The sequence below is a fragment of the Methanomassiliicoccales archaeon genome (assembly GCA_035527755.1).
Taxonomy (GTDB): Archaea; Thermoplasmatota; Thermoplasmata; order Methanomassiliicoccales; family UBA472; genus UBA472.
The window spans coordinates 1-57,211 of sequence record DATKZX010000002.1; the positions used below are offsets into that span (position 1 = coordinate 1).

Sequence of the window (57,211 nt, forward strand, 5' to 3'; positions counted from 1 at the left end):
TCTATCGTATGAGCGACCCAGCCCGCTATTCTGCTCGAGGTGAAAAATGGCGTGAAGAACTCCTTGGGCACCCCCATGGCGTCCATGGCCACTGCAGCGTAGAAATCCAAGTTGGGGTAGATGTTCTTCCTCTCGTGAACGATCCCCTCGATCTTGATGCATTTGTTATACAGGTCCAACGTTCTCTTATGATGACATAGGTTTTCGACTATGCCCCTGAGATGCTTCGTTCTCGGGTCCTCCGCCATATAGACCCGATGACCAAAGCCCATGATCTTCATTTTTTCATCCAGCAGTCCCTGGATGTATTCATCCACATATTTTTCCAGACCTATGTCGTTGAGCATGTCCATAACTTTTTCGCTGGCGCCACCGTGCAGAGGACCCCGGAGGGTTCCGATCGCAGTGGTTACGGCTGAATACATGTCTGCATTGGTGCTTGCGGTCACACGCGCTGCGAAAGTGGAAGCGTTGAACCCGTGATCGGCATGAAGGATGAGAAGACGATGGAGAACATCCGCTTCGTCCTCCTTCGGAGGGTGCCCCTTGAACATATAAAGGAAATTCTCAGCGAAGCCAAAGTCCTTCCTGGGGACTGGAACTGGCTGACCTATGCGGCTTCTGTGAAGGGTGGCTACTATCGTGGGCACCTGGGCGATCAGCCTGGTGGCCCTCCTCAGGTTCGCCGCTTCAGAGAGATCGTTTTTCTCGACATCGTACTCCCCCAGACGGGATACTTCGGTTCGTAATACGTCCATTGGATGAACATGTCCCGGTGTGTCCCAGATGCATCGGACCATAGCGTTAGGCAGTTTCATCTCAGAAACAAGATCGGTGCAGAACTCGTCCAGCTCCTGCCGATTTGGCAACCTCTTGTGTATCAGTAGGTAGGCCACCTCAGTATAGGTGACCCGCCCCACCAGATCATCGATGTTATATCCCAGATAATAGAGGTAACCCTTCGGGTCCACGTAGCTAATTCGGGTCTCAGCGGCGGCGACGTCCTTTAACCCGCGAACGACCTTCCTATCCGATTCTTCGTTCATTTTTCTCCTTAGCCACACATTCCATACCTAAACGCACGGTTTGAACAAGAACAGCCATTTACAAGTGCGACCGGCATTATGCGACCGCATTCCTTGCTCGCCTAAAGTATTTGTGGCTGATGGTGACTCGGCGACCATCAGCAATTTCCAGAATTAGAATAGATACACCCCTTAAACCTTTTTTGTAGGCAAGAGCATGGAAGTTGCACTGGAACCCTACAACCGCATCCAGGGGTGAACGGAAGATGATACCGAAAGGGCCAGTCACTTGATGGGCCAGATAAGTTTGGTCATTAACCTATCCATAGGAGTGTCATCGGGACTGTTGAGGTATTCCTCCCACATATGGTCGGCCGGCTGAAGGCCTTTGACCTTCATCCATTCCATCATCTTGTTGTAGGTGTCGACCAATTTTTCATAGGGCCCTGTGTGCATTGCCATTACGGCCTTCCCGGCCGGAAGCTTGAACGGCTTGACCCTTCCTTTGGAAATTCCCTTACCGCTGACCGGGAAACCGACCTCCATGTCCATCTCATCACCGGACCAGGAATGGTAAAAGGCGAAGGGTGGACCGCAGCACTGTACTTCCCCGTTCAATAGTGGAACGAGCTCCCCGAACATGCGCCCCATGACCTGAGGGATATCCTTCACTCTCACCCTTTCCCGGATGGCGATGGCTTCCTGGACCTTAGTATCGATTATCTCGAACTCCGTCATGGTCATCGAAAAAAATTATCACCATAAGGTCTAATAAAATTTTATGAGAGATGGTTGAAAATGAGCAAATTGAGGGATCATGAACCTACTGTATTTTCACCGGATCGTTCCATATTCTTCATGTAAAGATAACGGTCGAATTCGATCACCTTGAGTCCGTTCATTTCATCCTTAAAAAACCGGTCTCGAAGGACCGCGGCTTCCGTAAAATCATTTTAGAAAAAATGGGTCACCGTCGTTTTCGACGGTGAGGACGAAGTTACCCGTTCGTTTCGTATGGCAGATCATTACCTTGTTCGATCTCCCGCTCCTTCTTATCGCATGCTATGATCGCATCCTCGCTCATGAGGCGCTTCATTATGCATACGGTACGCTGAACGGCGATTATATCCTCCAATTGCGTCCGGGTAATCCATACCGCTGATAGCAGGTCTTCGAAGTTCTTTCGATGAGCGGTGCTTTCGATCTCATGCAGAACGGCCGGGTTATAGAGGTTCGCTCGGGGCACCCTGGACAGTCCTGCGAGGTCGTCGATCTGTCTCTCATACTCGTTCAACATGTCCGAGTACATCTCCTGCAGGGCATCTAGGGCCGCGATCTTGTCAACAGCCTTGATAACGACGGGGGACTTTTCCTTTGGAATTTCCATGGTATCACCATATCATACGCCCATTTCATTGAGCATGATGGATGGCCAACATCCTTCTTCGTCATTATCTTTTTCTGTACTACAGGCTTGATAATTGCTTTTGGTCCTGCCAATAAAGGATGAGCCCGTCGGGATACCATTTTAATCATCTGAGACCTTAGGTTCCTGGTCAGACCATGAGCCGAGATTACAGTGATCGATCCGACCTCATCGTGCAGTCAGAGATCCGGAATATGACCTTGGAGTGCAACCGGGTAGGCGGCATCAACCTAGCCCAGGGTGTCTGTGATACCGATACCCCCAGAGAGGTCATCGATGGAGCGCACGAAGCGGCGATGGACGGTATAAACGCCTATACCAGATATGACGGGCTTCCGATCCTTAGACAGGCCATCGCAAAGAAGTTCAAGGAGTTCAACCGGATGGATGTGGACCCGGAGGGCGAGATCGTCTGTTCCGCTGGTGCGACCGGGGCCTTTTACTCCGCGTGCATGGCCCTGTTGAACCCGGGTGATGAGGTCATCGTGCTGGAACCATATTACGGATATCATGTCAATACCCTACTGGCCATGGGAGCGGTACCGGTCTTCGTGCGTCTGGAACCTCCGGAATGGGAGCTTGACCTACAGAAAATATCAGACGCCATTGGACCGAAGACCAAGGCAATTATCATCAACAATCCCTCCAACCCTTCTGGCAAGGTCTTCTCTCGTTCTGAACTGAAAGCCTTGACCGACCTGGCCATAGACCATGACTTCTTCATCTTCAGCGATGAGATCTATGAATACTTTGTTTACGACGATGGGCAGCACATCTCTCCGGCGTCCTTTGAGGAGGCCCGGGACCGCGTCATAGTCATATCGGGTTATTCCAAAACGTTCAGCATCACCGGTTGGCGCATCGGTTATGCCGTCTGTGACCGCAAATGGGCACGGATGATCGGTTACATGAACGATCTGGTCTACGTCTGCGCCCCTGCACCTTTGCAGGTGGGCGTGGCCCGGGGCATCGAGCAGCTCACTGGAGAATATTATAGACGATTGTGCCAACAGTATCAGCGCAAACGCGAGGTGCTTCTGGACGGTCTGCGCGAAGGGGGCCTGTACCCCTACGTTCCCCAGGGATCATATTACATACTGGCCGATGTCAGTTCGATCCCGGGAAAGGGTTCGAAGGAAAAGGCCTTGAACATTTTGCGTGAGTGCGGTGTGGCGAGCGTTCCCGGAACGGCGTTCTATCACCAGGACGGAGAAGACCTGGTCAGGTTCTGTTTCGCCAAGACGGACGACGTGTTGAGATCGGCCTGCGATAGGCTCTCCCGACTTTCCTGGTGATCAGGCCACTATCTCCTTCTCCGTCTCCAGGTGGATGATGACGATGATCCCGGGGATCTCATGGCGGAGGACCTCCTCGATCCTGTCCGTCAGTTCGTGTCCCTGGGCGATGGTGCGGTCCGCTTCTAAACAGATGTGCATTTCCGCATAGATCTTGTCGCCGACCCTTCTGGTCTTGAGGTCGTGGTATTGCAGGAAACCTTCCTGTCCTTTCAAGATCCGTTCGATCAGAGCCTCTGACTCGGGACAGCTATGGTCCATGAGGTCCCAGCATGACCTGCCGAGTACGCCGTAGGCCATCTTGATGAGCAATGCGGCGACCATCAAGGCCAATATGGGGTCCAGTATGTACCACCCAGTGACACTTGCCAGGAACAGACCTACGACAATTCCTAGGGAGGACAGCACATCGGAGAAAAGATGTTTTGCGTCACCCTCCAGGGCGATGGACATGCTCAGGCGCGATCCCTTCATCAAAATGTAGGAGAGCCCCCCGTTCATACCTGTGGCGATCAATGATATCACGATAGCTAGATCGATATCGTTGAAGGATACTGGATCGAATAACCTATCTATGCTGGCAAGGACTATCAGCAAGGCGGCCATGACAATGAGCAGCCCCTCGACCAGACAGGATATGTTCTCCGCCCGCTGGTGCCCATACTTATGGTCTTCGTCGGCCGGCTTCATGGAGATGTAAATGGAAGCGAGCATCATGATGGAGGCCACGATGTTGACTATGGATTCAAGTGCGTCTGAGAGCAGAGCCACGGAACCTGAGATCAGATAGGCCATTAATTTGATGGAAAAAACGATGAGACCACCGATCACAGCCAGTTTGGCCAAGCTCTTCTTTTGCACAACATCGGTGAGCGCACAGGCCCGATAAACCTTTTTTGTTGTGAAGGACGTTCACATGGAGCGGTGACTAGCTTACTTTATTCGTCCTGGCTTGATCCAGCGTATAAGGACTTCTCAAAGATGGCGTCGACCTCCTGCTCGGTCAGCTTGGGATCGTGACGCACAAAGAACGTCAGATAGCTCTTATCCTCGGTGTAAATGACCTTTGAAGGACGAACGTTCACGCTCATCAGGACCTCGCCACTGTCCAGCACCAGATCCACCTGAGTTGTGGTCCTGCCACTCTTGTTCTTGGTCCTGGACAGCTTCATGATGCTCTTCTTGTTGCTCTGATAAAGCGACCTTAGCCGCTGTTCCAATTCCCCTCGGTTCACGGAAGAACATCGCCTGGAAATATGAAAAACTTACCTCAGTGGTCTAGATTTTACTATTTCGGCGCTTTGGTTTGAGTTTATAAATAAACGAACGATTTAGATAATTATTTATGCGCCTCAACACCGTTATAACATTGATAACATGGTTGGAATGAATACGCTGCTAAACAAGAAGGTCATGACCTCTGATGCCTTTGAGGTCGGAGCTGTGAACGCGTTCGATCTAGATCTGGCCTCTTGGAAGGTCACCCATGTCGCTGTAACATTGAACACGCAGTCCAATAAGGAACTGGGAGTGAGGAAACCGTTGCTGGGAGGTTTGATCATCTGCATTCCGGTCGCCAACGTTGATAAGATCGGCGATGTGGTTAGCTTGAACATCAGTTTCAGCGCCCTGAAGTCCATCCCAGAGTGCAAGCTTCAATAAACACTTTAACCACCTTTCCTTTTTTTAGGCCAACCCTTAATTCCCACCTCGCCTTATTCCCCAGGGAACTCCATGTCCCAAGGACCAATGAACGCCAGGTTGATCTACAAGTTCTTCGAGGCGGCCAACATGCAGCGGTGGAACGACCATATCCGCCCGGTCGAGCTGACGGAGCTGGACAAGCAATCTCATAAAATGGTCATCGCCTATGTGCTGGCGAAGTTCGAGGAAACCGAAAAGAGCAGGAAAATCGATTGGACAAAGATCATTGAAGGCGGCATCTTCGAATTCCTGCATAGGATATTCTTGACCGACCTTAAACCGCCGGTCTTCCACCGCTTGCAGAAGGAGAAGGGACGGGAACTGAACGAGTACGTCTTCCGCGAACTCGTGTCCGAAGTGCCCGATATCGACCCGGAGTTCCTGGAACGATTCAAAGCATATCATTCGGAACAGGACGAGAGCATCGAGAGGCGCGTCCTCAAGGCGGCGCATTACCTGGCGACGAACTGGGAGTTCCGGTTGATCTATGCTGCCAACCCGACGATGATGGGGATCGAGGATACGAAACGCAACATCGAAATGCAGATCGAGGACCATTACGACCTCATCGGTGTGCAGCGTGTAATGCTGGGTAAAAAATCATATGGTTTCATAGAATTCTGCGGGCAGCTGCGATACCAGCAGCGTTGGGCCCGGGCGCCGCGCATCCCCAGGACGTCCGTCCTGGGACATATGTTGATGGTCGCCATCATGTCCCACCTCTGCTCGCTGCGCATAAATGCCGGTCCGCAGCGCGCGATGAACAATTTCTACACCGCCCTGTTCCACGACCTGCCAGAGGTTCTGACGAAAGACATTATTACTCCGGTCAAGAAGTCTGTAGGCGGTTTGGAGGAGCTCATTGCTGAGTACGAGGAACAGGAAGTGAAGGACAAGCTTCTGCCTCTGCTCCCGGCCACTTGGCGCAAGGATTTCGAATACCTGCTGCTTGATCCCTTCCGCAATCGGGTGAGGGACAGAACAGGGGTGACCAAGGAAATGCCCTATGAGGAGATCAACTCCTCGTACAACGATAATGATTCTTGGGCGGTGGACGGAAGAATGTTGAAGGGATGCGACAATCTGGCGGCGTTCATCGAAGCCGCCTCGTCCATTAAATATGGCATCAGCTCGAGGGTGCTGCGCATGGGAAAGCAACGACTATTGGAGTCATACAAGGAGATGGGCAGCATCTCTGACATCGATTTCTATCGCCTGATGCAGGAAATGGACGAGATGGAGATATGATCACCAGGACATTCTGCCCTCGAAGGTGCGGAAGAGAAGGTCGCGGTAGTACCTATCGTAAGGCATGGTGAACCTCAGCCCCTTTTCACCATTTTTCAGATCCACCACGTAAAGTCCGTTCTCATCACTATCGTATGACAATCTGACCGCCTCGATCTCATCGATGCCTAATGTGAAATTGTCCGGTCTTTCCTTCAGAAGCTGGTCGGGGACCATTTCGTAAAACCGGGATATGTTGGAAGAACTGCTCGACCCAGCAAGAAATATTCCTTTCTGCCTCAGCTCACCTTTGGCCTTATCCACCGTCCCCTCTTCTATCCGAGCGAACAGCAGTTGCTTCGTGGTCATTGCCACGGCGAATATGCCATCCCGTCCTACGATGTGCGTCGGCGATATTACAGCGATGACCACCTCCCCCCGGACCGGCTCGAACTGTTCGATGTCGTCCGATTGAACCAAATGACCGCAATATGGACAGAAGCGCATGTCCTCGAACAGATCCTTACCGCAGCTTGCACAGGTCGGCATATCAACATTACTGATATGACCTGGGTTATTTATGCCTTAATCGCATTCGGAGCCTGATCTACTGGCAATATTTTATTTTCTTACTGGCATAGCTCAGTATGACAAAATATGACAAATGACACATATTTTATATAGTTAATATGACAATCTAATTCTCAGTCCGAGCCAAGGAGTTTACCGATTATGGAGGGAGAGCGAATATCACTGCGCCTCGAGAACGAGGACCTGGAACTTATCGATGGATTCATCGAAGGGCATCCGGAGATCTCGAACCGATCGCAGTTAGCAAGGATCGCCCTCCGCGCGTTCATTGATAGGGATGGTGGAACGCGGATCGAAATCTCAGGCAAGGGTCAACTTACAATAAATGTCCCGCCGGCTATCCGTAACATAATGGAAGGGATGGTGGAGGATGGCTACTACAACACGGTGGAGGACATCATCGGGGAATGCCTGAGGAAGGAGTTCGTCTCCAGAGAGAACCTGGACAATGTCAAGGACGATCTCTTCCACAAGGGCAGGCAAGCCCTGGCAAATTTGTGAAGGACCAGCGGACAACTCTGAGCGCAGAGGGATGGGATGCACTAACTTACCTTAGCGGAGGCGCTGTCACGCGTTCCGCGTTGAAAACGGGGGCCTAAAAAATGGAAGTCGGGGTAATACAACAGACGATCAGGACCGAGCAAATGGTATCGATGCTCAGCCGGGGCCTGACAGAGCCAAAGATATCGGTGGTGGGATGCGGGGGTGCTGGTAACAACATTGTTAGCAACATTTTCGGTAGCTGCAAGAAGAACGTGCAGACCGTAGCCATCAACACCGATGAGAGATCACTGCAAAAGGTCAACGCGCACAAGAAGCTGCTCATCGGCAAGGATGTGACCGAAGGGCGCGGCGCTGAGGGTTTCCCGGAGGTCGGGGAGTACTGCGCTGAGTGTGCCAAGGACGCCATAAAGGACGCCATAAAGGACCGTGATATCGTGTTCGTCATCGCCGGGATGGGCGGCGGCACCGGGACAGGTACAGCTCCAGTGGTGGCCCAGGTGGCCAAGGACCTTAATTCGATCACATTCGTCATTGCGATCACGCCATTCTCCTTTGAGAAGGATAGAATGGAGAAGGCTCAGTATGGCATATCTAAGATCAAGAAGATAGCCAAGACGACCGTGGTAGTGGAGAACGATCGGCTGATGAACATAGCGGAGGAGCTCCCTCTGAACAAGGCCTTCTCGGTCATAGACCGCAGCGTGGTGAAGATCATCGACTCCTTTTGCTCCCAGGTGAGCATGTCGTTCATGAACGCCCTGACCGAGGAGGTCATGCAGTTCATGCAGGGCAATACGGAGGAGTCCCACGTGATGAGCGCTCAGTACCTAATGCCTGAGATGGTCATGGCCAGCAATGGTCCAGCGGACATGGAAATGCGGCCGAGCGGCGAGCTGCCCCCATTAATGCGCTGAACGTTCTTCCGGCTTCCAAACTCTACAGGTGTTGGCGGGATTCAGCCGCCGCACCATTCCCCTAATTCGATTCTCAAAGGTCTTATCGTGGCTACCACCATTACCGACCTATGCTCATAGGATTCGTCATCAACCCCGTGGCCGGCATGGGCGGTGTGGTCGCCCTCAAAGGCACCGATGGCGAGGTTCTCGATGAAGCGGTCCGACGGGGTGCCTCCCCCATATCCAATGACCGGGCCAGACGCGCTTTGTCCAAGATCGAAGGGAAGAGCGTTTTCCTTACCGCTTCCGGGGATATGGGCGAGAAGGTCCTTACCGAACTGAGCCTTCCATCGGAGGTGGTCCATTCAGTTTCTGGAAAAAGCGCGGCAATGGACACCAAGGATGCTTGCATCAGATTCGTCGAGAGAGGAACGGACCTGATCATCTTCTGCGGCGGTGACGGCACCGCGCGGGATGTGCTCGATGTTGTGGGGGAGAGCATCACGGTCATTGGGATACCTTCCGGGGTCAAGATGCATTCCGGAGTGTTCGCTAACACACCTGAGGAGGCCGGAGAGGTTATTTGCGCGTTCATAAAGGGTGAGATGACCACTCGGCTCTCCGAGGTCATGGATGTGGACGAGGAAGCGTTTAGAACAGGGGAGCTTCGCACCCGTCTCTACGGCTATTTGAGAGTGCCGTCCTTAGAAGGGATGATTCAGCCACCGAAGGGAACGATCTTTGGGACCTCGGACGACGAACAGAAAGAGGCGATCGCCGTGTTCGTTGTGGAGAACATGGAGCCGGGGACACATTACGTGTTGGGACCGGGTACCACCACCAGGGCGGTGGCTCAGAGATTGGGCCAACCGAAGACCCTTCTGGGGGTGGATGTCTATCTGGACGGAAGAATTACGGTACAGGACGCCTCCGAGTATGATCTGATCAAGGTACTTCCGGGAAAGAAGGTAAAAGTGCTTGTTACGCCGATCGGCCGGCAGGGATTCGTTCTAGGACGGGGGAACCAGCAGATCTCACCCCGGGTCATCGGTATGGTAGGAGTGGAGAACGTTCAGGTCCTGGCCACCCCGGGTAAGCTCGGAGAGACCCCGACGCTCCATTCAGATTCCGGTGATCCAGAATTGGATCGCCGTATGAACGGTTACCAGAGGGTTCTGGTCGGATACGCGCGGTTCCGAATGGTCAAGATCGTTTGAACGGGAGCAAATGATATTTCAATAGCTGCCGCAATAGCCTGCTAATGAGCGTGATACACCTAAACCTCCGAACCTTCTGCCATGCCACCGAAGATACGGAAAAGGTGCAAAAAGCGATGACGTTCGCCAGTGGTATAGATGATACCACCGTCACCCACTCCGAAGGTTACCATGGCAACAAGATCCTGATCATGGAGTGCACGCTCTCTCGAAAGGTGGACATACGCTCTTTCTTCCAACGATTGTCCGTAGAGGACCTCAAAGAGCTGCTGACCACCATCGACCAAAGGATGGACGAGGACGGACTGTTCTTCTTCAGGTTGGACAAGCAGAAGTCGTTCATGGAGGAGCTAGTTATCTTTTCGGGCGACGATTGCATTCATGCTCGGGCCAGGGTGGAGAGCTATCCTAAGAGGAGAGAGAAGGCCCTGGAGAACGCCAAGGTCATGCTCCAAGAGCATATAGACCGACAGGATAAATAGGGAAAAATCATTCGGAACCGGGAAGCAGGGGTAGCCAAGCTTGGCCAACGGCGTAGGACTTAGGATCCTATCCTTAGTGGTTCGTGCGTTCAAATCGCACCCCCTGCACCATCTCTCCTTTTCTATCATGAACTTCACCTCCCGGATCTGAGTTTTCAATTTCGGCCAATGCCCCGCCCCTATCCCTTTTTAGAACGTTTAAAAGATGGTTATTTAATATTCAGGAGGCGAATAATAGAGTGCGCCCGGTTGGTAAGGTACATGTTGACGATCGTGATCAAATTAAGGTCCATATGGAATCAACTGAAATCGAGCTTTTGGTTCCTCCCCACACTGACCATAATAATATCCATAGGGGGAGCGGCCTTTACGATCTATTTGGATACCATATTGGATTTTAAGCCCACCGGGGTGTTCCAATATATTCTTCCAAGTAGTGTGAATTCTGCCCGCAGCGTTCTTTCCACCATATCTGGCGCGATGATCGGGGTTGCCGGAACGGTCTTTTCAATTACCCTTGTCGCTTTAACATTAGCTTCCTCCCAGTTTGGGTCCAGGCTTTTAAGGAATTTTATGCATGACCGAACGAATCAGATCGTGCTAGGCGCCTACGTCTCCACGTTCGTCTATTGCCTGTTCGTTCTAAATGCGGTAGATGATAACAATGGGATCGAATTCATTCCCGCCATCTCGATATTAACTGCCATTTCTGCCGCTGTCATCAATATTTTTCTGCTCATCATTTTTATCCATCACATATCCATGAGCATTCAAGCCGATAATGTGATCTCGGATGTCTCATCATCCCTCTCAAAAAATCTAGAATCATTATTTCCGGAGATGATCGGCGAAGATGCTGGTCAGAAAAATGAGGCGGACCCGGATCTATTTAAAATTGCTTTCGGTCAAAAAAATTTTGCCACATCATCTAAAAATGGTTATCTGGAATATGTCGATTATGATAATATCTTTCGTATCGCGAAAGAACACGACTCGCTGATCAAATTAATGTTCAGACCGGGGGATCATTTGGTAAGTGGCTCAATAACCATGGAGATCATTTCGGAGGATGATGTTCCAAATGAGGTAATTAAAAAACTACAGGAATTATTAATAATCGGGAGAGTGAGGACGCCATATCAGGATGCTGAATTTTCCATCAACCAAATGGTAGAGATCGCTGCGAGGGCGTTATCCCCTGGCGTCAATGATCCATTCACTGCCATCACCTGTATTGACAATCTGACCTCGACCATGTGTCAATTGACCCAGGTGAAGTTTCCTCCCTCATATCGTTATGACGAAGATGGCGTACTTAGAGTAATAGCTGATGTTTTGACCTTTGAGGGAATGCTAGGCACCGCTTTCAATCAGATCCGACAATTTTCTGGAGGGAGCCCAGCGGTGGTCATAAGGCTCATGGAATCTTTGCTCACCATCAACCATTTCGTTCGAACGGATGGTCAAAGGGAATGTGTCAAGAAACATGTAGGAATGGTATTGAGACTTGCTGAAAGTTCGTTCAAAGAGAAAAATGACATTTCAGATCTGAATGAAAGAAGCAAATTGATATTGGCATCATAGAAAATATCCGCGAGATCATTGATCGTTCATCAGTCTTGTTTTTTCAACGACCTCATCTGTGGTCATCGATCAGTGAGCCCGACCCTTTACACTTGGTCGGCGAGGGCGATGGTATGGTGCATAACATCCTCCAACATGATCTTCATCATCCTATCGGGCTCTTCGAACATCGGACTGTGCGCTGAATCTTCGAAGGTATAAAATCCTTTGATTGGTGCCATTATTTTATTAAAATAAGACCTGGCTTCACTGATGGAGACGGTATAATCAAATCGACCAGAAATGAAATATGTCGGTAGAGAGAGCTTGGTAACCATCATCGTAAGGTCGGTGGCCACCATTTCATCCCATAGCATTCGGCTGGAAAAGGCCTTGCCCCGCCAAATGTTCACCTTTTCACCCAAGGTATATTCACGGTCGAACCAGATAGGAAAGAAGATGCCGCGGACCACGGACCTCATATCACGTGTTGTGCCGATGCCGAGACCGTGCATGGCTTCATCGCGCAACGCCATGTATGCGGCGGGAAGTGGGACCGTTCCGGTCACCGGAACTTTTTCGAGCCTCCGGACCATTCTTCCATCCCCATTCTCCCTGTACTTTTTTAACATAAACTCATAAGCCAGTATTTCCGATCTCAGCTGATTTGCCATCTGGCTCAGAGCGATATAGGCATGAAAAAGATCGGGCCTCCGGGCTGCCGCCTGGATTCCGAAAAAGGTTCCCCCGGAATGCGCCATGAGGTAGACCTTGTCCTTTCCAAAGCGGTCACGGAGATAGTTTGCCACTTCCACCGTATCGGAGATCGTCTGCTCCACGGTCATGGTTTCCGGTGGTATGTCGTGGGTGTAAGATAGCCCGGAACCCCGTCGTTCCCACCAGCAGACGGAAAAATGTTCCTCCAGACCTGTTGGATATCTATCATTTAGAAAGTGCTCGGGCATGCCCGGCCCTCCGTGGAGGAACAGTAGCACCGGATTGGCGGGATTCTTGCTTCTGATGAACATCCCTTGCTCCACTCCGTTGATGGAGACGTGCGTTTTCTCTGAGATGCTTCCCGCCACGAGATCTCCGTTCTTGTCCAGGAGGGGTTTGGTCTTGCCGGGGCTCATTATGAGCAGAGCCCCGATCAGGATGATTAATAAAGTCAGGATGACGACGATGATTGTCAACATGGCCCCCCACCATTCATCGGAGGTTTAAATGAAATTACTGTTATTTTAGTCATTGGACTACTGAAAAATATTGACCAACAAGGGATTATTACGGGGGCGTTCTTTTCTATTTGTGCCATCTCTCAGACATTGCTAATATGGGTTCTTCAAAGATATGAAAAGGACACGTAAGATCTGAATAAAAAGATCGACTGACCAATGGAGATGGAATTCGTCAGTTGATCAGCTTATGGTCAATGGTGTAGGACTTAGTATCCCATCCTTAGTGGTTCGTGCGCTCAGATCGCACCCCCCCTGCATCATCCATATATCATTGCTTTGATCGGATCTCAACAAGACATTTCTGATCACACGTGTAAGTTCGACAGCGCTAAAATGTTACGACCTGGCGTGAGAAGATAAGCAGTACAGAAAAAAGATCAGATGGAGGGTATTTTCCATCGTGAAGGGAATGGTGCGCTGAAAGGTATCCTTCCTTCAAGCGTTTCAACTCATCATTCGCTCATCAAAGCTCAACGTCGTGAGATCGAACCTCGGCCATCAATTCCCCGCGCCTTAATGCAGAAGATCGGCCGAGCGTAGCTCTTCCGAGATCTTTTCAATGGCGGCCTTGATATTATCTGGTTTGCGCGCCCCGGTGCATACCAGCTTTCCGGAACCGAAGAGAAGGATGACCACCTTCGGATCGCTCAATCGGTAGACCAGTCCGGGGAACACCTCTGGTTCGTACTCCACGTTCTCCAAACCCAAGGTGATGACCACCGCGGTGAGGTTGATGGGCTGTCCGAGATCGGCTGAAGCGACAATGTTCTGAACCTCGAACGTGGGTGAGCCAGCGATCTTAACACCGGTCTTCCTTACGTTCATAACCACCGTTTCGATGGCGCGTTTGACCTGTTCCAGGGTCTTGGCTCCGGTGCAGACCATCTTTCCACTTCTGAAGAGAAGGGTCGCGGTCTTTGGGTCCTTCAATCGAAAGACCAAACCCGGGAAGACCTGGGGGTCATATTCCGCCCCTGATAGATTGACGGCAAGTGTGCTGAGGTCGAGCTCTGTGCCCAAATTTGCGGATGCTACGATATTTTGAATGAGATAGTCGGAAATAGAAACGCCCTAACAGGGATAAACCGAATTCGGTATTTACCAATGAGGGCGGTATCGAATAGTTAATCGTAGGAAAAATAGCAGTTTACGGTTTTAGACGACCGGCAGTTCCATTGGAACGACCGTTAATTGTATGGTCCGTAGATGATGATCTATCGTTCGCATCGTTCTATCTCGAAAATTTGTTTTGGATTATTTGGCGTATACGCTCTGACTCCAGCACCTGGATCTCTTCAGTGGTCATCTTCCCTCCGCTCTTCTTGACCTTGACCACCTCGGCCGAGGGATTGGTGAATACGAAGAGCTTAACGTTCTTAGAGGTCCCGTCCTTGAACCTGAACTTGTAGGTCAGCGGGAACTTGGACGACTGCATGAACTCACTGATGCTCAGCTCCTGGTCGATGTTCTGCCCGTCGAACACGCTCAAGCACATCTCCAAAGCGTACTTCCCGAAGGCGATGACGTTCAGTTCGTCCTTGCCGAGCAGATGCAGTTCGGCAATGAAATGCTCTTGACATTTTGTCGCCGCCTTGCGCCACTCCTTGTTGACGTCCCGGTCACTGGTTACCGGTACGCACTTGAGAGCGTGGGTCCAGTAAGTTCTGTCCCCGGTCGGATCGAACCTCCCGAACAACTGCACCACCTTGCTGAGAGGGTTGGCCTTCTTTACCTCGTCGGAAGGTTCGCCGTTCCGGCACAGTTCCACCAGTTTAGACTCCACGGCCTCGTTCGAGGCCAGCGATCGCAGCCAATGGCCCGGTTCCTGCGACACGATGAGAAAATCCACTTTGGAAGGGTCTGCCCGCCTGGGTAACGATATTGGCAATTTGGATCGATCTCGCGGGCAACCGGGGCACGGGCCGTTCACCTTTGACCTGAATTCTCCCCAGCTATCCTCCGGACCGTTGGCCATGGAGGGCATATCCGCGACGGTCCATTAAACCGTTTCACCTGATCGTCCGCTCCACGGATCATCGAACATCCGAACATATGCTCATGATCGACGATAGTTCAATATCGAGCTAATACCGTTAAGTGACTGGAATTCCATGGAACATCACATCGCCCGCGTGAGCGTTAAGGACAGTATGACAAAGGATGTGGTCACTGTCACCCCTGACACTGACCTGAAGAAGCTCAAAGAGATGTTCGAGCAGTACGATTTCAACAGCTTCCCGGTCCTGGACGGACAGAAGATGGTAGGTGTTGTCAGCAAATTGGATCTGTTGAGAGCGTTCAGCGCTGGCCTCCATGTCACCACTGGCCGTTTCATGAAGTTGTATAGCAATAACGCGGCCGATATCATGCACACGGCCACCGTCTACGTCTCACCGGAGGATCCCATATCAAAGGCCGCCGATTATATGGTGGAGTTCAAGCTGCGCAGCGTGCCCGTGCTGGAGCGGGGCGTACTTAAAGGCATGATTTCACGGCAGGACATCATTCGTTGTTTGATGATCGAATGACCTTGGCCTTTTTCCTCCTCGAGTAGAGGAAGTACCCTACCAACACCACGGCCAAACCTCCCAGGATCACATAATCCAGACCGTCGGTCCCTTCCCAGAACTGTATCCAGTTCTCTCCCAGGTAATAACCGGCCGATACCAGCACGGTGTTCCACACCAGCGCCCCGAAGAATGTGAAGATCACGAACTTGACCCGATCCATTTTCGCCAGACCTGCGGGGAATGAGATGATGGATCGTATACCAGGCATGGAGTGTCCAATGAAGATCCCCCACACACCCCACTTCTTGAACCAATTTTCTGCTGATTCCATCTTTTTCTCGTCCAATCCGAAGAATCGACCATAACGGTCCAATATCGGCCGGCCCAGGTGGTATGCCAAGAGGTAGGCTATGAAGGACCCCACGACCGCGCCGAGGGAACCTATCAGGATGACCAGGAAAAAGTTCAATTCCCCTGTATAGGCTACATACCCGGCGAAAGGCATTATCAACTCGCTCGGAATGGGAGTGAACACTCCCTCGACCAGCATGGCCAGGAACACACCTACGTATCCGGTGTTGTTAATGAGGTCGATGATGACCGTGTTGATGGAATCGATTATCATTAAGGTCCCTTTGCCCGTTCAAGGCAAGGAAGGTTATCGCTCATTCGTATTAATAAAAATCTGGCCCCTTTTTACCTAAATCATGTTAGATTTGTGGACAATTACCAACGTATATAAACCGGGAGATGTAAGGTGTAACACGGTGTAAAATATTGAAACCGTTTTTAGGACATGATTCTCTAGTGAGGATATTGGAAAAGACCATTGGTGTTACGAGCCCGATCGCGGATGAGGTTGCCCTACGCGTTCTGAACTTTTTTGGTTATCACGACGAGATCATAGATAATGCCTTGGACCATGACGACCGCCGACTTTTCTATTTCCTCCAGGACATGAAGATATTGGGCACCAGATGGGAAGAGACCCAGCTGGTATCTGGGCGCAATTGGCGCATTTTCTATTGGTCTTTGAACTGGGATACCATTCAAAGAATGCTAGACGATCGCCCCCAGATCAAGGAGCCAGAGGACCTTTACATGACCCTTCCTGATTCAGTTTGGGATCGTGAGCATGAACAGACTGGAATGACCTGAGAGCGACATCTTTTAAGTGACGAACGTCATCCAATGACGTGAAGTTCTGCTACTGCGGCCAGTGCAAGGACCTTCGACCGAGATCGTGGTACCATCATGGTGATTGCCTGCTCTGTGGCAATGAATGTGCGATCATCGTGGTCCCCATGTCCATCTTCGGCTACCTGATGTACATTTTTAGCGCGATAGGTGCCATCTTCGTCGTATTGGAACTGATTAACGAGGACGTGGGACTGGGAGAGGGACGTTTATACATCATGTTCGGCTCCCTTGTCCTGGCCATGGTTTTTACCTTTCTAGAGCAGGAACGCTCAACCAAATTGGCCAGGGAAAAGGTGGGTAAGGTACTCTAACCGGCAATGGTCAAGGAACAGGATACGACCGTTCCCTCGGTGCTTAACGAACGTAGGTCGGTGAAGAGGGAGAGCGACCCGTCGTCAAAGGGCGTACCGAAGATCAGGTCTTCACCCCCCACCGTCAATACCCACCAGGCTTTCATTCCCATGTTCTTGATCTCAAGCAGAGTGTCGTTGACCGCGCTTTCAATTATTTCCAAGGTGAATGAAGATGGGAAGGAAGCATCATGTGAGATCATGATCAGATACATTTCCAAGGATGTCTGTGACAATGCACTGCCATCGTTATAGGGTATTTCTCCGGCCAGCATGACAGAATGGAACGTTCTCGCCGTTTCGTTCGTTCGTTCCGATGAAACATCATTTCCAGGCATGAGAAGGAACGCGCTCAATACCGACAACACCACCAGGAACAACATCGCGTCCATCAGCACCGCCATCCCCCTCTGGTCCCTGGATATCACCATGACTGCACCTCCACCACACCCGACAAGGAATGACCGGCGACCATCAATAATGCTGGGGAGCGTTGGGCCACAACATCCCGGTCGGAGGGGGGCTGGTGACCTAAGATCAATAAGGTATCATTAGCGCCCATGAGCCTATAGGTCAATAGAACGCCATGAACCCCATCGGGAAGGAGCATCTCATCGGCGGACTTGGCTTGTATATACCCCATATCAAGCCCCCGACCATCTTTCGGCCAAAGTTCTTGCATCTGTAGCGAATCGAGAAGTTCCGATCTATCGATCTGATCGTCAAGGAAATTCACTGACCCGGCCGAGAGCATCACCAGGAACACGGATGATGCCGTGATGACCACCATGACCCCCAGTATCGACTCTAGGAAACCGCCTACACCCTCGGTCCCCATGCACCTCCCCTTTCTTGCTCGCACGAATCTTGTCAGAGCGGGTGAGGGTCTATAATCGTGTGATAACTGTAACTTACCTAGAAGACCCCTTTGCGATAATGGCCTAGGCTACTGCGTCCGCATTTGCGCCGCATCTCTTCCATCACCTCAATGTCAATCTCCCTGAAGCTCTTGGCGACGAACGCCGCCAGATCGGGATGTCTGCGACGCACGTCGATGCCCAATGAATCGACCCCCATGGCATTGAGCTCTGGCACCTTGTCCAGCAGCAGAAGGTCGGTGCTGTGCAGGATATGCACGAAACCTTCCTGGTCCCGATGAACGGGATAACGTACGCCCCTTTCGTCCGTCAAAGTCCCCTCGTCCAAGGTCGGGTCGCGGCTCAGCATCAGTTCCACTCGCCCGAACACCATCACCTCCGCCCTCTGATCTGAGCGGGCCAATAGCTGGAATATCTCCTCCTGGTTGAGTTCCGGAGACAGTGTCCATTGATGCATATTTGGGACAGTGAAGCTGTTGAAGACGTTCATATGATAGGAACCGTAACATCGTAGGTGGCGGTGCCTATGGAACTGGTCAACGGTGTTCACCATTACTGAACCGGCGTTCACCGGTCGGTCGTTCCAGGACAAGCGGGGAAGCATGAGGACGAACTCCTTCCCTTCGTCCTGACATAGGACCTCGGCCTCTTCCGCCTGCTTGTTACCGTCGTAATATATTCGATCGGCGTAAGGAAGAACTGCCCTAAGGACCGCCATACTGGAAACATAGAATGAAAGTTCGCTCGATACCTCCTTCCGGCGGAGCCGTTTGGAGGGGATCTCGACCGTCATCCTTTCCGCCGGCGCTTCCTTGAACTTGTGCCTATTGATGAGATCATCAAAACCTGAGAACTCGCGGTCCTTGGTCTTGTAGACACGATATTCACCATCCCTCATCCCGAAGGGCGGGGAGGCGATGACATCGGACCCAACAAGGTCGGATGGTCGAAGATCGAAGCCGCCGACCTTTTCGTCGCCGAGGTATAGGCTGATGCCATCACCGGCTTCCAGCATGCCCTTCGCCATCCGGACCTTTCCGCCACTCACTGACGCCAGCCCGATAGGTCTCCCCCTCGACTCCGGGAAAGCGGTCTGCATCACATCCTTATCGAGAAGATAACCGCCGGCGAATCCCCGGTTGAAGACCACCTCCAGTAATTCCTTCTCTCTCTCGGTGAGCAATGGTCTCTCTCCAGACCTGGCCCGTCGGATGACCTGGGAGTATATCTTGGATGTCAGGTACACGTACATGGGTGAACGCATTCGGCCCTCGATCTTCAGAGAGCATACGCCGGCCCGCATTAGATCCGGTACGGCCTCCACGCCGAAGGTGTCCGCCGTACTGAGCAGATACCCTTCCCGCCGGGGCATGGAGTACCGCTTCCGACAGGGTTGGGCGCAAGCTCCCCTATTCCCGGAACGACCGCCCAGGAAGCTGGAAAAAAGGCATTGCCCGGAGAAGCAGTAACAGAGAGCTCCATGAATGAACACCTCGACGCCGATCGGAGAACTCTCGGCCAGGGCCTGCACTTGTTCCCGGTCCAGCTCTCTTGCAAGGATGATCCTCTCGAGACCCTGTTCTTTGGCCCATTGCGCTCCATCGAGACTATGAATACCCATCTGGGTGGAGGCATGCACCGGTATCGATAAACGATCCTTTATCAGGGACATTAGGCCGCGGTCTTGCACGATGACGGCGTCAGCTTCCAGTCGGTCAAGCATCTCCACAAAGGAGAACGCTTCGGCCAGTTCCGTCTCCTTAATGAGGGTGTTGACGGTAACATACGTTCTCATTCCGTGATCGTGCGTGAGCTTTATGGCGCCGGCCAATTGACGATCGTCGAAGTTGCTGGCGAACCTACGGGCCCCGAAGTCCTTCCCACCCAGGTATACCGCGTCCGCTCCACCGGCGATGGCGGCCTTCAGCGCTTCCTGCGATCCCACCGGGGCGAGGAGTTCCATATCACGGAATCGACTGCTCGCATATTAATCCCCCTGGCGACGTAGCCTACGATTAACCGTCAACCAAAATACCTTCACTGGCGGTGCTCCCACCGGGAAGAACATGGCGAAGGTAGTGAAGATTCCAAGGACCAGGGCGATCGAAGGTCCCATCCCCTCATCTAAAATGAACTGCGAGTTCGTCTTGGACGGAAAGGACCTGTGTTTTGATTGCCTCGGTTGCCCAGTTTCGCATGATGCTCCTACTGAGAAGTGCCTACCAGCTTTCAGATATGCACTGGAGAAGAACCCCGGGACCAGGAGCTTCCTGTTGCGGGGCGAGAATCATGTTTGGTTACGCGAGAAAGGATTGGATTCATTGAGGTCATTGATCTCGGTCGAGAAGGCCTGGGAGACCTTTCGTATCACCATCCGCTCGCTTCCTTGCCGCCGTCCATTGTCAACGGAGCGTGTCTTGAGATATCTGGATAAGGCCATGGAAGGAAGGACCGAACTTTTCTGTCTTGGAGAGGGAGCCGTGTGCAAGGAGTGTTTGAAGATGCAAGAAGAGGCGTTGATCCACCTACATGCCGATCGACGTAGGGGACGGAAGCTCCTGGCCGCGGATAGGTTCCGGATCACCGAGGTCCCTGGGAGGTGTGAACGTTGACCTCCGATCCCCTGGCGATAAGGTTGCAGGATGCCCTTCCGTGGTTACGGCGTGACAGATTGATAAGACCGCCCTTCTCCGGATACTGGATTGAGAGGGAGGCCCCTCGTGGTTGGAATGCGGTGGATGAGACCGAGGTATTGGGCGGGCGCATCGATCTCATGACCGATGCTTCCGGTCTGCGTCACCGATACTGCCTGTTCCCCTGGGAGCATTTGGTGAGCGTCGAAATGCAGAGGAAGATAGCTGACTCCATTCTGAAGGTCAGGTCGTTCCCTCCGAAAGATTTCCGAGGAGGAGACATGGAGCTGAAGGCCCATGTGCAATCGGTGGTCCAGACCGTGGACCTCGAACCAGACCAGCAGGAGGAGTTCTTGGATGCTGTGGAACGCAACACCTTGGGTTTGGGCGTCCTTGATGTTCTGCTTCGGGACCCTAGGGTGGAGGACATTTACGTTGACGCGCCGTGCCAGCAGACGCGTGTGTATTTGACATTGAACCAAGCTGGACCGGGGCACGTGTTCGGGCGTTGCGAGACCAATTTGATCGTGTCGGAGAATGAGATGACCGGACTGGTCAGTCGCCTGAAGTACCGTTCGGGAAGACCTTTCTCCCGCTCCAACCCCATACTGGAAACGGAGCTGGGCGAAAACCAGGTCAGGGCCACGGCCCTTCGCCCTCCCCTCAGCCCTGACGGACTGGCCTTGGCGCTACGCAGGCGATCGGACAAACCTTGGACGCTCCTCCGCCTGGCGAGCTGCGGTGCCATGGACGAGGTCGTGGCCGGATTGCTTTCCTTCCTAGTGGATGGACGAGCATCGATCCTGGTATGCGGGGCCAGGGGATCTGGAAAATCCTCCTTGCTGTCATCCCTGCTCTTCGAATTTCCGGTGGACCAGCGCATCCTGGTAATTGAGGACACTCGGGAAGTGCCGGTCCGTTCATTGCAGGCCTTGGGCTTCAAGGCCCAGTCGATTTTAGTGGAACCAGCCAAGGACCAGGACCGGACCGAGGCTGCGGAAGAGGCATTACGCGTTTCATTGCGCTTGGGCGAATCGGCCATAGTGGTCGGCGAGGTCCGTGGGCGAGAGGCCATGACCTTATACGAAAGCATGCGGACCGGAAAGGCTGGCTCGTCAGTACTGGGCACCATCCACGGCGATGGAGCGCAGGAGGTGCACGATCGAGTGGTCAACGAACTTGGAATACCGGAAGCCTCCTTCGCTTCGACCGATGTCATCATCACCATGGGTCTGATACGCCCGGGCGGAGGACTGGGCCAGGTACGGCGAGTGACCGAGGTGGCCGAAGTGGTCAGAACGGACGAAGGCCTGGATTTCCTACCTATGCTGACCTACGACGGCGGATACCATCTATGCGACAGGGTGATCCCCCTCGTCAAGCGGATCTCTTCCGGATGGGGCATGAGCTATGAAGAGGGTATGCAGAACTTGCGGACGCGCGTGGAACTTCGCCGGTTGCTGCTTCAGTTCGCTAGCGATGACCCCACCTACCTCTCCCCATCGAGCGTGATGTCGGCCAACGAGTTCCTTTGGCAACATCGAGATCATGAAACCATGGACCTGCCCGCGGCCTTCGCCTCTTTCCTCAGAGAGAGGTGAGAACGTGTCCGAACCATGGTTCCGACTACCATCCATTTCCCATACCGTTCCTGACGTGTTCCGAAGGATGTATCCAGTGAAGGTAAGCCCGGGAACGTTGGACCTCATTCGTCGTGAAGGCTATAGATTGGATGATTACGTCCTGCGAACCTTCAACCTCATGTTGTGGTGCCTGGGGACCATGATACCTTTAGGAATGCTGATGGTGGTGGTCCTCCCTTACCCCTTTAGCCTCGTGGCCATCAGCCCGATGATACTGCCTTTCATTTTCCCGGCCTACAGGCTTTCATTGCCTGGACGACATTATCTTACCGAACAACGCACTTTTCTGTTGGATTCACCGGCGGTCATCGGGGCCATGACCATGAGCATGAATCGCTCCCCCTCGCTGGAAAGAGCTTTGGAGGTGGGGTCACGCAGTGGCTCCGGAGCCCTGCAGGCGTCATTGGCGCGAATGGTATGGAAGGCGTTGACCGGAGAGGTGCAGGACCTGAGGCGGGGTCTGTCCGCCTGGACCGCGACCTTGGATGGAGTGAACGAAGGATTGCGCCGGTCCCTGCATCTGATATTGGCGGCGGAGGATGAATCGGCCGAGGAAGGTAGGGACCGCCTCTTGGACCAAGCGAACTCTTTGGTCCTCGATAATCTGCGAGAGGCTTGCGAACGATACGTGGGGTCGCTCTCCTTCCCGGTGATGCTGGTGTTCGCCTTCGGAGTATTGGCACCGGTGATGCTTTTCTCCCTCATCCCCATGATCGGCCTGGGATCCAGCCTTCCTACGGACGGAGGGGTTATGAACACAATATCACTGGCCATTGTGCTTCTTGTCCTGGTGCCGACGGTGACCCTGCTTTATGTGAGAGCCATGCTAGGGCGCAACCCGCTCAGTCGAAATGAAAATGGTATGTTCACCGTACGTAGGAGGACGGTGGCGATGGCCCTGGTCGCCGTATCTGTTGCCACCACCGGTATCGTGGCCTTCGGCTCCATAACAGCATCCATACTGGTGGGGCTGTGTATTGCATTGTTCGCTCTGTATTCGAACGGGGGAGGAAAGAATGAAAAGGCGGACAAGGGACACACCCGATCGTTCATCGACGGGCTTTACCGTCTGGGGAACGCCATGATGGGCGGGCAGGACCTGGAAGCCTCTTTTCACGATGTGGTGCTGATGGAAGAAGGTGCGTTCTCCGAATGGGGTCTGAGGATGCTGCATGCCACCCGTACCGGGAGGATCTCACTGATACAGTCGTTGAAGGATGACAGATATCTCCGGGAAAGGAGCCCGGAACTGCACCAGAGCTACTTGACGGTCATGGAATGCGCCAAGGAGGACCACCAAGGGGCGGGGAAAGTAGCCATAAACCTGGCCCAATGCCAGAATGATATGGACAGGACCAAGAGGCACATACGGGAGAATCTACGCTCGGTCGTAGAGATGATGAACTCCACAAGCCTGTTCTTCGCCCCGGCCATCATAGGGCTCACCAGTGGCATAATGGGGATGATGGGTGGAGAGAAGGAATGCATCATGGCCGTGGCCTCCATATATGTGGTGCAGCTGGCGTTGTTAGTGAACTATTTCACTAGCAACTTGGATGGCTATGATGGTAGAGGAGAATGTCTTCGAACCTATGCGGTCAGAGGATATGTGGCCTTACTGATGTTTCTTACAGCTTCACTATGCGGTCAGACCTTTCTGTTCCACCTTCTCTGACTATGAGGAGCTCCAGGTCGCTGAGGTCATTCAGTTCCAGGGACAGTTTCTCTCCGGCCTCGTAGCCGTTGGTCATATCGATCCTCTTTTGCACGGTATCCAAAGGGGAGATCTCCATGGACCTTAGACCATCATAGAAACGTACAACTGGCCTACCTCCTTCCTTCACCCCAAGATTGCCCTTTCCCAAAGTGCACCGGGAAGAGAACTGCACACCGTCGATGAGGCAGGAGACCGGAGGTTCGGTGCCAGTGAAGAACGTGGCGAAGAACTTGCCTGGGAAGTACGAACGAGCGATCTTCCCCATTCTGTAGCCCAGCAGAACATAGGGACCTAGGTGTCCGTGAAAATCGGCGAGCCTCTTCAGTTCTTCGGGCATTTTGACCATGTCAACACTGAATCGTTCGAAATATAAAGTTCTTATTTCATAATTTCGGATAAGGATTAAGAAGGACCGGTACAGTAGCGGCAATACCATGAGGCCAATGTCCGCGGAGCGGCTGATGACCTTGCTGTTGGTCGTTATGGCCATCTCCTTGACCAGCGTCGTCGTTTCCCCTCTGACCTTACCAGAAAGCTCGGTTCCCGACCTCGGCGGGAGCATAGGAGTGGTGGACAATTGGAAGGAATTGCAGACCGTACCAATGCCGCAGCGCTTAGTTTATCTGATAGGGGATGTGAACTGTCATCAACAGCTCTCCAGATCCTACGTGCTGAACGACAATCAGATGCCAGTATGCGCTCGGGACCTGGGAATATTGATAGGATTGATGACCGGCGTGAGCATATATCTGGGTGTGCGACGCAAGGTCTCATGGACCATACTGGCGCTATTTTTAGTGCCCATGGCATTGGATGGCGGATTGCAGGCCATAAGCGATTACGAGTCCAGCAATCCTTTGCGCACCCTCACCGGAGCCTTGGCCGGTTTTGCGTTGGGTTGGGGAGCGAGTATATTGATCGACCACTATTATAGGGACGAAAATGTTCCCGAGAGGTCATCGGAAGGGTCGAGCCAGAAGTAAGCTTTGATACCTCCGAATATTGGGAAAATCCTTATATATAATCGTGTCAATTGAGCACAAGTTATTCCATATCATTCACTTTTACCGTTTTGGAGGATATGATTCGTATGGAGAATATGAAGACTGGCACTACCACATTAGGTATAGTCAACGCAGACGGCGTAGTCATGGCGTCCGAGCATCGGGCTACCATGGGTAACATTATCGCTCACAAAGAGGTCCAAAAGGTATTCAAGATCGATACCAATCTGGGCATGACCACCGCTGGACTGGTTGGAGACGCCCAGGTCATGGCACGATACCTGAGGGCAGAGGTGGAGCTTTACAAGTTGAAGAGGACCACCTCCATGAGCGTGAAGGCCGCGGCCACATTGACCTCTAACATTCTGAGAAGGGGCGGTGGCGCATACGGTTATTACTACGTGGGTCTGATCGTGGGCGGTTACGACCGAGAAGGAGGACACGTCTATTCCCTGGATGCGGCGGGCGGTTCGATACCTGATCATTATGTCAGCGTCGGTTCCGGTTCCCTATTCGCCTATGGTGTCCTTGAGGACCATTACAAGAAGGATATCACCCTGGACGAGGCCATCAACCTAGCGATACGAGCCCTGAACGCGGCTATGAAGAGGGACTCTGCCAGCGGCGACGGTGTTGATATCATTACCATCACCAAGGACGGATACGTCGCGGTGTCTCAGGAAGAGATCTCCAAGAGGGCTTCGCGTATGGGGATCAACATCCCCCACCCCAACTAAACCCCTTTCTTAACACATTTTCTGTTATACATTTCGTAAAGTGAACTTCATGAGCGCAGAAAGAATTCTCGAGGATGCCCGAGAACAGGTCAGGAAGATAGTACCTCCAGAGATCAACATATCTTCTATTGATTTTGAGGGCCCAGTAGTGGTCATTTACACCAAGGATATGGAGGCTTTTGCCTCCGGCAACGACATGATAAGACAGTTGGCGCAGGGATTGAGGCGCCGAGTGGCGATCCGCCCCGATGCTTCGTTGCTTGCGGATTCGAAAACCGTGGAAAAGAGGCTTCGCGAGATCATTCCGGAAGAAGCACAGATCACGGACATCTATTTCGATGACGACACCGGAGAGGTGACCATAGAGGCCATAGCCCCCGGGCTGGTCATCGGAAAGCAGGGCTCCATCCTCAACGAGATCAAGAAGGAGGTGGGCTGGGCGCCGAAGGTCGTTAGAGCCCCACCCATCCCATCCAAGACCGTCTCCGAGACCCGCGCTTATCTGCGTGAGGTCAGTGCGGAACGCAAGGATTTCCTGCGCAAGATCGGTAAGAAATTGGCCCAATCCAAATATGAGGGGGAAGGCTGGATCCGAATGACCTGCCTGGGAGGGTACCGCGAGGTCGGACGTTCCGCCACCCTGCTTTCCACCAGAGACAGTAAGATCCTTATCGACTGCGGCATGGACCCTTCCAGCAGCAGCAGTAAACCTTACTTCACCGCCCCGGAGTTCCAGCCACTTGACCAGCTGGACGCCGTTGTGATCACCCACGCTCATCTTGACCACTGTGGATTGCTGCCGACGCTCTTCAAGTACGGTTATGACGGCCCGGTGTATTGTACGCCCCCGACCAGGGACCTGATGTCCCTGAGCCTCATCGATAGCATCAAGGTGTCCCACGGTGAGTCCAACAAATCAGAGTACGAGTCCAAGCACATACGCGAGATGGTCAAACACTGCATCACCCTGAAGTATGGTGAGACGACCGATATTGCTTCCGACATACGGTTGACGATGCAGAACGCCGGGCACATTCTTGGTTCCGCGGTCTGCCATTTCCATATCGGGGATGGTCTGTATAACGTTGCCTTCACGGGAGATATGAAGTATGAGCGCAGCTGGTTGTTCAACGCCACCACCAACAAGTTTCCGCGATTGGAGACCTTGATCATTGAATCCACCTACGGAGGCTTCAACGACATCCAGCCTAGCCGGGTAGATGCCGCGACGCAGCTCAAGGGTATAATCGAGCGAGCCATAATGCAGCGCAAGGGCAAGATCGTCGTCCCGGTCTTCACTGTCGGACGTTCCCAAGAGGTCATGCTGGTCATCGAGGAACTGATGCGCACCGGAAAGGTTGATAAGGTGCCAGTATACCTGGATGGCAGCATATGGGAGGCTACGGCCATCCATACGGCGTATCCGGAATATCTCAACAGCCAATTGCGCACCCAGATATTCCAGATGGGACAGAACCCCTTCCTCAGTGACATCTTCAAACGGGTGGACAGTTCGAGTATGAGGGAGAACATAACCCATGATCCTGAACCGTGCATAGTTCTCGCCACCAGCGGAATGATGAACGGCGGACCGGTCATGGAGTACGTCAAGGCCTGGGCCAGCGATCCCAGCCAGACCCTGGTCTTCGTAGGATATCAGGCCGAAGGGACCATCGGTCGAAAGATCCAGAGAGGCGTTAAGGAACTGAACTTACAGGACAAGGGCAAGAGCATCACCGTGGAGTTCCGCATGAACGTGGAGATCGTCGACGGTTTCTCCGGCCACTCCGATCGGAGGCAGCTCATCAACTACATCGCTAGCCTGGACCCCAGACCGGAGAGGATAGTCATCGGTCACGGCGAGGAGCACAAGTGCCTCGAACTGGCCTCGGCCATCTACAAGAAGTTCAATGTGGAGACCAGGGCGCCGATGAACCTGGAGACCATCCGGTTCAAGTGAACGACGGAAAAACATTCCCTCGATCATAAAAAAATTAGGGTGGGGCACCCCCAAACCCTCAGAACCCGTAGATCTTGCTCATCTTCTCTTCCAGGTACTTTAGGAAAGGAGAAATGGTCAGCTCCTTCCCCGTCACTTCCCTGATCAGATCTGCCGGGTCGTACAGGTCGCCCTTGGAGTGGACGTTCTTCCCCAGCCATTGCAGCACCGGGGAGAACTCGCCCTTGCGCAGACCTTTCTTCCACTGCGGAACGTCCTTGTTCATCTTGTCGAGGAACATACCGGAGTAGATGTTGCCTAGCGCGTAGGAAGGGAAATAACCGAAACTGCCGCCGGACCAGTGGGTGTCCTGCAGCACGCCCTCTCCATCGTTCTCGATCTTCACGCCTAGATAATCGGCGTATTTCTGGTTCCATGCCTGCGGCAGTTCGTCTACCGTCAGCTTGTGCGCGAATATGTCCTTCTCGATCTCGAAACGGATGATGACGTGCAATGCGTACGTTACCTCGTCCGCCTCCACCCTGATCTTGGATGGGTTCACTGCGTTCGCCGCGGCGATTATGTCCTTGTTCTTCGATCCCTTGAACGATCTTGATGAGAACTTACGGAAGCGCGGCAGGGCATAGTTCAGGAACTCCGGGCTGCGTCCGACGATGTTCTCGACGAAGCGGCTCTGCGACTCGTGTATACCGTAGGAGCAGGGAGTACCTATGGGCTGGAACATCCATTCCCTGGGAATCCCCTGATCGTACAGAGCGTGACCGCCCTCGTGCATCACACTGAACAAGCTGGAGAAGAACCTGTCCTCGTAATAATGCGTGGTGATCCGCACGTCGTCGTAGGTGCCGACGGTGAATGGGTGCTCGGTCTCATCGAGTCGGCCGCCAGCCTTCTCGCTCATGGTATCGTACCCGATGAAGTTCATGGCATCGATCGATATCTTCCTCTGCACTTCGATGGGCACCTTGAGCGACATGATGGACAGGTCCGGTTTGAAATCTGCCCCTTGCACCTTGTCGATGAGCTTGATCAGTCCGTCGCGCAATCCGGCGAATATCTCGTTTATACGTTCCGCGGTCATATTAGGTTCGAACTGGTCCAGCAATGCATCGTAAGGGGTCTTCGTCCCTTTCACCTGCATCAATATGTCCGCGGCCTGCTCCCGCAGCTCGATCATCTTTGCCAGGTCGTCCCGGAACATCTTGAAGTCCTTGGCCGCCTTAGCCTTCTTCCAAGAACCGTTGCATTGAGTACGGTGCTTGGCCGTCTCGGTGACCAATGAATCTGGGAGCTTGGCGCTCTCGTTGTAGCTCTTGCGGAACAGATGCACGTTCCTCTTCTGCAGCACATCGAACGACCCTTGGTCCTTCTCGCACTGTTCCAACAATCGGGGTATCTCAGGGTCGGTGAGCTTCTTGTGAATGAGAAGCTCCATCGCGGATAGTTGCTCGCCGCGCATGGCCAAGGCCCGCGGGGGCATCTTAGTCTCCATGTCCCAATAGAGAACGTCAGTGGCGGAGCCCAGGACGAACATCTCCTTGGAACGTTCCATGAGAACGGAATATGCACTACTGTCATTGGGCGTCATTTGCATCGAACAACTGTATGGTCGGGCCGAAATTAATCTTTGCCATCATACCTTCCATAACAACGAGAGATCACTATGCCAGGTATCGTGAGGTTTTGTGAGACGGTGCCGCATCGTATTTCGCCGAAGGTGTGTTTTTTCGGTGATGGCACCCTACAATTACAGCATAAGGATGGGGGTTTCATACGGTCGGAGCTTTGATCGTTGCCGTAGCAGCTGTATGGTATTGGAGGTTTAGCAAGAAGAGGAAAGGTCGATCCTGATCGCTGTCACAGACCGAGCCTTAGAGAGAACAGGCTGACCATGTCCAATGCCGCCCTTCCACGCGGCGTTATCGCATAATCGCCACGGTTCTTGACCTTGCTGACATAACCCTCGTCCAACAGTGGCCGAATGTGGAACTGCAGATGCCCCGTCCTCATTTCCAGGTCCCTGCTGAGGTCTGTGAAGGCGCGGTCCCGTACACTTAGTACCTGCAGGATACGCAGACGCGTAGAATGGGAGAGCGGAGCCATCATTTTCGAGGCACCGTCCAGGTCCTTAAGATGCTCTTCGATCACTGAACGGCCGTCCGGGGAGGGGGCGTTCACCCTATCGAACATCTTTTGCACGAAGGTGATCAACGCTCTCACGTCCCGCACCATCCCCAGCTGTAAGCGGTGGCAATCCTTGTTTTGACATGGTGAATGCAGACCGGCGATCATTGATTCGGCCCTCTCTAGCTCCTGCATCGGTGTATCAAAGTCATCTTTGAGGAGACTGATCGAAATGCCTTGGAAGATCCCGTTGAGCTCGTCACGGCAATCCTTGCGGTTGGGACACGTGGAGACGCGATCGATGCGGTCCAGATTGGATGTCAAGAACTGGTGATAGTAATCTGTGATGACGTATTGGATCTGGGCCAGGACCACCTTCTTGAAGTCCTCGTAACGGACGCCTAACACCGCATTCCCCAACCCGCTGATCTCCGCCTTGAGCTCCTCGATGGACCGAACCAACTCCGTTTCACTGCTCATTTAGTATAGAGATATGTTATTTCATAATATTAATGTATTATTCCTGCTTTGCTCAACCAAGGTGAAAAACATGGAATTCAAGGATTTCGTACAGAACGCCAGCAAGGAACAGTTGATCGCCCTAGGTACCCTGGGGATGTGGATGCAGGAGAAGGTACCGGTATACTGTAACTGCAAAGAGAAGTGCAATCAGAACTGCCAATTAACCAAGGAGCTCAATGAGGCCCTGATACTGGCGGGACAGCGCCTGCAGAACTAATGATGTCAGACTGAAGAGACAATGCGTCCTACCGGACGTGCTACCGCGCGTTCCGGCTTTTTTTATCCTCGACCGGCCCGCGGAAGTTCTTGATGACCTGATCTAACATTATCCGATCGGAGGAGTGGGGCAAAGCTTTGATCGATCGTAAAAAACATTAGATGCTGAAGGGTCCAGTAATATCGTATGACGAGTGCCGATCGAGCATCGGTCTATGATCCGGAATATATGAGAATACTGCATATGAAAACATCAGGGCCACATTCCAAATCCAAAGAGAATATCGAGGGATGCTACGATTATGAGCGAGAGCGAATAGATGATCATGGTCACATGGAAAAATGGAAGTACTCTTAATGTTGCCTTTGGGGTTTGATATTTTAGTATGGTACGGTTCGCCATCAATAGTAGCATGAACCCGATCGCAAACCCGAAAAGGACATACCATCCCAGATAGGCTGCGAAAATCACTGCGGTCACAAGATGGACGCATGTGAAGAAAAGGATCCAATGACCGGTCCGTGGAATGCCATATAGGACGGTCACCGACCTCATCCCTCGCGCCTTATCATTTAGGATATCGATCAGATCGTTCGCGCCAAGATGCGCCTCTGCGAACGGATAAAAGAATAGGAAGTACAGCAGAACAATCGCATCTGGATGACCTACGATGAGGTAGCCTGCCACCGGAAAAAGCGTAAAATCCGTACGACCCAGCAATTGGGCGATGGGATAGTTTTGCTTTCGTTTGTGAATTTGGTAGAAACACTCCACACCGTAGCCATAGGCTGCAATGATCAGCAGATAGATCGAATGGGGGGCTGGAAGCGTCAGAATGATGATTATTGAGAGAGCGACCAAAATGAAGAACAATGTCAACGCCTGTCTTCCAGAGATCAAACCGGTTGAGATCGGGCGTTCCTTGAACATTCTCCAATAATTGGTTAGGCTGTTCTCAACGTCCTTCTTGTCCAGGTCCCTATCGACATAATCGTTTAGGACCAGCCCTGCCTCGAATCCGAAGAAACCGATCAGTATCGCCTTGATCACCAGGATCCAGTCAAAACCACCATGGTAGGCAAAGGCAAGGAACAATCCAGAACAGAACAATAGCGGCCAAGCGAACCCGAACTGCAGTCTGGTCAGATCCATGTACGCGTTGATGGTATCTTTCCTCGACCTCTTGACCCCAACCGCGTCATTCACCGATGATAAATATCACCAAGGATGATAATAATTTGCTCGATAAAATTGTAAAGATCCGATAGAGAGATATCTGAGGTCTCCATCTAATTTTCAAACACATATTTTTTCAAGGGACCGCAATCGCTTCGATCGTGAACGCGCTCAGTAATGCGTAAATAGTCAGAAAATTACTCTAAATCAGTGAGTGAATGAGGAGAAAGATCAAGGAAGTGATCTCGGGCATCGTGCTCGTCATTTCCATCGTGGGAATTTATTTGTTCACGCAGCAGATGATCTTCTCCACTTCAAACACGGGATATTATGGCATTGCTATACTGGTGATGGTGGCCCTATGCCTCATAAGCATGCTTGCCTTGGTCACATTCTCCAGCTCAGGATGGAGTCTTGAAGGTTCTTGTGGGGAATGGGTTGCTGCTGCTTTGATGAATCCATTTATGCTGCTATTTTACAAAAACAAGGAAAAAGAGAATGACGCTGTAGTAATGAAGATGGAACATCAGAAATGGGACGAGGAATACTGGAATAGGTCGAAGTAACTTCTTAAAAGACGATCCATCGATTATTTCATGGTTAATGATACTTTATCAATAATTTTACATTATCAGATCATAAAAAGGTAGCTCAGAACATTTAGATGCGTGGTAAGAGCACCCCCGTGTAAAAAACCAAAAATAATTTAAAAAATGAGGTGACTGGATATGTATAATGATGCGGGGAAAGGGATTTGAACCCTTGGACCACTAAGGACTAGACCCTCAATCTTCGCACACACATATTAGATAATAGCCAGATCACTATTAATACGCTGCTCGGGACTCACTAATTCAAGTCTTGTTGAAACATATTCAAGAAACGCTGATCGATGTTCGTACACGATTCCAAATTAACATATATTTAAGTGATTAATTGATTTCAGGGATCCATTGGGGAAGAAGAGATTATTGGTCATCTTGGGTTGTTTGATAACCATCATCATCGTTTTAAGTGCCGCTATCTTCATAGCAGGAATGAGCCCCGAAAAGACCCTTGCAGAACGAATGGCCTTGGCGTCTTCAGACATTAATGAGATTGGCGGGCACGTCGGTGAAGGATCGGCTGGGGCCCCTAAATATTTCAGTAATTCGACCTCAGATTATTGGTATTTAATAAGCGGGAACGAATTCTCGGGGTATGTCCATATCTACGCGTTCAACTCGATGTCACTTTGTCAATCTGAATATTCCAATGGGATCCATCATGATTTAGCCGATAATTGCACCACCATCATCGGCCTCGGTAACGGAACGGATCGCGGATACATTGCTTGGAATGCGACCTCCAAAAAATATTCAATCGATTTCAGTGTTGACAGTGTTATTGTTACGATGCACTTTGAATATTACCCATTACTACCTTTGGACAAGGAGTTATCAGATGGGAAAGTTGTTTTTATCATCATTGTTCAGTATTATAATATCGTGACCATCTTAAACGATTGAGTTGCCTTAGATATTAAAAAAAGAGGAGATATTGAAAGCTGATTTCATATCGGGAATAATTCGCATATCATTCAAAAATGGATATGTGGTGCGGGGAAAGGGATTTGAACCCTTGGACCACTAAGGACTAGACCCTCAATCTAGCGCCGTTGACCAAGCTTGGCTATCCCCGCATGGCTTTTTTGGGAATGGGGGAGACCGTTATTAAGCTTTGCATATGGGGTCATCTCCCAGAAGACCATTTGAGATTCGCTTACCTGTCTGGCCAGAACCTTTTCACTTCCTACACTCATGCCCCTTTCCTCTCATTTATATATGGGAATCCCATAAGTTGGAACGTCGGGAGAGGGAGGGCGACTGACGGTAGGGCCTTCGGGCCCAGCTGAGGAAGGTCCCTCCTCCATGAGAAAGGTGGACCGCGAAAGTGGTTTGGCGAGAGCCAAGGCAAGGGCACAGAAACGACACAGCCCCGGGGTAGGATGAATCGCTTGGCGAGGACGTTCCCCGAGGATCTGGTGAAACGGCGACCCCCCACCGGAGCAAGCCCAAACAGCCGGAATGACAGCTCAGGACCGGCGGGTAGGGCGCATAGTTGAATGTTGCCTGAAACAGAAGGGGGCCTACTACCCTCACCTGACACATGGCCCGCTTTTCCAGCGGCCTTTATTATGCTTTCACGCTCCCTGCACAGCGCAGATAGAGTAACTCACACCCCTTGGTCAGTTCGAGGGGGAAAATGAACAGTAAAGAAGGAAAGTTAGTAATTATCAAGGAGAGGGTGCCTCTGCGCACCCATGAGATGCTGCGCCGAGAGTTGAAGAAGGGACGGAAGGCGCTATACATATCCAAGCACTCACCCAGGCAGCTTGAGATGCAATTCCAACCGGTCAAGGATAACATGACCGCCCTGTGGCTTTCACCCCGTACCGAGGACGATTGCATTCCTCCGATGAACCTGCAGCGCTTCGAGCAGAGCATCGTGGATTTCCTGAAAGACAACGACGATTCCATCGTCGTGCTGAACGGCCTAGATGTCCTCTACATGTGGAACGGCATACGCCCGGTCATCAATTCGATAAAGAGGGCCAAGGGAACATTGGGAAATGCGGAATTCGTGATCAGTCTGGACCCCAAGGAATATTATCCGGAATATGTGGGCGCACTGGAACGAATTTCTGACAAAGTGGTCTGCACCTGAGGTCGAAGGCGGTCCTTCCGCCCGATCCCTCTTTTTTTCGAAACCCTATTGACCATGAGAGACCATTGGCCATATCATGTCCGCTTTGAACGTTATTCTCACCACGGTATCCGACGACAACATCTCAGGTTCTTCGGAGATCTATTCAGAACTATTGCGTGAACTGATGAAGGTGGTCTCGCAGAAGCCCTCGTCCCGAGAATGGCAGGATTTCGCCACCGGACTAACCAAGGTCAAGAGGTCCATGGCCCCGATACAGAACGTGGCCGGTTCGTTACAAGTGTTGCTCAATGCCAGCATACCGGAGGAGCAGTTGAACGGGTTCATCAAAGGTTTCCTGACCGATCTGGTGGAAAGGGAGGGCCAGGCCGCCGAAACCATAGCCATGACCTTTATCCATGAGCATCGGCCGAAGAAAATTGTGACGATCTCCTATTCCAGTACGGTAATGGCAGCGATCTTGGCCCTACCCAAGGAAGTGGAGGTCTCGGTGGCCGAATCATTGCCCTTAGGAGAGGGAACTATCACCTACCGCAGGCTTCTGGAGAAAGGGGTCAAGGTATCGTTGTTCCGAGATTCCATGATCGCCTCGGAGGTAGCCGCGGCCGACCTGGTACTGGTAGGGGCTGACGCGATCAGTCCGGAAGGTGTGGTCAACAAGGTCGGCACACGACTGCTGGCGATGGTCGCGAAGGATCAGGGTGTTAACATGGTGACATTATGTTCCACGTCCAAGCTCATCCCGGTGTTGGACATGGATCCCATGGCCTCGGTTAAGAGCTCCGAGGGATTAAGTTACCGTGAATCGATCTTCGAGATCGCTCCCCTTTCACTGTTTCATTCGGTCATAACAGAGGAAGGAGCGCTCTCTGGCGAAGAGATGGAGAAGCGCTTACTGCGAGACCGGAGCAAGATGAAGGAGAACGACTGCCACGATTGTTGATCAGCCGACCCGTTGCAGGAATTGTTTGACCTGTGAATCGAAGCCGTTCGTTTCGATGTCCAATTCAGTACCCTGTTCCTGGGTCACTGTCACCTGGACGTAGCCGGAGTCGCTCTTGAACAGCAAGTGCTGAGGGGATTCCTCCTCCACAGCTATCTCCATTCTTCCGAAATACTCCTTGGCCTTTTCTAAAGCCCTTTCCGGGCTCAGCTTGGTTGTCGCTCCGTATCTCATTCGCAATTCCCCTTGGGGAAAGCCAATGCGCCCATAACTATTTTTTTATCTGGTCCACCGATGCGATATCGATGTCTCGTCATTCAAATCTCAGGACCTCGGCCGGAGAGACCTTGCTGGCACCTCTAGCCGCTGGCAGAACGCTCAGCATCGTGGCCAGGAATGCCAGAACGCCCACGATTATTATCGACTGCCAATCGATGACGAAGACGAAGTCCTGGGACTGCAATGCTACATTCCAGAGCTGATATCCTACCACGATCCCTAGCGATGTACCGGCAACGATCCCTAGCAATGATATGAACGCCGATTCCAAGGCGAAGTTGACCACCACCATGCGTTTGGTGAAACCGATCGCCCTCATCATCCCGATCTCCAGCCTCCTCTCGTGGATGGACCGGATGGTGATTATTCCCAGCCCGGCAATGCCGATGATCAGGCCCATTGCCAGGAAGGCTCGGAACAGAGTGAAGATGGAGTCGATGCTGGAAGTGATCTCCTCGGCCAATGCCTTGACCGATATGGTGCTCATGCCCACATCCAAGAAGTCCTTCTCCAGCAATACGGATTGCTCCTTGGCGTCCAGACCGGGTGTGTAACTGATGAGCAGCCGGTTCAATCCCTGGGCCTTGAAGCTGCCGTAGGCGGTGCTTTCATTGACGAACAGACCTGCTAGGGTGCTCTGTTTCATCACTCCCACCACGGTGATGTTGGTGATCGTACCATCGAAGGCTATCACTCGGAACGAATCACCCACCACCAGACCGGGATTGTCGGAGAAGGATGTGAACTGGTTCATGTTCGACGCCATTCCGCCGTCTATGATCGCCAAGGAACCGTTGTTCAACAATCCTTCCCATACTTCTTCTTCGCTTGCGAATCTGGATAGGTCCCATTTATCGAGAGGGTAGTAACCCTCGGTATAGAACCGCCGGTCCACTCCCAATCCTATCGTATCGAACTGATATGTTTCCTCCCCTCCAGCGATCTCGCGTGTCCCATTGATCCTTATCCCTACCGTAGGTAGGGCCACGATGTTGCTCACGTTACCTTTCTGCAGGAAACCGTCGCTGGCGTTGATCCTATCCCATGGGTCCTGGTCCAATACCGTACGGGGGTCCAATGTGAAGGCGACGGTGTCGAAGCCCCCGGAGGTCTCCTCCACCATGATCGGGATGTTGTAGTCCAGTACCCCGGAGATCATGGTCAGGATGGTGACCGTGAATATCACGAGGCCGAAGATGAATATGCTCAATCCCGTCCGCACCTTGGCCTTCAAAGGATAGGATATGGCCGTGCGGACCACCGCCCTATAGGAGGACTTGGCCCTTATTACAGTGGTAAAGAAGCGAATGATGGCGTCTGAGTTGAACATCACGAGCAGGAGCAGAGAGACCAACATGAAGAGGCCCGCCACCACCAACATCTCTATTTCTTCATCGAATGGGAATATCTTGAATCCGATCGCCATGCCCAACCAGAGACCCAGTGTCATCAGGGCCGCGGCGTTCCAGGCCAGTCGGTCTCCTACGAACCGTCTTATCAGGAGTCCCAACGAAAGGGTGATCAAAGAGAGTCCGCTGTAGGCCGCCCCTAGATTTTCCAGGACCACTCCTAAAGCGGTCAACAGGAACCCGGCCATCACCATGGAGACGCCTATGAGAAAGGACCTGCGGTCCTTGATCGGTACAGGAGGCTCTGGTATGTTCTTTATCGCTCTCACGATGTTCATCTTTGAGATGCGCCCCGTAGCCACGTATACCGTGGTTATGGTGATCAGGAACCCCATAAGGTAAGAATAGGCCATCCCGGAGGGCGTGAAGGTGAAATAGTCTGCGATCGAGAGCCCGGAAAAACCGAAAACGCCTGAAACCGAAAGGATGATTATGTATGCCAGAACCACTCCCAGCAGAGTGCCTATTCCGGCGGCCACCGCCCCATAGATGACCCCTTCATATATGAAGAGCCTCCCCATGGTGGACCTCAGCATCCCAACTGCCCTGGTGATGCCCATTTCCGATTTGCGCTCTTCCCCCAACATCGTGAATATATTGAGAACCAAGGCCGCCCCGGCAATGACCGAGAAAGAGCCGAACACGAAGAACAGGGAGGTGAACGATGTTAGGGCGTCACGACCGTCCTCCAAGGTCTCCTGTTGGTCCTGGACGATCTCCAGCCCGAGGTCCGATCGGTCATCCAAAACCGCCTGGATCTGTTGGCGGGCGTCCGAAACATGTGCTTTGCCCTCGCTGAGCAATGTTACGAAGATAAGATTGTTCCTCCCTTCGTTCCCGGTCCAGGATTGCAGCGTCGAACGTTCTACGAATATGCTAGGGGCGGATTGGAACTGTCCAGAACTGAGCTGATAACCACCCAGACCATCAGAGGTCACGATCCTTTCCAAGGTCAACGGTAGAACGTTGGTCCCTCGGACCAGCAGTAGCTGGTCCCCGACCGCCGCATCCAGTTCCAAGGCGGCGCTCTGTGGCAGGAACACACCTCCGGGCAAGGGGGCTGTGGTTATGGGTCCCTCATCAGCTATGGTGAAACCGCCGAAATTGGCCACCATGTCCCCTTCCACCCCCAGGGCGACGTTGTTGAGCGAAGACAGGCCGGTCCTTTGATCGATCACCACCGCGTTCTCCAGACTAGCTTGCGCCACGTGTTCGATCCAATCCGTGGAACCGAGATCGGATAAGATCGCCTGGAGTTCGGTATCATTCAGGTAGACGTAATTAGTGGCGAAGGGCGAAGCAACCACAAAATCGACCTCACCGAGCCCCTCGGTGACCTGATTCACTATGAGATTGTCCAGGGTGTCACTGACCGCGAAGGATGCGGAAATGATCGCCGTACCCACCATCAATCCTCCGACCACCAAGGCGGTCGTGGTCGGCCTCCTGATGGCGTAACGAAGGGCCATGGTGAAGACCACCAGATTATGACGGGCGTCCATGAGCACGATCAGAATGATGAGCATTATGTTCAATATCAGGGAGAGAGCCGTATCAAAAAACAGCCAGGGGGCTAATAGTATTATTGCCACCAAGGTCATTTTGATGATAACGAACCACTTGGACAACGGGTCAACCCCTGTCGATTATATCCTGGCAAACGGTACTGACCTTGCCGTCATCGTCCACGATCTCCCCGTCCCTCATGTGGATGATGCGATCGCACTTCATGCCGACCTCGGGATCGTGGGTAACGATGACGAAGGTCTGTTGGTTCTCCTGATTGAGTCGCCTCATTAGCGCCACGACCTCATCGGCGGTCTTCTTGTCCAGATCTCCGGTCGGTTCGTCCGCCCATACAAGTGCGGGTGTGTTTACCAGCGCCCGGGCGATCGTGACCCTCTGCCTTTCGCCCCCTGATAGGGAGGCCGGACGGAGTGGGGCCCGGTCCTTAAGACCCACTGTCTCCAGTAGTTTCAGGGCCTTCTCTCTGGCTATGGACGGGCTCTCCCCTGAAATGAGCAATGGGAGCTCCACGTTCTCCTGGGCGGACAGTACTGGCAACAGATTATAGAATTGAAAGATGAATCCCATCCTTCGGGCTCGAAAACGGGTTTTTTCGTTATCGTCCATCTTGGTCAGTTCCACCCCCTCGATCAGAACCTGGCCGGAACTCACATCATCGATACCGGACAGGCAGTTGAGCAAGGTGGTCTTTCCGCATCCGGAAGGTCCCATGACCGCCACCATCTCCCCCTTCTTGATCTCCATGGTGATGCCTTTCAGAGCCTCCACTCGGATATCCCCAGTAACATAGGTCTTAATGATATCCTGGCAACGAATTATGGACAATTTACTCCCCCAAGATGTTTATGATACTTCGGAATATGATATATAATCGTTGTCCAGGGGATCCTTCAGTTCAACGTAAGAGCATGAACAGGTTTACCAAAACTAATAAAATTACCAGGGAACCGACGTTCAATTTCACCTGTCGAATGACCTTCCTTCGGTCGTAGGTTTTCAGGAACAGACCGGTAAAGCTAGCAGCGATCGGTATCGCACAGACCATCATTAGCGTTGACAGTTCCAGCTCCCAGTACTCACCGAGCAAGGTGAGGATCGACCAGATAAGAGTACTGAGCGATACGCAGATGAATGATATCGCCGCCCCTCTCCTCAGACCCATACGGACCATCAGATTCACTTTACCCCCGGCCTGGTCACCCTTTAGGTCGGGCATCTCAACGCTCAGTATGAAAAATCCCACGAAACCAAAAAGCGGTAGGCAGGTGATCATGAATTTGAGGTCTAACCCCCCATTGACGACCATGTATCCCATGCCAGGCATGACCAGCCCCGCGGCTAGCACCGTCGATACCTCCCCTAGTCCCCGATAGCTCAAACGGAGAGGTGGCGCGGCATAAAAATAGCCAAGCAGAGCACCGAACAGGACGAAGGGAAGGAAGTACCAGGGCATATTGAATGTGATTTGGAATGCGAATGCCGCCACCATTGCAAGACATATCAGCGACCAGGAGATGCAAAGGGCGGCCCGGGCGTATTCTGGATTTTTATTTAGAACCCCGCTTCCGCCTGAAAGGACCGAAGGGGTGTTCGCTGCGTCGACCTCTTGATCAAAGTAATCGTTGGAATAACTAAGAGATATCTGTGCGAGGAGAAATATCAAGTAACCCAGAGCGAAACGGCCAGCATCCGGTCCTGTTGGGTCCCCTCTCGCTAAAAGAGATCCAAGCAGGAAAAGTAACAGACCTGGTAATAGAAATTGTGGGCGGCTCAATCGCAGTAGAGCCCATATCTTCTTTCGTTCCCTGGCCCCATCTGACATCGGGTTTTCACCTCAACATAAATGACCTAGATCGGTCGGTCGAAGAGAAGCTCCCCGACATGTTTAGGAAATATGAAGGGGGCTGTGGGTGTGCAGTGATTACATTTCTTTTCATTGCTATGACATATGAGGCGTGCTCGAATATTTCACAATAAAGGTTCTAAATTTATTGTGAACGCCCACTTATGAGATGAAATTGGGGTGCATTCATCAATTTATGAACTTGATCGTTGAACGCTTTACGAGGAATCGCATAGCCGGTCTTTGAATTTCTTCTAAAAAGTTGTAACGAGATCTATTAATGTATTATTATGTACATCATAGTCCATAAATGCTATATATTGCATTATCCTTTTCTCTATTTCATGAAAGATGATGTCAGGATCACCCTAGGCGTTAATGACATTCCGAAGCGCTGGTACAATATCGCTGCCGATTCCCCTGTCCCGATCCCTCCGCCGCTGAACCCGGGCACCAACCAACCTCTGAAGCCAGAGGAGATGGAGGCCATCTTCCCCAAGAACATCATCGCTCAGGAGTATTCTACCGAGCGCTACATTGACATTCCAGAAGAAGTGCGTGAGGCCTATATCATGTTGAACCGCCCCTCCCCCTTGGTTCGGGCGGTCCGACTGGAAAAGGCGCTTAAGACCCCAGCTAAGATCTACTACAAGCGGGAAGATCTCAGCCCCTGCGGTTCCCATAAGCCCAACACCGCGGTTCCACAAGCCTACTTTAACATGGTGGCAGGGACAGAGCACTTGACCACTGAGACCGGTGCCGGGCAATGGGGATCTTCCCTTGCCCTAGCATGTTCTATGTTCGATCTTAGCTGTAAGGTCTTCATGGTGAGGGTCTCCTACGACTCTAAGCCCTATCGCCGCTTCGTCATGCAGACCTACGGCGCCGATGTCTACGCCAGCCCTAGCCCGGAGACAAATTACGGCCGCACTCTCTTGAAGAGCGATCCTACCAACCCTGGAAGTCTAGGCATCGCCATCAGCGAGGCCGTTGAACTGGCGGTCAGCACCCCCAATACAAAGTACAGCCTTGGCAGCGTGGCCAATCACGTCATGATACATCAGTCGGTGATCGGACAAGAGCTCATCGAGCAAATGAAGATCGCCGAGATCGTTCCGGACTACATGGTCGCCTGTGTTGGCGGTGGCAGTAACTTTGCCGGATTTGCCTTCCCCCTGTTGGCACAGAAGATAAAAGGGACGATAGACACTGAGTTCATCGCCGCCGAGCCCGTTTCAGTTCCTTCCTTGACCAAGGGAGAGTATCGTTACGATTTCGGAGATACCGCGGGATTGACGCCTCTGTTCAAGATGTTCACCATGGGTCATGAGTTCATGCCTTCCCCCATACACGCCGGCGGTCTGCGCTATCACGGAATGGCTCCCACCGTCAGTCTGATGAAGAACTTGGGATTGGTCAAAGCAGTGGGCGTTGAACAAAAGGACACTTTCTCTGCTGGTGTGCAGTTCGCTTTGGCGGAAGGAGTGATCCCAGCACCGGAGAGCACCCATGCCATCCGGGCGGCCATAGACCTAGCCCTGGAGGCCAAGCGCAACAATGAGGAGAAGGTCATCGTCTTCAACCTCTCTGGACATGGGTTGCTAGATATGGCTGGGTACGACAGCTATTTCAATGGCAAACTATAGGGATCTTCTTAGATCCGACCCGGGGGCGTGAGCCCCCATATTTTTTATTTTTATCACTGAAAGACTTTGATTTCACTAATACAATTATTTATAAAATATCGCCATTACCGTTGTTAGTGGGTCGGGGAAGTAAATTGAGGAAGTGTCTTGTGCGCCGAACTTGAAGTCGAAAATGGATTGAAATTCTACTCCATCGAGGTTCGTTCAGACTTCGGCCTGTTCACTTTGGACCACGGGCGCATCTACATGATCATCAATGAACGTCTGGACAAGACGCTTTCATTGATAAATGGCATGGCTTCTGCCGGTAAGGACATCATCTGTGTCAGCCGAATGCACCCGGATATGCTGCGGGGGCGATATCCATTACAAGAAATTCATTCCCTTTGGCTTAGCGAAAGCGGCAACAGCCCTAGGATATCACCTGATCAATTGGACCAGATCGTGGAAGAAATTTCTAATTTCGTTCAAGAAAGAAAGAACGCAGTGGCCGTCTTGGACGGCCTGGAATACATTTCCCTGTTCACCGATTTTCGCTCGTTGAACATCTTTTTGGAGGAATTGAACGATGTCGTTATGGCGTCGCGGTCAATCCTTTTGATACCAGTAGATCCGCGCCTATTTGACCCTTGTCAACTGGCACGGTTGCGTCGCTTTGCTGAGATCCTTCATTGAGCTGTGAGGTGTCCATCTGGGGAAACGCCTCCCATAACCTCTTCAGGTCCCTCTCCTCGAAGGTCAGCGGATCTATGGATATGATCATGCTCCCTTTCGACGTCCCGAGCGCATGGTCGATGTCCTGCAGTGCTGAGACGATCTTGTTCATATCGCTCCACAGTAATAGGTACTCGAGTCCGTCCAAGAAAAATTTCTTGTGCCCCGCCTTGACCTCGGCCCGCACTTTCTTGACCAGGTTCGATACGTTCTTTGGGCAAAGGGCGTCCTTGTGCTTCACGCCGCTCAACCAGTGAAATTTAGAATTGGCTAGACCGTATTTCTCAACCACGTATTCGGGATGCAGGCGGGTGATGCACACTCCGTCGTCACCAGATAGGTATTTAGAGAACATTAGGAAACCGTTGCGAGGGTAACCCTCCACCAACAACGAGACATTGGCATTTATGACATTTTCCATGAGATCATTCCTCCGTTCCTTATTCTATGACTTTGTTTTTACCCTATTTAAAGGGCATTTGAGCATGCTACTTTAGTTAAATGAGAATCTGCACCTGAACACTGTGTGAAAGGTTATTGATAGAAGAACGTGGTTTTTGTTATGTGAATCGTGTGGCTAGCAGATCATTATTGACCGTCAAGGAACGGGTCTTTCTTCATCTGCTATTTCAACAACGGTTCATCATGGATTCCGATTCTCCCAAGACCGTTACCCAGGAAGGCGTGGCCAAGGCCGTCGACGTGGGCAGGAACAACGTAGCCAAGGTCCTGGCGGAGATGAATAATGATAGTTACATCGAATCATTCACCCGCCACGTCAAGGGATTGCCCAGCGTGCGTAAGGTCTATTTCCTGACCCCAAAAGGTCTGGAAGAAGGGAAGCAGATCAAGCAGGATGTGGAAGCTACCGTAGTGGATATCATAGATCTGCAGGGGGAGACTCACCAGGACGAAATCGGACGATTGGGGAATTACCTGCCAAAGCGATATGACCTCCTAGAGCTGATCGTGGGCATTAGTCAGGGGAGCATCGATTGCAGGACGTTCCACGAGAACAAAATGAGAGAGGAGCGTCGATACGTCGACTTTACCGATAAGAAGCCGGCGGTGAGAAACTTCTTTGGTCGTGAGAAAGAACTGGCGTCTCTGAACGATCTGCTGACCTCGGAGACCAAACGCATCGTGGTCATCAACGGCATCCCGGGAATCGGAAAGACCACCTTGTTGGCCAAGTTCGCTCAGACGGTGAAGGAAAACACCAATGTATTCTGGTACAAGGTACATGAATGGGCCAACTTGAAAGCGTTGCTGCGCCCTTTGGCTGAGTTCCTATCGCAGATGGGGCGGAAAAACCTTGAATGGTACTTGAACCAGACGGAAAAACCCTCGGTAGGAGAGGTCACCCACATCCTAGAGGCCGATCTGAAAGATGTCTCCACCCTGCTAATATTCGATGATGTGCACAAGGCCGACCCCACGGTCCTGGAGTTTCTGGGAGCGCTGCTCAGTGTAATGGAGGTCCTAGAGCACACCAGGGCGGTCTGTACCGCCAGAGAGCTTCCCTCGTTCTACTCCCGCGGTATGATCTTCCGCGGTTTGGTGGAGGAGATCAACCTGGATGGTCTGGACCGGGAGAGCAGCACCAAGATGATGCGGTCCCGCGGATTGAACGACAGCACCTTCGAGGAGATATTTCGTGTCACCAGCGGTCACCCTCTCTTTCTGGAGCTCATTGACGACCCCAAGCTGGCCTTGGGAAAGAACATTCGTATTTTCATCGAGCAGGAGGTCTTTTCGCGCCTGGACGTCGCTGAGCGCAAGATCATGAGCATCGCTGCGGTGTTCCGTTATCCGGTGCTCATAGACGCGTTCTTCATCATGGAGGAAGAGATCCATCTGGCCGCGGGTATGGACAAGGTGGAGATGGAGGGCGCGGACTACGCCGTCAGCTATGAGGCGGTTGACACCTTGTTATCCAAGGCCATCATCTACGAATCCGTTGGTCGCATGATCGGCATGCACGACCTATTACGTGAATTCTCCTTATCCAGATTAACACCCAGACAGAGGCGGGTCTATCATCGGGCAGCGGCAAGGTACTACTTGGAGGACAGCTCCGCCCCGGCGAGGGTCGAGGGACTTTATCACTCCATCATGGCGGGGGACCTGACCACCGCATCATCCATCGCCGCCGGTGACGGCCGCACTATAATCAACAAGGGTTACGCCACCCAGTTCGCCCCACTCCTGGAACGCTTGGCGCGTGACATGGGGACCACTGAGAAGAAGGACCTGGTGGAGATCAACCTGTTGCTGGGTGAGGTGCTTTACCTGCAGGGAGAATGGGACAGAGCGATTGACGTCTTACAGTCGCTTAGGAAAACGGCACCCGGAGATCGGGATGGCAGAGTGTTTAGTGAGATCAATCGTATAATTGGAGTGATCTACCTCAATCGGGCAGATTATGACAAAGCCAAGGTCTTCCTAGGGGATGGGCTCGAGATATCGATGCGAAATGGAGATCGCTCGACCGAGGCCGATATATTATATGACATGGGCGGACTCCTAGAACGGCGGGGACATAATACAGAGGCCATGGAACATTTCATGAAGGCCAGGGACATCGCCCTGGAATTGGCCGATGACCTAGCCTTGGGCAAGGCACTTTACGGACTGGGTCGTGCTCATTCCACTTTATGTGATTATGATTTGGCCGTTCGTTATAAGAAGGAGGCATTGATGGTATTGGAACGCCGGGGCGATATTACCATGATGGCCAAGACGTGCATGAGCATCGGTAACGACCTTTGCACCCTAGGGAAAAATCAGGAGGGAATGGAGTTCCTTGAACGATCCACGGAACTGGCCAATATATTGGGTGACCTTAGTACCGTTGGTCACGCCATGGCCAACCTTACCGGATGCAAGATCACCCTGGGTGAATTTGACGATGCGGAGGATCTTGTTCAACGGTGCCTACCCATCTCATTGAAGTTGAACGATCCTTTAATGACCTCCATGCTGCGGTTCTATAGTGGATATATCAGCACTCGGAATAATGATTGGACGGAAGCCCGGACAGAGTTCAGAATATCGATGGATATCTTACGTAAGCTCGATACACCGGTCCGACTGGGGCAGTTATTGATGGAGATAGCAGATATCAACATCAAGAACAATGACCGAAAGGAGGCCCGGGTTCTTCTTCAAGAAGCATACGATATCGCAAGTAAAATTGGCCACCAGAAACTTTTAGATCAGGTTAAGGAAAATATGGAAAAGTTGTGCACATGAAGTTGTGCACATTTTTATGCCGTTCAGACCGAGATAGCGTGGGGGTCTAGGAACGGTATGGAGTGGGGGTCTAGGAACGGTATCGACTGGATTCCAGCGATAAGACCGGGAATCGAACCGAGTAGCAACATGCAAGCACTGATGGCGAACAGCGCCACCAAACCGATTATGACCTTATTCCTAACAATCATTCAAAGCACCTGTGAGCTATTATGAAACCTGGTTCGACTTGTATATATTAAAATGGTCTTTGAGCATGCTACCACAATGATTATATACTTATTTTAGAAAAAACGGATAATTTTGACCCACTGGATAAAGGAAAAAAATAGTGATTGAAGAATATCGGCATATTTATTAGCCGTGAGAATGTCATGCGGAGACGATCATGAATTCGACAGACCGCTTAGGCCTGAACCTAAAGGCTCTCAAGGCCGTCATTTTCGATTTGGACGGCACCCTGATCCAAAGTACCATCGATTTCAAGGCAATGAACCAGGCGGTGGCAGAAACCCTGATACAGCATGGGCTGCCCAAAGACATACTGGATACTAAAGGCAGGATCAATGAGAGCATCGTTCGCGCCTACGCCTATTTCAAGGGTCACAGTCAAAATGGTTGGATGGACCGCTTGGAAAACGACCTGAACCGTGTCAGCGCCGCGGTGGAGATGCGCCAGGTGGACCGGACCACGGTGGTGCCGGGCACCTTCGAGGTTCTGGACCATTTGAATAGAAATGGATTGTCCGTGGCCATTCTCACAAGGGGGAGCAGGCCCTATACATTACGAGCGCTGCGCGCTTCCGGCCTTGAAGGATATTTTCGTACCATCGTTTGTCGCGACGATTATCCATTGATCGAGGCCAAACCGAATCCTATCGCCTTACGCAGGGTTTTCGCTGACCTGGGAATGGAGAAACAGCAATGTTTGTTCATTGGGGACCACGAAACGGACTATCAGTGCGCTATTTCCGCTGAGACCTCTTTCGCAGCCGTTCTCACTGGATCCCATGGGCAGGAAGTGTGGAGCAGGATCCGGCCTGATCTGTTGATGTCCAGCATAGCCGAGCTCCCAAGAATGCTGGAGGGTGGATCGTGAAAGCCATACTGACCAAGGGCGCCCCCGAGCCCATAGGCCCTTACTGCCAAGCATTGGTGCATGGGGACCTGATATTCTGTTCTGGGCAACTGGGATTGGACCCGGGCACCGGGCTACTAGCGGCCGGTGCGGTGGAGCAGGTTCAGAGAGCCCTCGATAATCTTGAGGCGGTATTGGAAGAAGCCGGCAGTTCCGTCGATCGGGTCCTGAAGGCGACCTTGTACCTAACGGACCTTTCCACCATGGCCGAGGTGAACATCGCCTACGGTGAATTCTTCGCTCGACCCTATCCGACCAGATCGGTCATTGAGGTTTCTGGGTTGCCCAAGGGAGCGATGGTCATGATTGACCTGATCGCTGCGCGATAGTCCTCAGCAAACCTTTTTCAGCCCCCCACTTCGTTATTGATATGATGAGCGATGAGGCAGCTGAGGGCAAGGAGAGTAAGCGGAGAAGCGCGACCTTCTCCGTGACCGGTATGACCTGCGCCACTTGCGCTGGGACGATCGCTGATTCCTTGAACGAACTGGAGGGTGTGTTCGGCGCCGATGTCAACCTGGCGACGGATCGTGCGTCCGTGACCTATGATCCGGAGAAGGTCGACCTGCCCAAGCTGCGCAAGGCGGTCGAGGACGCCGGATACGGCGTCATAATCAACGAGCTGACCTTGTCGATCTCGGGAATGAGCTGCGCCACCTGCGCCAACACGATCGAGGAGAATGTAGGCGAACTGGACGGGGTCTACTCCGCCTCTGTCAATTTGGTAACAGAGAAACTTACCGTGAAGTACGACCCGCAGAAGGTCAGGGTCACCCAGATAAAAAAGGCGGTCGAGGACGCCGGATACGAGGTCATTGAAGCTCAGACGATGGACATGGAGAAGGAGGTCCGGGAGAAGGAGACCAAGCGACAACGCGCCCTATTGCTGCTCTCGCTGTCCTTGGCCATCCCAACCATGATATTGATGATGACCATGGACTTCACCGATATCGGGCAGGAGTTCCTGATGGAATATGGCAACCTCATCATGTTCCTGATGGCCACCCCGGTGCAGTTCATCGCTGGTTACCAGTTCTACGTGGGCGCCTACAAGGCGTTGCGGAACCGCACCGCCAACATGGACACGCTGATCGCCGTTGGAACCTCAGCGGCCTATTTCTATAGCGTGGCGGTCGTCTTCCTACCCGGCGTGGTTGCCTTCGAACACGTCTACTTTGACAGCTCGGCCATGATAGTTGCGCTTATCCTGTTCGGCAAATATCTCGAGGCCAAGGCAAAGGGGAGCACCTCGGAAGCGATCAAACGCCTCATGGGACTGCAACCCAAGACCGCCCGGATCTTACGTGAAGGGGCGGAGATGGAAATATCGATCGATGAGCTGGACGTCGGCGACGTGATGCTGATCAGGCCGGGGGAAAAGGTCCCCACGGACGGAGTGGTGATCGACGGGCGTTCATCTGTGGACGAGAGCATCATCACTGGAGAAAGTCTGCCGGTGAGCAAGGAAGAGGGTTCTGTGGTCATCGGCGCCACGATCAACAAGAACGGGCTGCTGAAGGTGCGGACGACGAAAGTGGGAAAGGATACCGCCCTAGCTCAGATCGTCAAGCTGGTGGAGGACGCTCAGGTAAGCAAGGCGCCGATACAACGCGTTGCTGACCGCGTAGCGGCCGTGTTCGTGCCAACGGTGATATCGATAGCTCTGATCTCCTTCCTGCTGTGGTACTTCGTGGGAGTGAACGCCTTCGATGTGCAGCAGGCGGCATTCACCTTCTCCCTCACCATATTCATCACCGTAATGGTCATCGCCTGCCCCTGCGCCCTGGGATTGGCCACTCCGACGGCGATCATGGTCGGTACTGGTAAGGGAGCGGAGAACGGCATACTCATCAAGGGCGGGGAGTCGCTCGAGATAGCCGGCCGGATACAGACGGTCGTCTTCGATAAGACCGGTACTTTGACCAAGGGGGAACCAGAGGTGGTGGAGGTGCTGAACTTCGACCCCGGCTGTCCGGACATGTTCGAGTTGGTGGCCAGCACCGAGGTCGGTTCCGAGCACCCATTAGGTGAGGCCATCGTGCGTAAGGCCCGGACGGATGGTCTGGAACTTTATGAGGTGGACGACTTCGAAAGCTTAGCTGGAAAAGGAGTGAAGGCGACCGTAAGGGGAAGGCAGGTAGTGGCAGGAAATCGCGGATTGATGAAAGAGATGAGCATTCCCCTGGACGACAAGGAAAAGGACATTACCGCACTTGAAGAGCAGGGAATGACCGCGGTGTTGATCCTGCTGGACGGACGCTTGTGCGGAGCCGTCGGCATCGCGGACGTCATCAAGCCTACGGCCCAGGAAGCGGTCATCGCCCTAAAGGAGATGGGCATCGAAGTGGTCATGCTAACTGGGGACAATAAACGAACGGCGAACGCTATCGCGGCCAAGTTGGGCATCGTGACCGTACTGGCCGAAGTGCTTCCGGGCGACAAGGCCAAGGAGATCAGCCGGTTACAGAAGGAGGGGCGTATCGTGGCCATGGTGGGTGATGGCATCAATGACGCCCCGGCATTGGCACAGGCGGACGTAGGGATGGCCATAGGCTCCGGTACCGATGTCGCTGTGGAAGCTGGCGATATAGTGCTCATCAAGGACGACCCGAGAGATGTGGTTGCGGCCATACAACTGAGCAAGCAGACCATGAAGAAGATAAGACAGAATTTGTTCTGGGCCTTCGGCTACAATACTGCCGGCATACCGGTGGCCGCGGGCGTCCTCTATCCATTCTTCGGCATCCTTCTGTCGCCCATCATCGCCGCCGGGGCCATGGCCATGTCCTCGGTGTCGGTGGTATCCAACGCCGCACTGCTTAAGCGTTACACGCCTGAGATCAAACGAAAAGGGGGTGAATGATTGGCCGTAGATCCGATATGCAAGATGCAGGTAGACGCGAAGAGCGCCAAGTGGAGCTCGGAGTATAAGGGCAATAAATACTACTTCTGCGCCCCAGGTTGCAAGAAGAAATTCGATACGGACCCGGAGAAGTATCTGAAGTAGTTAGACCAAAACCTTTTATTTCTTTTTAAAAGAAAGGAAGGCGGGCGTTGCCCGCTAAGATATTTAATGGCTCTTGTGCCGCCCGTCACGCTCGGCGTTGCCACGCTCTCGCGCATATGCTTCCTGGCGCGCCTCGATGTCCGGGGACTCGCTAGGCAAGGCCTTCTTGACCACTCCCATGGCCCCCATGGCCAAGTTGAATAGCGCAGGAGGGATCCTGATCCCGTAGCGGGTGGTGGTTCCGGTGAGCTTTCCAGGATTCATTATGTCATCGGGATCGATGAGCTTCTTGATCCCTCGAATGTACTTCGCACCGGTGCCGCGGATGGTGTCCAGGTTGGATGCGAAGAAAGCGCCGAATCCCAATGGGCGCCCGTCCATGGTCAAAGAGGCGTCAGCAAACTTCTTGTTGAACGCGAAGGAGGTCAGGTTCTGCATCTCATCCGGGTTGAACAGGTAGTATGGCATGAACATGACCGTGTTGCGGTCGACCATGGAACCTATTATGGCACCGGTCATATGCAGCTCCTTCAGTATGCTGTAGCAGGTGTCCACGGCCTCCTCGAACTTGTTCAGGGGCAGTAACGCCTCTCCCGGTATGTGGCCAATGCCGATCTCTCGGGCGCGGAACTCGTAGCAGCGCTCTTCCCACTCGTGAGTGGCATCGGCGTCCGGTAGCCTCGTGGCCCCGTGTTTCGCCATGATCTCATCGAGCTTCTTCTCCTCCCAGGCCACGATCTCCTTGTCACCCTCTAATTGAATGTTGAGGACCGAACCCACTTCAAGAGCGTGCTTGCCGGCCTTCTTCAACAGATCGAAGTGATTTCCATCGCTAAAGCCCATGTGCAGGGGCCGGACGCGGGAGCGGGCGATGTCCATCAACGGCTTTCCGACAGCCCTTAGGTTCTCGAAGCCGTAGGATAGGGACTTCATCTCCTCCGGAGCGGGCTCCAATTTCAAGGTGACCGTGCATATCTGGGCCAGTGTGCCTTCGGCTCCGATGATCAGCTGGTTGAGGTTGTAGCCGGTCTCATTGTCCACGATGGAGTCGTAACCGGTGTGTACGATGGTACCATTGGGCATAACGACCTCCATATTGCGGACCAGCTGGGCGGAGGTGCCGTACTTGTAGGAACCAACTCCCACACCGTTGACGGAGACCCACCCGCCCAAGGTGGCCGACGGGAAGCTGCTGGGGTAGCCACCCAATAGAAGCCCCTTTTCCAAACAGTCATCGTAGACCTGTTTCCAGGTGCATCCGGCTTGGGCGACGACGTAGAGGTTCTCCACATCGATCTTGATGATCTTATTCATGCCACCGCTGCTATCGATCAGAATTCCGCCGAACACCGGTATGGAACCTCCCAATCCCCAAGTGGAAGCTCCACGCGGAGTGATGGGGATCTTTTCCTCAGCGGCGATCTTGACGATCTTGGCCACGTCCTCAGTCGTGTGAGGGCGGACCACGATATCTGGAATGTTCTTAAAGGCTAATTGGGTCACATTTGGAAGCGGGGCGAGGTCATGGCTATAGAGCAACCTTTCCATTTTGCTCGTCTTAACGTTCTCTCTTCCAATGGCATCTTGCAGTTTTGCCACGACCGGAGCCATGACCCTGCTGACTTTCTCCTCCGCAGCTTCCATATGAAGTCCTCAAATTACTAGGATATAAACAAGATTATTCCGTAAAGACCGTAATGTATTTTAAATGTATTCCCAAGCCATACGTAAAAAATCTAACATTCTATTCATTATGAAATAATTAAAAAGGTGCCCGAGTATCGGTGCTTTTAGGTACTTCGTCCCGTCTTGACGATCTCGCATCTGCAGATGGGAGAATCATCATTTTGATGACGTCCTACCTAGCTAACGAACCCCGAAAGGATCGATCGCTTATCCGTATCACCGCTCACCCGCCTTAAGCCGGGCAATGGTTGGCAGACCTGCTCCCGAAGGAGCATGGATAGGACCTATACCTATGGGCACGATCCTCAAATCATGCTGGATCCATCCTGGTTTCCCTACAGCTTTTCCGACTCGGGCAATATTTACTATTGTCACCCATAGTATAAGTAATTTTTGTTAATCTATGGGATGGCCAGAATATTATTTGATGTATATTAATAAATTAGCTCAAGAAGGTGGAATAGCACATAACAAGAGTGCCCGGGCGGAGGGGAGGAGAAAGGTGACCATTGGTCCGACCCATTCCTCAAAATGGAGATGTTCCTCAGGCGACCATCCCTTCATCTCCGCCCGATCACCCGAAGGCTCGGGGGATCCGTTGGAACTGCGCACAGTTATCACAGGTGCCGTTTCCGAACGGTTGCATCTTTGGCTGATGAAAGCTCAGTGATTCGTTGTTAACGGATCACGGGTCCTGCCCTCTCCATTCCACGGGCAACTTAATACTTGGCGTTACTAACTATAAATAGATTATTTTTATACCAGGCAACGAAATTTGAGTCCCTCTCACTTGAGAGATTCCAATTCGGTTCGGGATGCCCGGATCTTTTCCCCGATCGAGTTCATCTTTGATTGGCACTTGTTACGAATGCGGTCCGCTTCCTCCTGACCCATCTCCCTCTTGTTGTAGCGCTTATCGGCCTCATCCATTTCGCTCCTGTATTCAGCCATAAGGGCGTTCAGGTCTTTTATGCGCTTTTCAAGCTTTTCTGACCTTGGTGCGAACATGAAAATCAATAGATATTATACATATGCCAACTATAAATTATTGGACCATTGCCCCTTCACCCCGGTTCCATACCTAATTTGACCAACGACCCCACGGAGGCGAAGCTGAAGGTGACGGAGACCTTGGCCCTTTCCATGGTCCTGTCTACCTTCTCCAATTACCTCATATTCAGTATGAACTGATCGTCTTCCATAAGGTCTTTAAAAGAGGTTCCAGAAGTTCTTCATCGGCCAAACGCAATAGATGACTAGGGCATGAACAATCGGATGATCCGAATCCTTTAACGGGGATGGTCAGCGATACATCTTGCGATAACGTTGTAAATATCCGACATTCCAAACGGCGTTCATCGGGGAAGATCAAGGCCCCGAATACCTTTCCCTCCTGCAGCAGGTAGTCGATATGCCAATGCAGTGTCTTATCGTGATCGAAATGCCTCCCTACCCGGTTGCCTATCCCGTTCAGGGCAGAACCGCAATACAAGTATGTCCCCGATGGAAAATGCCACTTTCCTGATCTCCCCACCTCTATGTCCCTATCCTCGTCCAGGGTTATCAGTAGGAGATAGCTGCCTTTCATCATGACCTCGATCCCACCTTTCCTTTGTATTGGTTATAACATAAACACCGTGGCCGTCATAAAAGATCATGTCGATCGGGATCAACTCGTCCCCTCCTCAAATGTAGGCTGGTGATCAACCATCATCATCGAACAATGCATGCACTTCTTCGAGATGACCTTGGCCAGAGAGGTAGCTAGTCCTTTATCGCTCCCTCTACCTCGGCCTTAGTACGGATCTTGATGATGGTGCTATCTCCCAGACGGCAATCGGATATTATGGCGATGTCCTTGAGCTTCCGCCCATAGACCTCCAGTTCCTCCATCTCCCTGAGATGTTTCTTGTAGGGGATCTTAACCCTCAATCCATCAACATGGAGCACCACTGGAGCCGGACGCAGACACTCCTGCACCGCATCCATCTCATCCAAGATGTCCTTTATTTCCGATGGGTGAACGAACAAGGGGTCTTCCTCGATCTCCATTCTCCGGACGTCGATCACCTCTTTGACCCGGTCGGCGATCTCCTCCAGCTTGGCGATCTCTTCGGCCCGTCTCATCCTTTCGACCTTCCGCCCCACTCCACATACCAAGGCTTCGCAGTGCGGAAGCGAATCTACCTCTGGACCGATGACCGTCACCACTGGGATCTGGATATCCTTGAATAGGTCTATCTTCTCATGGGTCACGCACTCCTTGAAGTTGCCCAGCATGAATATGGCCGCATCGTATTCCTCGATTATGGCCTTCTCCTCCGCTGATATCTGGCATGTCTTCCGTCCGCGGCCTCGGGCCAAACCCATGACGATGGTGATGGCACCGTATCGTCTCAGGTGCTCGGCTATATCGCATATTGGGTGTGGCATGTGGTGACGACCTAGGGTCGGTCCGATGACAGCTATCTCCGTCCCCGCCAGAGGAACCTCGATGATCTTACCACCCAGCTCTGCTGTCTTCCTCTCCACCAATGGCCGGTCCTCGGAGGGGATGGCCATGGTGATGATGATCATTACCTGCACCTGGGTCTTCTGCAGTACGAACCCGCCAATATCTTCGATGAGGTCGAAAAGCTCCTCGACCTTGTGCACTCCGCCGTCGTACATCAGCACTTCGTACATTATTCCTCCACCTCGCGGATCATGTACTGGTGCACCTTCTTGGCCTCCTCGATGAAATCGACCGTCATGCCATGCTCGGTAGCGACGATGGTCATGGTGTTGTTGTCATAGAACTCGTGACGTACCTTCAGCCCCTCGGGCAGCAAACGCCATATGGCGTCGAGAAGTTGGGAACGGGTCTCCTCCTCCGGATCCAGCTTAAGGTCGGAGAGCTCCTTGGCCGAAACACCTTCGACGAATACTTCCAGGCGGGTCAGCTGCTGTACCCTGTCCCGGCCGTACAAGCGCCATAGGGTGGCCATCAGACGGGGTGCGTACGACTCGTCCTTGATCTCGATGAAGGTCCCACCCTCCTGCGCTTTTATTTCAGCGATGTCGTATACTGGGCGTTTACCCGATGAGTGCTTGACCCTGAGGGAGACGATGAACAAGGTCTGGTCCGGGCGGATGGTCAGTTTGACCCGTTCCACCATGTTGCTCATTCCCATGTCCATCAAGATACGTCCCATCAGCCATTGATACGACTCCAGAGCATATTGCTCCGTTCCCTCCACCTCGAACTCGACCAATTTCTCACCCCAGAAGGCCGGATGACAACAGGGCTGCGCCGACCGCACCTATGTACTGCGGGTTCGGCGGCACTATGGGCCTCTCCCCCAGGGTGTGCTCCATGGCGGTCACCAATCCGGAGATCAGAGCTGTCCCTCCCACCTGGATTATGGGGTGGCGGACCTCGATCTCCTGCAGCTGCTGCTCGTATATCTGCTCTGTCACGCTATGACAGGCGGCAGCGGCCACGTCCTCCAGGGTGTTCCCGGCCGCCAACGACGTCACCAGGTCCTGAATGCCGAAGATGGAGCAGTAGGAGTTCATCTTGACCTTGGTATGATCACCCTTGTCAGCCAAAGCCCCCAGCTCGGTGATCTCCACCTTGAGCCTCTTTGCCGTCAGCTCAAGGAAACGACCGGACGCTCCGGCACAGATGCCCCCCATGGTGAAGTTGTCTGGGATGCCATCCCTTACAGTGATGGCCTTGTTGTCCATTCCACCAATGTCAATGATCGTCGCCTCACCTTTCTGCTTTCCGGCCAGCCACACGGCGCCTTTGGAGTTCACCGTAAGTTCCTCCTGGACGAGCTTGGCGTTGAACTTCTTTCCCAGTGTAAAACGGCCGTAGCCAGTTGTCCCGATCGCATCTAACTGCTCCCGTTTGACCCCGGCCTCGGCCAGGGCGTTCACTAGTGCGGTCTCGGCCGCTGAGAACACATCCGTGGTCGGCAGCCAGTATTTTCCTATGATCTCATTATCGCGCATTATGACCGCCTTGGTTGTGGAAGAACCGGAGTCCAGACCGGCGGTGAGACCGACCTGTCTTTCCCTGGCCAATAACTCCTTGCGCTCAACGATGGTCACTAAAGCCTCCATCCGGGTCAGCAGCTGAGCCGACTTGGTCCTCTCAGTGAAGGAATAGGTGACCACCGGTAGCCTGGTATGTTCCTGCACATACTTCCTGAGCTCCGTACGTACCAGCGCGGCCTCGGCGCACCTGAAGCAGGTGGCTATGAAAATGGCGTCGGCATCATAGTTCTTGTCGGCCAGCTCGATCGCTCGAGCGATCATCAATTTAAGTTGAGGGCTGTGAGGATTGAAACCGAAGTCCTTGACCGCTTTGTCGATCTTGTCCATGTTGACATCGGGATATACCATCTTGGCCCCGACGATCTCAGCGGCGTTCTCTATCTCCCCCTGCACCGCGCTATACTCGGTCCCACATGACAACTGAGCGATCTTGATCATTTTAATTCCTCCAGGAACTCCTTGATGCTGACGACCATGATCTTGGCCTCATCCTCGTCCTCAGGGTATTCCAGGGAGAGAATGGGCACCTTTCTCTTGCGTACCAGCAGTTTAGCCAGTTCGTTCGTTCTCTGACACCCGACGCATCCAAAGCTGTAAGGGGCGTCCTCCATGAATATGGCCGCTTCCGCCTGATCGATAAGCGGGCCGTAGATGGACATTCGACCACGTATGCCCGAGGGGATCTCGATACCTGCGTACTTCAATCCAAGCTTGACATCGTCCAAGGTCACGTTGAGCGGCGGAGCCTCTATCTCATTGGAGTTGACCCGGTCCTTCAGAGCCCCCATGAGGCTCAAAGGTTGGTGGCCGAACCTTTCCACCAGGTCATACAATATCAGGCTGTTCGGTGGCATTATGAAGATCTTCATGGTGATTCCTCTTCGATGAACTTCTTTAGATCGTTAACTGGCATTTTCATTCGTTTCTTGGGCTTGGGAGGTTTTTCCCCCCGCTCCAGACAAACGAGCCCCTTCTCAACCAGGCATAGATCCTTCCATTCCTTCTCCAGTTGAGCGAATCCGGGCCGGGACCCGTGGTGAGCCCGGCAGCGTCGAATATCACCCACCGGAAAGGCGCGTATCTTGGAGAAGATACGATTGGGGTCCAGCTTTCGGACCTCCGTCAAGGTATGCCACACCTCTTCCTTCGGTCCTTCGAGCACCACTCCGTAGCAG

60 protein-coding genes, 2 tRNA genes and 1 other RNA gene (1 of these 63 cut by a window edge) are annotated in these 57,211 nt (G+C 52.5%); 31 read left to right on the top strand and 32 right to left on the bottom strand.

The features are described from left to right. The 3 genes from VMW85_00355 to VMW85_00365 form a co-directional block, all read right to left on the bottom strand. A partial coding sequence (locus tag VMW85_00355; GenBank protein ID HUT26487.1) for a citrate/2-methylcitrate synthase occupies positions 1 to 1,046 on the bottom strand: 1,046 nt, incomplete at its 3' end. 264 nt (positions 1,047 to 1,310) lie between these two features. Further along, a complete protein-coding gene (locus tag VMW85_00360; protein HUT26488.1) occupies positions 1,311 to 1,769 on the bottom strand; it encodes a GyrI-like domain-containing protein in 459 nt (152 codons plus the stop codon). Between the two features lie 253 nt (positions 1,770 to 2,022). Then, entirely contained in the window at positions 2,023 to 2,412 is a 390-nt protein-coding gene (locus VMW85_00365) for a hypothetical protein (GenBank protein ID HUT26489.1), read from the bottom strand. A 176-nt stretch (positions 2,413 to 2,588) separates the two neighbouring features. Between VMW85_00365 and VMW85_00370 the strand changes: the two genes are divergently transcribed. Then, on the top strand, positions 2,589 to 3,746 hold the full coding sequence (locus tag VMW85_00370) for a pyridoxal phosphate-dependent aminotransferase (protein ID HUT26490.1): 1,158 nt from the start codon (positions 2,589 to 2,591) through the stop codon (positions 3,744 to 3,746). Here the strand turns inward: VMW85_00370 and VMW85_00375 are convergent, their stop codons facing one another. Both VMW85_00375 and VMW85_00380 read right to left on the bottom strand, forming a co-directional pair. Continuing rightward, positions 3,747 to 4,607, bottom strand: coding sequence for a cation diffusion facilitator family transporter (locus VMW85_00375; GenBank protein ID HUT26491.1), 861 nt, complete (start codon positions 4,605 to 4,607; stop codon positions 3,747 to 3,749). Between the two features lie 77 nt (positions 4,608 to 4,684). Next, positions 4,685 to 4,981 (bottom strand): hypothetical protein, encoded by a 297-nt coding sequence (locus VMW85_00380; protein ID HUT26492.1) that lies wholly within the window; start codon positions 4,979 to 4,981, stop codon positions 4,685 to 4,687. 142 nt (positions 4,982 to 5,123) lie between these two features. Between VMW85_00380 and VMW85_00385 the strand changes: the two genes are divergently transcribed. Together VMW85_00385 and VMW85_00390 are read left to right on the top strand one after the other, a co-directional pair. Beyond that, complete coding sequence (locus tag VMW85_00385) at positions 5,124 to 5,408, top strand: hypothetical protein (protein ID HUT26493.1); 285 nt, start codon at positions 5,124 to 5,126, stop codon at positions 5,406 to 5,408. A 72-nt stretch (positions 5,409 to 5,480) separates the two neighbouring features. Then, positions 5,481 to 6,698 (top strand): HD domain-containing protein, encoded by a 1,218-nt coding sequence (locus tag VMW85_00390; protein ID HUT26494.1) that lies wholly within the window; start codon positions 5,481 to 5,483, stop codon positions 6,696 to 6,698. On the opposite strand, the gene VMW85_00395 is transcribed toward VMW85_00390, so the two are convergent. Next, positions 6,699 to 7,226, bottom strand: coding sequence for a zinc ribbon domain-containing protein (locus VMW85_00395; GenBank protein HUT26495.1), 528 nt, complete (start codon positions 7,224 to 7,226; stop codon positions 6,699 to 6,701). Between the two features lie 183 nt (positions 7,227 to 7,409). On the opposite strand from VMW85_00395, the gene VMW85_00400 reads away from it, so the two are divergent. From VMW85_00400 to VMW85_00425, 6 genes are all read left to right on the top strand, one after another. After that, on the top strand, positions 7,410 to 7,769 hold the full coding sequence (locus VMW85_00400) for a ribbon-helix-helix domain-containing protein (protein ID HUT26496.1): 360 nt from the start codon (positions 7,410 to 7,412) through the stop codon (positions 7,767 to 7,769). Positions 7,770 to 7,870: 101 nt separating this feature from the next. Continuing rightward, positions 7,871 to 8,686 carry a hypothetical protein gene (locus VMW85_00405; protein ID HUT26497.1) on the top strand — a complete coding sequence of 272 codons (816 nt, stop codon included), beginning with the start codon at positions 7,871 to 7,873 and terminating at the stop codon, positions 8,684 to 8,686. 110 nt (positions 8,687 to 8,796) lie between these two features. Continuing rightward, positions 8,797 to 9,885 (top strand): ATP-NAD kinase family protein, encoded by a 1,089-nt coding sequence (locus VMW85_00410; protein ID HUT26498.1) that lies wholly within the window; start codon positions 8,797 to 8,799, stop codon positions 9,883 to 9,885. A 44-nt stretch (positions 9,886 to 9,929) separates the two neighbouring features. Beyond that, positions 9,930 to 10,367 carry an RNA-binding domain-containing protein gene (locus tag VMW85_00415; protein ID HUT26499.1) on the top strand — a complete coding sequence of 146 codons (438 nt, stop codon included), beginning with the start codon at positions 9,930 to 9,932 and terminating at the stop codon, positions 10,365 to 10,367. Positions 10,368 to 10,391: 24 nt separating this feature from the next. Next, positions 10,392 to 10,478, top strand: a tRNA-Leu gene (locus VMW85_00420). Positions 10,479 to 10,628: 150 nt separating this feature from the next. Beyond that, the gene (locus VMW85_00425) at positions 10,629 to 11,951 is read left to right on the top strand and encodes a DUF2254 domain-containing protein (GenBank protein ID HUT26500.1); all 1,323 of its coding nucleotides are present in this window, start codon (positions 10,629 to 10,631) and stop codon (positions 11,949 to 11,951) included. A gap of 86 nt (positions 11,952 to 12,037) precedes the next feature. Here VMW85_00425 and VMW85_00430 read toward each other — a convergent pair whose 3' ends face one another. The 3 genes from VMW85_00430 to VMW85_00440 all read right to left on the bottom strand — a co-directional run bounded on the left by VMW85_00430 (position 12,038) and on the right by VMW85_00440 (position 15,002). Continuing rightward, entirely contained in the window at positions 12,038 to 13,126 is a 1,089-nt protein-coding gene (locus VMW85_00430; protein HUT26501.1) for an alpha/beta hydrolase, read from the bottom strand. Positions 13,127 to 13,681: 555 nt separating this feature from the next. After that, positions 13,682 to 14,230 (bottom strand): TATA-box-binding protein, encoded by a 549-nt coding sequence (locus VMW85_00435; protein ID HUT26502.1) that lies wholly within the window; start codon positions 14,228 to 14,230, stop codon positions 13,682 to 13,684. A gap of 169 nt (positions 14,231 to 14,399) precedes the next feature. After that, positions 14,400 to 15,002 (bottom strand): hypothetical protein, encoded by a 603-nt coding sequence (locus VMW85_00440; GenBank protein ID HUT26503.1) that lies wholly within the window; start codon positions 15,000 to 15,002, stop codon positions 14,400 to 14,402. Positions 15,003 to 15,279: 277 nt separating this feature from the next. Between VMW85_00440 and VMW85_00445 the strand changes: the two genes are divergently transcribed. Next, complete coding sequence (locus VMW85_00445) at positions 15,280 to 15,696, top strand: CBS domain-containing protein (protein ID HUT26504.1); 417 nt, start codon at positions 15,280 to 15,282, stop codon at positions 15,694 to 15,696. Here the strand turns inward: VMW85_00445 and VMW85_00450 are convergent. Beyond that, positions 15,671 to 16,303, bottom strand: coding sequence for a DedA family protein (locus VMW85_00450; GenBank protein ID HUT26505.1), 633 nt, complete (start codon positions 16,301 to 16,303; stop codon positions 15,671 to 15,673). The genes VMW85_00445 and VMW85_00450 overlap by 26 nt on opposite strands. A gap of 182 nt (positions 16,304 to 16,485) precedes the next feature. Here VMW85_00450 and VMW85_00455 point away from each other — a divergent pair, with 182 nt between their 5' ends. Together VMW85_00455 and VMW85_00460 are read left to right on the top strand one after the other, a co-directional pair. Beyond that, entirely contained in the window at positions 16,486 to 16,836 is a 351-nt protein-coding gene (locus VMW85_00455; protein ID HUT26506.1) for a DUF6015 family protein, read from the top strand. Positions 16,837 to 16,874: 38 nt separating this feature from the next. Continuing rightward, positions 16,875 to 17,189 carry a hypothetical protein gene (locus tag VMW85_00460; GenBank protein ID HUT26507.1) on the top strand — a complete coding sequence of 105 codons (315 nt, stop codon included), beginning with the start codon at positions 16,875 to 16,877 and terminating at the stop codon, positions 17,187 to 17,189. On the opposite strand, the gene VMW85_00465 is transcribed toward VMW85_00460, so the two are convergent. The 3 genes from VMW85_00465 to VMW85_00475 are packed head-to-tail and all read right to left on the bottom strand — an operon-like array spanning position 17,186 to position 20,069. Beyond that, on the bottom strand, positions 17,186 to 17,659 hold the full coding sequence (locus VMW85_00465; GenBank protein HUT26508.1) for a hypothetical protein: 474 nt from the start codon (positions 17,657 to 17,659) through the stop codon (positions 17,186 to 17,188). The two genes, VMW85_00460 and VMW85_00465, sit on opposite strands and share 4 nt — an antisense overlap. Next, complete coding sequence (locus VMW85_00470; protein HUT26509.1) at positions 17,653 to 18,090, bottom strand: hypothetical protein; 438 nt, start codon at positions 18,088 to 18,090, stop codon at positions 17,653 to 17,655. Before VMW85_00470 ends, VMW85_00465 begins: the two co-directional genes overlap by 7 nt. Positions 18,091 to 18,143: 53 nt before the next feature. After that, positions 18,144 to 20,069 carry a U32 family peptidase gene (locus VMW85_00475; protein HUT26510.1) on the bottom strand — a complete coding sequence of 642 codons (1,926 nt, stop codon included), beginning with the start codon at positions 20,067 to 20,069 and terminating at the stop codon, positions 18,144 to 18,146. A gap of 103 nt (positions 20,070 to 20,172) precedes the next feature. Between VMW85_00475 and VMW85_00480 the strand changes: the two genes are divergently transcribed. The 3 genes from VMW85_00480 to VMW85_00490 are packed head-to-tail and all read left to right on the top strand — an operon-like array spanning position 20,173 to position 24,057. Then, the gene (locus VMW85_00480) at positions 20,173 to 20,718 is read left to right on the top strand and encodes a hypothetical protein (protein ID HUT26511.1); all 546 of its coding nucleotides are present in this window, start codon (positions 20,173 to 20,175) and stop codon (positions 20,716 to 20,718) included. Then, a complete protein-coding gene (locus VMW85_00485; protein HUT26512.1) occupies positions 20,715 to 22,340 on the top strand; it encodes a type II/IV secretion system ATPase subunit in 1,626 nt (541 codons plus the stop codon). The genes VMW85_00480 and VMW85_00485 overlap by 4 nt, the downstream gene beginning before the upstream one ends. Positions 22,341 to 22,344: 4 nt before the next feature. Next, positions 22,345 to 24,057, top strand: coding sequence for a hypothetical protein (locus tag VMW85_00490; protein HUT26513.1), 1,713 nt, complete (start codon positions 22,345 to 22,347; stop codon positions 24,055 to 24,057). Here VMW85_00490 and VMW85_00495 read toward each other — a convergent pair. Beyond that, the gene (locus VMW85_00495) at positions 24,011 to 24,436 is read right to left on the bottom strand and encodes a formylmethanofuran dehydrogenase subunit E family protein (GenBank protein ID HUT26514.1); all 426 of its coding nucleotides are present in this window, start codon (positions 24,434 to 24,436) and stop codon (positions 24,011 to 24,013) included. The genes VMW85_00490 and VMW85_00495 overlap by 47 nt on opposite strands. Positions 24,437 to 24,542: 106 nt before the next feature. Here VMW85_00495 and VMW85_00500 point away from each other — a divergent pair, with 106 nt between their 5' ends. The 3 genes from VMW85_00500 to VMW85_00510 all read left to right on the top strand — a co-directional run bounded on the left by VMW85_00500 (position 24,543) and on the right by VMW85_00510 (position 27,800). Continuing rightward, the gene (locus tag VMW85_00500; protein HUT26515.1) at positions 24,543 to 25,082 is read left to right on the top strand and encodes a DUF2085 domain-containing protein; all 540 of its coding nucleotides are present in this window, start codon (positions 24,543 to 24,545) and stop codon (positions 25,080 to 25,082) included. A 107-nt stretch (positions 25,083 to 25,189) separates the two neighbouring features. Further along, positions 25,190 to 25,840 carry an archaeal proteasome endopeptidase complex subunit beta gene (psmB, locus tag VMW85_00505; GenBank protein HUT26516.1) on the top strand — a complete coding sequence of 217 codons (651 nt, stop codon included), beginning with the start codon at positions 25,190 to 25,192 and terminating at the stop codon, positions 25,838 to 25,840. 49 nt (positions 25,841 to 25,889) lie between these two features. Further along, complete coding sequence (locus tag VMW85_00510) at positions 25,890 to 27,800, top strand: beta-CASP ribonuclease aCPSF1 (GenBank protein ID HUT26517.1); 1,911 nt, start codon at positions 25,890 to 25,892, stop codon at positions 27,798 to 27,800. Between the two features lie 58 nt (positions 27,801 to 27,858). On the opposite strand, the gene VMW85_00515 is transcribed toward VMW85_00510, so the two are convergent. After that, on the bottom strand, positions 27,859 to 29,388 hold the full coding sequence (locus tag VMW85_00515; protein HUT26518.1) for a carboxypeptidase M32: 1,530 nt from the start codon (positions 29,386 to 29,388) through the stop codon (positions 27,859 to 27,861). 269 nt (positions 29,389 to 29,657) lie between these two features. Further along, positions 29,658 to 30,404, bottom strand: coding sequence for a winged helix-turn-helix domain-containing protein (locus VMW85_00520; protein HUT26519.1), 747 nt, complete (start codon positions 30,402 to 30,404; stop codon positions 29,658 to 29,660). A gap of 70 nt (positions 30,405 to 30,474) precedes the next feature. Here VMW85_00520 and VMW85_00525 point away from each other — a divergent pair, with 70 nt between their 5' ends. Continuing rightward, entirely contained in the window at positions 30,475 to 30,663 is a 189-nt protein-coding gene (locus tag VMW85_00525) for a hypothetical protein (protein ID HUT26520.1), read from the top strand. Between the two features lie 252 nt (positions 30,664 to 30,915). On the opposite strand, the gene VMW85_00530 is transcribed toward VMW85_00525, so the two are convergent. Next, positions 30,916 to 31,869: a UbiA family prenyltransferase gene (locus VMW85_00530; GenBank protein ID HUT26521.1), complete on the bottom strand. Its 954-nt coding sequence runs from the start codon at positions 31,867 to 31,869 to the stop codon at positions 30,916 to 30,918. A 188-nt stretch (positions 31,870 to 32,057) separates the two neighbouring features. Between VMW85_00530 and VMW85_00535 the strand changes: the two genes are divergently transcribed. Together VMW85_00535 and VMW85_00540 are read left to right on the top strand one after the other, a co-directional pair. Then, complete coding sequence (locus VMW85_00535; protein HUT26522.1) at positions 32,058 to 32,405, top strand: hypothetical protein; 348 nt, start codon at positions 32,058 to 32,060, stop codon at positions 32,403 to 32,405. Positions 32,406 to 32,792: 387 nt separating this feature from the next. Next, complete coding sequence (locus VMW85_00540) at positions 32,793 to 33,347, top strand: hypothetical protein (protein ID HUT26523.1); 555 nt, start codon at positions 32,793 to 32,795, stop codon at positions 33,345 to 33,347. 86 nt (positions 33,348 to 33,433) lie between these two features. Here VMW85_00540 and VMW85_00545 read toward each other — a convergent pair. Further along, positions 33,434 to 33,520: transfer RNA gene (locus VMW85_00545), tRNA-Leu, on the bottom strand. Positions 33,521 to 33,688: 168 nt separating this feature from the next. On the opposite strand from VMW85_00545, the gene rnpB reads away from it, so the two are divergent. The 3 genes from rnpB (at position 33,689) to VMW85_00560 (ending at position 35,488) form a co-directional block, all read left to right on the top strand. Beyond that, an RNA gene (rnpB, locus tag VMW85_00550) (RNase P RNA component) lies at positions 33,689 to 33,982 on the top strand. A gap of 101 nt (positions 33,983 to 34,083) precedes the next feature. Next, the gene (locus VMW85_00555) at positions 34,084 to 34,545 is read left to right on the top strand and encodes a DUF835 domain-containing protein (GenBank protein HUT26524.1); all 462 of its coding nucleotides are present in this window, start codon (positions 34,084 to 34,086) and stop codon (positions 34,543 to 34,545) included. 76 nt (positions 34,546 to 34,621) lie between these two features. Further along, positions 34,622 to 35,488, top strand: a complete 867-nt coding sequence (locus VMW85_00560) for a hypothetical protein (protein ID HUT26525.1) — start codon at positions 34,622 to 34,624, stop codon at positions 35,486 to 35,488. On the opposite strand, the gene VMW85_00565 is transcribed toward VMW85_00560, so the two are convergent. From VMW85_00565 to VMW85_00580, 4 genes are all read right to left on the bottom strand, one after another. Beyond that, the gene (locus tag VMW85_00565; protein HUT26526.1) at positions 35,489 to 35,722 is read right to left on the bottom strand and encodes a hypothetical protein; all 234 of its coding nucleotides are present in this window, start codon (positions 35,720 to 35,722) and stop codon (positions 35,489 to 35,491) included. It abuts the gene before it with no gap. Between the two features lie 79 nt (positions 35,723 to 35,801). Next, on the bottom strand, positions 35,802 to 38,804 hold the full coding sequence (locus VMW85_00570; protein ID HUT26527.1) for an FtsX-like permease family protein: 3,003 nt from the start codon (positions 38,802 to 38,804) through the stop codon (positions 35,802 to 35,804). A 4-nt stretch (positions 38,805 to 38,808) separates the two neighbouring features. Next, the gene (locus tag VMW85_00575) at positions 38,809 to 39,528 is read right to left on the bottom strand and encodes an ABC transporter ATP-binding protein (GenBank protein HUT26528.1); all 720 of its coding nucleotides are present in this window, start codon (positions 39,526 to 39,528) and stop codon (positions 38,809 to 38,811) included. Between the two features lie 70 nt (positions 39,529 to 39,598). Further along, complete coding sequence (locus VMW85_00580) at positions 39,599 to 40,525, bottom strand: prenyltransferase (GenBank protein ID HUT26529.1); 927 nt, start codon at positions 40,523 to 40,525, stop codon at positions 39,599 to 39,601. Between the two features lie 365 nt (positions 40,526 to 40,890). Here VMW85_00580 and VMW85_00585 point away from each other — a divergent pair, with 365 nt between their 5' ends. Continuing rightward, a complete protein-coding gene (locus VMW85_00585) occupies positions 40,891 to 42,192 on the top strand; it encodes a TrpB-like pyridoxal phosphate-dependent enzyme (GenBank protein ID HUT26530.1) in 1,302 nt (433 codons plus the stop codon). 574 nt (positions 42,193 to 42,766) lie between these two features. Here VMW85_00585 and VMW85_00590 read toward each other — a convergent pair. Beyond that, the gene (locus tag VMW85_00590; protein ID HUT26531.1) at positions 42,767 to 43,327 is read right to left on the bottom strand and encodes a DUF835 domain-containing protein; all 561 of its coding nucleotides are present in this window, start codon (positions 43,325 to 43,327) and stop codon (positions 42,767 to 42,769) included. Positions 43,328 to 43,551: 224 nt separating this feature from the next. Here VMW85_00590 and VMW85_00595 point away from each other — a divergent pair, with 224 nt between their 5' ends. Continuing rightward, positions 43,552 to 46,161, top strand: a complete 2,610-nt coding sequence (locus VMW85_00595) for a tetratricopeptide repeat protein (GenBank protein HUT26532.1) — start codon at positions 43,552 to 43,554, stop codon at positions 46,159 to 46,161. Between the two features lie 23 nt (positions 46,162 to 46,184). Here the strand turns inward: VMW85_00595 and VMW85_00600 are convergent, their stop codons facing one another. Further along, entirely contained in the window at positions 46,185 to 46,352 is a 168-nt protein-coding gene (locus tag VMW85_00600) for a hypothetical protein (GenBank protein HUT26533.1), read from the bottom strand. Positions 46,353 to 46,549: 197 nt separating this feature from the next. On the opposite strand from VMW85_00600, the gene VMW85_00605 reads away from it, so the two are divergent. From VMW85_00605 to VMW85_00620, 4 genes are read left to right on the top strand one after another with little or no spacing between them, the layout of a single operon-like run. Beyond that, positions 46,550 to 47,260: an HAD family hydrolase gene (locus VMW85_00605; GenBank protein HUT26534.1), complete on the top strand. Its 711-nt coding sequence runs from the start codon at positions 46,550 to 46,552 to the stop codon at positions 47,258 to 47,260. Next, positions 47,257 to 47,628: a Rid family detoxifying hydrolase gene (locus VMW85_00610; protein ID HUT26535.1), complete on the top strand. Its 372-nt coding sequence runs from the start codon at positions 47,257 to 47,259 to the stop codon at positions 47,626 to 47,628. Before VMW85_00605 ends, VMW85_00610 begins: the two co-directional genes overlap by 4 nt. Before the next feature lie 41 nt (positions 47,629 to 47,669). After that, positions 47,670 to 50,162 carry a heavy metal translocating P-type ATPase gene (locus VMW85_00615; GenBank protein HUT26536.1) on the top strand — a complete coding sequence of 831 codons (2,493 nt, stop codon included), beginning with the start codon at positions 47,670 to 47,672 and terminating at the stop codon, positions 50,160 to 50,162. Beyond that, positions 50,163 to 50,306: a YHS domain-containing protein gene (locus VMW85_00620; protein HUT26537.1), complete on the top strand. Its 144-nt coding sequence runs from the start codon at positions 50,163 to 50,165 to the stop codon at positions 50,304 to 50,306. 63 nt (positions 50,307 to 50,369) lie between these two features. On the opposite strand, the gene VMW85_00625 is transcribed toward VMW85_00620, so the two are convergent. Further along, complete coding sequence (locus tag VMW85_00625) at positions 50,370 to 51,950, bottom strand: FAD-binding oxidoreductase (protein ID HUT26538.1); 1,581 nt, start codon at positions 51,948 to 51,950, stop codon at positions 50,370 to 50,372. 544 nt (positions 51,951 to 52,494) lie between these two features. Between VMW85_00625 and VMW85_00630 the strand changes: the two genes are divergently transcribed. After that, a complete protein-coding gene (locus VMW85_00630) occupies positions 52,495 to 52,662 on the top strand; it encodes a hypothetical protein (GenBank protein HUT26539.1) in 168 nt (55 codons plus the stop codon). Positions 52,663 to 52,778: 116 nt separating this feature from the next. Here VMW85_00630 and VMW85_00635 read toward each other — a convergent pair whose 3' ends face one another. From VMW85_00635 to VMW85_00665, 7 genes are all read right to left on the bottom strand, one after another. Next, complete coding sequence (locus VMW85_00635; protein HUT26540.1) at positions 52,779 to 53,000, bottom strand: hypothetical protein; 222 nt, start codon at positions 52,998 to 53,000, stop codon at positions 52,779 to 52,781. 169 nt (positions 53,001 to 53,169) lie between these two features. Next, positions 53,170 to 53,583, bottom strand: a complete 414-nt coding sequence (locus VMW85_00640; GenBank protein ID HUT26541.1) for a GIY-YIG nuclease family protein — start codon at positions 53,581 to 53,583, stop codon at positions 53,170 to 53,172. A 173-nt stretch (positions 53,584 to 53,756) separates the two neighbouring features. Continuing rightward, entirely contained in the window at positions 53,757 to 54,677 is a 921-nt protein-coding gene (locus tag VMW85_00645; protein HUT26542.1) for a methyl-coenzyme M reductase family protein, read from the bottom strand. Beyond that, entirely contained in the window at positions 54,677 to 55,246 is a 570-nt protein-coding gene (locus VMW85_00650; protein ID HUT26543.1) for a methanogenesis marker 17 protein, read from the bottom strand. The genes VMW85_00645 and VMW85_00650 overlap by 1 nt, the downstream gene beginning before the upstream one ends. A 4-nt stretch (positions 55,247 to 55,250) precedes the next feature. Then, the gene (locus tag VMW85_00655) at positions 55,251 to 56,474 is read right to left on the bottom strand and encodes a methanogenesis marker 15 protein (GenBank protein ID HUT26544.1); all 1,224 of its coding nucleotides are present in this window, start codon (positions 56,472 to 56,474) and stop codon (positions 55,251 to 55,253) included. Beyond that, entirely contained in the window at positions 56,471 to 56,905 is a 435-nt protein-coding gene (locus VMW85_00660; GenBank protein HUT26545.1) for a methanogenesis marker 5 protein, read from the bottom strand. The genes VMW85_00655 and VMW85_00660 overlap by 4 nt, the downstream gene beginning before the upstream one ends. Then, positions 56,902 to 57,211, bottom strand: partial view of a methanogenesis marker protein 6 gene (locus VMW85_00665; GenBank protein ID HUT26546.1) — the 3' portion only. 116 nt of this gene lie beyond the right edge of the window; the window shows 310 of its 426 coding nt (coding positions 117-426); its start codon lies off the right edge, out of view; it ends in the stop codon at positions 56,902 to 56,904. Before VMW85_00665 ends, VMW85_00660 begins: the two co-directional genes overlap by 4 nt.

What these genes read in the sequence shown, in the direction of transcription:
- VMW85_00405 (HUT26497.1), top strand. Translation starts at nt 7,871, where the DNA reads ATGGAAGTCGGGGTAATACAACAGACGATCAGGACCGAGCAAATGGTA.
- VMW85_00535 (HUT26522.1), top strand. Translation starts at nt 32,058, where the DNA reads ATGAGGAGAAAGATCAAGGAAGTGATCTCGGGCATCGTGCTCGTCATT.
- VMW85_00520 (HUT26519.1), bottom strand. Translation starts at nt 30,404, where the DNA reads ATGAGCAGTGAAACGGAGTTGGTTCGGTCCATCGAGGAGCTCAAGGCG.
- VMW85_00390 (HUT26494.1), top strand. Translation starts at nt 5,481, where the DNA reads ATGTCCCAAGGACCAATGAACGCCAGGTTGATCTACAAGTTCTTCGAG.
- VMW85_00525 (HUT26520.1), top strand. Translation starts at nt 30,475, where the DNA reads ATGGAATTCAAGGATTTCGTACAGAACGCCAGCAAGGAACAGTTGATC.
- VMW85_00410 (HUT26498.1), top strand. Translation starts at nt 8,797, where the DNA reads ATGCTCATAGGATTCGTCATCAACCCCGTGGCCGGCATGGGCGGTGTG.
- VMW85_00615 (HUT26536.1), top strand. Translation starts at nt 47,670, where the DNA reads ATGATGAGCGATGAGGCAGCTGAGGGCAAGGAGAGTAAGCGGAGAAGC.
- VMW85_00555 (HUT26524.1), top strand. Translation starts at nt 34,084, where the DNA reads ATGAACAGTAAAGAAGGAAAGTTAGTAATTATCAAGGAGAGGGTGCCT.
- VMW85_00560 (HUT26525.1), top strand. Translation starts at nt 34,622, where the DNA reads ATGTCCGCTTTGAACGTTATTCTCACCACGGTATCCGACGACAACATC.
- VMW85_00495 (HUT26514.1), bottom strand. Translation starts at nt 24,436, where the DNA reads ATGCCCGAAGAACTGAAGAGGCTCGCCGATTTTCACGGACACCTAGGT.
- VMW85_00370 (HUT26490.1), top strand. Translation starts at nt 2,589, where the DNA reads ATGAGCCGAGATTACAGTGATCGATCCGACCTCATCGTGCAGTCAGAG.
- VMW85_00510 (HUT26517.1), top strand. Translation starts at nt 25,890, where the DNA reads ATGAGCGCAGAAAGAATTCTCGAGGATGCCCGAGAACAGGTCAGGAAG.
- VMW85_00660 (HUT26545.1), bottom strand. Translation starts at nt 56,905, where the DNA reads ATGAAGATCTTCATAATGCCACCGAACAGCCTGATATTGTATGACCTG.
- VMW85_00445 (HUT26504.1), top strand. Translation starts at nt 15,280, where the DNA reads ATGGAACATCACATCGCCCGCGTGAGCGTTAAGGACAGTATGACAAAG.
- VMW85_00565 (HUT26526.1), bottom strand. Translation starts at nt 35,722, where the DNA reads ATGAGATACGGAGCGACAACCAAGCTGAGCCCGGAAAGGGCTTTAGAA.
- psmB (HUT26516.1), top strand. Translation starts at nt 25,190, where the DNA reads ATGGAGAATATGAAGACTGGCACTACCACATTAGGTATAGTCAACGCA.
- VMW85_00365 (HUT26489.1), bottom strand. Translation starts at nt 2,412, where the DNA reads ATGGAAATTCCAAAGGAAAAGTCCCCCGTCGTTATCAAGGCTGTTGAC.
- VMW85_00360 (HUT26488.1), bottom strand. Translation starts at nt 1,769, where the DNA reads ATGACCATGACGGAGTTCGAGATAATCGATACTAAGGTCCAGGAAGCC.
- VMW85_00500 (HUT26515.1), top strand. Translation starts at nt 24,543, where the DNA reads ATGTCCGCGGAGCGGCTGATGACCTTGCTGTTGGTCGTTATGGCCATC.
- VMW85_00475 (HUT26510.1), bottom strand. Translation starts at nt 20,069, where the DNA reads ATGGAACTCCTCGCCCCGGTGGGATCGCAGGAAGCGCTGAAGGCCGCC.
- VMW85_00590 (HUT26531.1), bottom strand. Translation starts at nt 43,327, where the DNA reads ATGGAAAATGTCATAAATGCCAATGTCTCGTTGTTGGTGGAGGGTTAC.
- VMW85_00400 (HUT26496.1), top strand. Translation starts at nt 7,410, where the DNA reads ATGGAGGGAGAGCGAATATCACTGCGCCTCGAGAACGAGGACCTGGAA.
- VMW85_00605 (HUT26534.1), top strand. Translation starts at nt 46,550, where the DNA reads ATGAATTCGACAGACCGCTTAGGCCTGAACCTAAAGGCTCTCAAGGCC.
- VMW85_00595 (HUT26532.1), top strand. Translation starts at nt 43,552, where the DNA reads ATGGATTCCGATTCTCCCAAGACCGTTACCCAGGAAGGCGTGGCCAAG.
- VMW85_00515 (HUT26518.1), bottom strand. Translation starts at nt 29,388, where the DNA reads ATGACGCCCAATGACAGTAGTGCATATTCCGTTCTCATGGAACGTTCC.
- VMW85_00645 (HUT26542.1), bottom strand. Translation starts at nt 54,677, where the DNA reads ATGTACGAAGTGCTGATGTACGACGGCGGAGTGCACAAGGTCGAGGAG.
- VMW85_00640 (HUT26541.1), bottom strand. Translation starts at nt 53,583, where the DNA reads ATGATGAAAGGCAGCTATCTCCTACTGATAACCCTGGACGAGGATAGG.
- VMW85_00415 (HUT26499.1), top strand. Translation starts at nt 9,930, where the DNA reads ATGAGCGTGATACACCTAAACCTCCGAACCTTCTGCCATGCCACCGAA.
- VMW85_00385 (HUT26493.1), top strand. Translation starts at nt 5,124, where the DNA reads ATGGTTGGAATGAATACGCTGCTAAACAAGAAGGTCATGACCTCTGAT.
- VMW85_00580 (HUT26529.1), bottom strand. Translation starts at nt 40,525, where the DNA reads ATGTCAGATGGGGCCAGGGAACGAAAGAAGATATGGGCTCTACTGCGA.
- VMW85_00635 (HUT26540.1), bottom strand. Translation starts at nt 53,000, where the DNA reads ATGTTCGCACCAAGGTCAGAAAAGCTTGAAAAGCGCATAAAAGACCTG.
- VMW85_00600 (HUT26533.1), bottom strand. Translation starts at nt 46,352, where the DNA reads ATGATTGTTAGGAATAAGGTCATAATCGGTTTGGTGGCGCTGTTCGCC.
- VMW85_00450 (HUT26505.1), bottom strand. Translation starts at nt 16,303, where the DNA reads ATGATAATCGATTCCATCAACACGGTCATCATCGACCTCATTAACAAC.
- VMW85_00425 (HUT26500.1), top strand. Translation starts at nt 10,629, where the DNA reads ATGTTGACGATCGTGATCAAATTAAGGTCCATATGGAATCAACTGAAA.
- VMW85_00480 (HUT26511.1), top strand. Translation starts at nt 20,173, where the DNA reads ATGGCGAAGGTAGTGAAGATTCCAAGGACCAGGGCGATCGAAGGTCCC.
- VMW85_00625 (HUT26538.1), bottom strand. Translation starts at nt 51,950, where the DNA reads ATGGAAGCTGCGGAGGAGAAAGTCAGCAGGGTCATGGCTCCGGTCGTG.
- VMW85_00585 (HUT26530.1), top strand. Translation starts at nt 40,891, where the DNA reads ATGAAAGATGATGTCAGGATCACCCTAGGCGTTAATGACATTCCGAAG.
- VMW85_00430 (HUT26501.1), bottom strand. Translation starts at nt 13,126, where the DNA reads ATGTTGACAATCATCGTCGTCATCCTGACTTTATTAATCATCCTGATC.
- VMW85_00465 (HUT26508.1), bottom strand. Translation starts at nt 17,659, where the DNA reads ATGGTGATATCCAGGGACCAGAGGGGGATGGCGGTGCTGATGGACGCG.
- VMW85_00655 (HUT26544.1), bottom strand. Translation starts at nt 56,474, where the DNA reads ATGATCAAGATCGCTCAGTTGTCATGTGGGACCGAGTATAGCGCGGTG.
- VMW85_00395 (HUT26495.1), bottom strand. Translation starts at nt 7,226, where the DNA reads ATGCCGACCTGTGCAAGCTGCGGTAAGGATCTGTTCGAGGACATGCGC.